The organism is Microbulbifer sp. ABE4_465 (assembly GCF_056160765.1).
This window is the reverse complement of sequence record NZ_JBSWXV010000011.1, coordinates 1-57,671: the sequence shown is the minus strand read 5'-3', so window position 1 is coordinate 57,671 and position 57,671 is coordinate 1. Positions and strand designations below refer to the sequence as shown.

The window sequence follows — 57,671 nt, the reverse complement described above, 5'->3', positions numbered from 1 at the left end:
GTCGCAATCACGCAGGATGTAGCCACCCTTTTCGACGTTGGCCAGCTGCTCTTCGGTGCGCGCCTGCGGGGCGAGGCCCTGGCGGCTGAAGATGAGGGCGCTGGGGCCGTCGCTGCGGGATACGGCCATTTTCCAGCTCACCGCAGATTCGGTGGCGTCACAGGGGCGCCAGGTCTGCAGGTTTGGTGTAGCGCGCAGGGCGGTCAGCTGCTCTACCGGCTGGTGGGTGGGGCCGTCTTCGCCGAGACCGATGGAGTCGTGGGTGTAGACGAAGATGACTTTCTGCTTCATCAGCGCGGCCATGCGCACGGCGTTGCGGGCGTATTCCATAAACATCAGGAAGGTCGCGCCGTAAGGCACAAAACCGCCGTGCAGGGCGATGCCGTTCATGATGGCGCTCATGCCGAATTCGCGCACGCCGTAGTAGAGGTAGTTGCCGCTGGCGTCGTCGGCGGTGACGCCTTTGGAGCCGGACCAAATGGTGAGGTTGGAGCCGGCGAGGTCGGCGGAGCCACCGAGGAATTCTGGCAGCAGCGGGCCGTAGGCGTTCAGGCTGTTCTGACTGGCTTTACGGGAAGCAATTTTCTCGCCGTCGGCCTGGCACTGTTTGATGTACTCGTCGGCCTTGGCGAGGAAGTCCGCGGGCAGGTCGCCTTTCATGCGGCGTACAAACTCTTCCGCCAGTTCCGGGTGGGCTTCTTTATAGTCTTCGAAGATATCGTTCCACTCGTCTTCCTGCTCGGCGCCTTTGGCGCGGCCGTCCCAGGCGTGGTACAGGTCTTCGGGGATGACGAACGGCTCGTGTTTCCAGCCGAGGGTTTCGCGTACCAGCGCGATCTCTTCGTCGCCCAGCGGCGCGCCGTGACACTCTTCGCGGCCCTGCTTGTTGGGGGAGCCGAAGCCGATCACGGTCTTGCAGCAGATGATGGTGGGCTTGCTGGTCTCAGAGCGGGCTTCTTCGATGGCGGCCTTGATCGCAGCCGGGTCGTGGCCGTCCACGTTCGGGATGACGTGCCAACCGTAGGATTCGAAGCGCTTGGGCGTGTCGTCGGTGAACCAGCCCTCCACTTCACCGTCGATGGAGATGCCGTTGTCGTCGTAGAAAGCAATCAACTTGCCGAGGCCCAGGGTGCCGGCCAGGGAGCAGGCTTCGTGGGAGATACCTTCCATCAGGCAACCGTCGCCCAGGAAGCAGTAGGTGTTGTGGTCAACCAGCTCGTAGCCGTCGCGGTTGAACTGGGCAGCGAGCACTTTCTCGGCCAGTGCGAAACCCACGGCATTGGTGATGCCCTGGCCCAGGGGGCCAGTGGTGGTTTCTACGCCCGGGGCGTAACCGTATTCCGGGTGGCCCGGGGTCTTGGAGTGCAGCTGGCGGAAGTTCTGCAGCTCGTGGATGGACAGGTCATAGCCTGTCAGGTGCAACAGGGAATACAGCAGCATGGAACCGTGGCCATTGGACAGCACGAAGCGGTCGCGGTCCGCCCACTCGGGGTTGGCCGGATTGTGTTTCAGATAGTCGTTCCACAGCACTTCGGCGATATCTGCCATACCCATGGGGGCGCCCGGGTGGCCGCTTTTGGCTTTCTGGACCGCGTCCATGGACAGGGCCCGAATGGCGTTAGCCTTTTCTGTGCGAGACGGAGTAGAAGACATAGGGATCTCTCGGTTTGGGATCTTCGGTTCATCAGATGCGCTGCGGGCCCGGCTCTGACGGCCAGCTTGCCGCGATTCCGTCGGCCGGAGGTTGTCGATGGCCGGCAAAACGGGGGCGTATTTTCCCGTAAACCCCCGCCGGGCGCAAAGGCCACGGGTTCAATTCTTTGCCGATGACAGCAACAATTTCCTAACAAATCGCAATCCCACTACCCATCGGCCCGTTCGCGCGGCGTTAGTTACATCTGCATCAAATTTTTTCGATACACCTAAATCAAAATATTTTGATATAGGTGTGCAGCGCTGCTAGACTCCGCGCCATGCTTGACTCCAGCCAACCGTCTGCGACGGGTGATGCCAACAAAGAATCACACGTCAGCGACCCGATCCCGCAACTGGCGGCGACCCTGAAGGCCGCCGGCGATCCGCTGCGGCTGGAGATACTGCGCCTGCTAAGCCAGGACTCCTACAGCGTGCTGGAGCTGTGCCGCATCTTCGAGCTGCGCCAGCCGGCCCTGTCACACCACCTAAAGGTGCTGGCGCAGGCGGGATTGGTGAGCAAGCGCCGCGAGGGCAACAACCTGTTCTACCGCCGCACCGCAGGCAGCGTGTTACTGCAACAGCTGTTCAGCGGCCTCGATCAACTGTCTCTGAGCGAGTCCCGCGCGGCCACCGTGGAGCAGATTGCTTCCGAGCGCGCCGAGGCCTCACGTCGCTTCTTCGCGGATTACGGCAACCGCTTCCGCGAGCAGCAGGAGTTGATCGCCAGTTATAGCGTCTATGGTCCACAGGTGGCACAGCTGCTGAAACCGGGGCGTCACGCGCTGGAAGTCGGCCCCGGTGAGGGTGAGTTTCTGGAGGAGCTGGCGAATCGTTTTGGCACGGTGACGGCACTGGATCTGTCGAAGACGATGCTGGAACGAGCGGAGACCTTTGCCGACGAGAAGGGGCTGCAGAATATCGAATTTGTCTGCGACGACACCCGCGCGGCGGCATCCCGCCCTGAAAGCGCGGACTGCATCGTGGTGAATATGGTGTTGCATCACACGCCGGAGCCTGCGCAGATTTTTCACGATTTACAGAAGTCCCTGAAGCCCGGTGGGCAGCTGCTGATTACCGAGCTGCACGATCACGGGCAGGATTGGGCGCGAGACGCCTGCGGGGACTTGTGGCTGGGGTTTGCGCCGCAGCAGTTAGTTGAGTGGGCCGCAGAGGCGGGCCTACAGAAAGGGCGCAGTGAACACAGTGCCCTGCGCAATGGTTTTCAGATTCAGATTCAGGAGTTTCTGAAGGTTTAATTCCGCAGGTAGCGGAACAAGGAGCGCCCCGGGGCGCAAATGGAGAGATCACATGAGTGAATACAGCATTTTTACTTCGGAGTCGGTATCCGAAGGCCATCCGGACAAAATTGCCGACCAGATTTCCGATGCGGTTCTGGACGCCCTGCTGGCGCGTGACAAGAACGCGCGGGTTGCCTGTGAGACGCTGGTGAAAACCGGTATCGCGGTAATTGCCGGTGAGATCAGCACCTCTGCGTGGGTGGATCTGGAAGATCTGGTGCGCAAGGTGATTACCGATATCGGTTACACCTCTTCCGCGGTAGGTTACGACGGTGAAACCTGTGGTGTGATCAATGTGATCGGCAAACAGTCGGTGGATATCGCTCAGGGCGTTGACCGGGTGAAACCGGAAGACCAGGGTGCCGGTGACCAGGGCCTGATGTTTGGCTACGCCACCGATGAGACCCCGACCTTTATGCCTTCCCCGGTGTACTACGCGCACCGCCTGGTAGAACGTCAGGCGGAAGCGCGCAAGTCCGGCCTGCTGCCGTGGCTGCGCCCGGATGCGAAAAGCCAGGTGACTTTCCGCTACGACGAAAACGGCAAGCCCTGCGCGATCGACGCTGTGGTTCTGTCCACCCAGCACAACGAAGAAGTCACTCAGGAAGACCTGCGCGAAGCGGTGCTGGAACTAATCGTGCACCACGTACTGCCGGCCGACCTGCTGCATGAAAACACCAAGTACCACATCAACCCCACCGGCAAATTCGTCATCGGCGGCCCCGTGGGCGACTGTGGCCTGACCGGACGCAAGATTATCGTGGACACCTACGGCGGTTCTGCCCGTCACGGTGGCGGCGCCTTCTCCGGGAAAGACCCGTCAAAAGTAGACCGCTCCGCAGCCTATGCCGGTCGTTACGTGGCGAAAAATATTGTCGCTGCCGGCCTCGCCAGCCGCTGTGAAATTCAGGTGTCTTACGCCATCGGCGTGGCCGAGCCCACCTCTGTATCCATCAATACCTTCGGCACCGGCAAGGTGAGCGACGAGAAGTTGATCGAGCTGGTGCGGGAAAACTTCGACCTGCGCCCCTACGCGATTTCCAAAGCGCTGGACCTGCTGCACCCCATGTATCAGCTCACCGCCGCCTACGGCCACTTCGGTCGCGAACCGTTTGAGCACAGCTACAAGTGGATCGATGCCAACGGTAAAGAGCAGGTGGAAACCTTTACCGCCTTCCCGTGGGAGAAGACAGACAAGGCCGAGACCCTGCGCGCACAAGCTGGTATTTAATTCATATTTTCGTCATTCCGGCGCCCGTCATGCCGGACTTGATCCGGTACGGAATCCAGCGCCACGAAACTGAATACCGGCCTTCTCCGGTATGACGGGGAAAAACTTCAAAGATTTAGGTAATGAACCAAATGAGCACCGAATTTAAAGACTTTAAAGTCGCCGACATTTCCCTGGCCGACTGGGGCCGCATGGAAATTGAAATCGCCGAAGGCGAGATGCCCGCGCTGATCACCCTGCGTGAAAAATACCGCGCAGAGCAGCCGCTGGCGGGCGCCCGCATCATGGGCTGTATCCACATGACCATCCAGACCGCGGTCCTGATTGAGACCCTGGTGGCCCTGGGCGCGGAAGTGCGCTGGTCCTCGTGCAATATTTTCTCTACCCAGGATCACGCCGCCGCGGCGATTGCCGCCTCCGGCATTCCGGTTTTCGCCTGGAAAGGTGAAACGGAAGAAGAATACGAGTGGTGTCTGGAGCGCACTATCGGCGCGGACGTGGCCGGCTGGCAGCCAAACCTGATTCTGGATGACGGCGGCGATCTTACCGAACTGCTGCACCGCAAATATCCGGAGCTGCTCGACAAATGTCACGGCATCAGTGAAGAGACCACCACCGGCGTACACCGCCTGCAGGACATGCTGAAAGCGGGCACCCTGAAAGTACCGGCGATCAACGTGAACGACGCGGTCACCAAGAGCAAGAACGACAACAAGTACGGCTGTCGCCACAGCCTGAACGATGCCATCAAGCGCGGTACCGACCATCTGCTGTCCGGCAAGAAAGCGCTGGTGATCGGTTACGGCGATGTGGGTAAAGGTTCCGCCGCTTCCCTGCGTCAGGAAGGCATGATCGTAAAAGTCACCGAAGTGGACCCGATCTGTGCCATGCAGGCGTGCATGGACGGCTTCGAGCTGGTTTCCCCTTATATCAACGGCGTAAACGACGGCACAGAGTCCTCTATCAACAAGGACCTGCTGGCGAATACCGATCTGATCGTCACCACCACCGGCAACGTCAATGTGTGCGACGCAAATATGCTGAAGGCACTGAAGTCCGGCGCCGTGGTTTCCAATATCGGTCACTTCGATAACGAAATCGACACCGCATTTATGCGCGAAAACTGGCAGTGGCAGGAAGTGAAACCACAGGTGCACAAGATCGTGCGCGATGCGGCCACCAACGACCACCTGCTGCTACTGTCCGAAGGCCGCCTGGTCAACCTGGGTAACGCCACCGGTCACCCGAGCCGCATTATGGATGGCTCCTTCGCTAACCAGGTGCTGGCGCAGATCCACCTGTACAACGAGAAGTTTGCCGATTTGCCGGCGGACCAGAAGGTTTCCGCGCTCTACGTAAAAGTACTGCCGAAGCACCTGGACGAGGAAGTGGCCAAGTACATGGTGGAAGGTTTTGGCGGTGTGATTACCCGCATGACCGAAGACCAGGCCAAGTACATCGGTGTTTCCGTGGATGGCCCCTACAAGCCGGAAAGCTACAAGTATTAATTGACCTCTCAGGTACTGGATGCCGGCCTGCGCCGGCATGACGATGCTCCGTCATCCCGGACTTGATCCGGGATCCAGAAAGCCGAGGGAATGGAACAGAATAATGAGTGATTTACGTATCAGCTTTGAGTTTTTCCCACCCAAGACCGAAGAGGGTCGGGAAAAACTGAAAAATACCCGCGAGGAACTGCAGGCCTTCGACCCCGCATTCTTCTCGGTCACCTACGGTGCCGGTGGCACCACCCGCGATACCACCGCAAATATTGTGTGCGAACTGCGCGGAAAGGGTGTTTCCATCGCGCCACACCTGTCATTTGGTGGCGACAATGAAGAGATCGTTCTCGGCCTGCTGAACCGCTACAAGGATGCCGGTGTCGATCGCATCGTCGCACTGCGCGGTGATATGCCGTCCGGTATGGGCTCCGTGGCGCAGCTGGTTTATGCCAACGAACTGGTGGCATTTATCCGCCGCCACACCGGTGATCACTTCCACCTGGAAGTGGCGGCTTACCCGGAAATCCATCCGGAAGCGGACAGCTATGATGCGGATATCCGTTTCCTGAAGGGCAAGTTCGAGGCCGGCGCGAACAGTGCCCTGACCCAGTACTTCTACAATCCGGATGCCTATTTCTACTTCCTGGATCAGTGTGAAAAGGCCGGTATCGATGCGCCGATCTATCCGGGTATCATGCCGATTACCAACTTCACCAATCTGGCGCGCTTCTCCCGCAACTGTGGTGCGGAAATTCCGCGCTGGTTGAAGTACCGCATGGAGAGCTTCAACAATCCGGAAGATGTGAAAAAGTTGGGACTGGAGATTGTGACGGATCTTTGTGAGACGCTGCTGGAAGGCGGCGCACCGGGGCTGCATTTCTACACCATGAATCAGGTAGGGCCGACGGCCGACATCCTGAACGCTCTGGATCTCGCCAACAAAGAATAAAATTAGCCCGGTGACAGCAATGTCACCGGGTTTTTCTTTTATAGGCTCAGTTATTGATTCAGCGCCTTGTTCAATTTCTGCGGACGTCCCAACCGCACATTGACCGGCTTGCCCTGGAAGTCGATCACCCGCACCACCAGCCTGCGATTCTGCTCTCTGCCCCGCTGGGTTTCATTGTCTGCGATCGGATCCGAATCACCCAGCCCGGTGGCCTCTATCCGCTCTGAATGTATCCCTCGCTCCAGCAGAAACTGTTTGACCCAGTTGGCCCGCCATTGCGACAGCTTGCGATTTTTGTCGGGATCACCGGCATTATCGGTGTGCCCTTCCACAACAATTTTCAGCGCGGGAAAGTCACGCATAATAATCAGCAATGCTTCGATGTCGGCGAGGGTGTCCATTTTTGGCGCGAAGCCGCCGGGTTCGAAGTCCACATTCAATACAAAGGTATCACCGCGCTCCCGAGCCTGGCCCATCAGGTAGCGGACCATATCGTCACCAAAAGGCGCAGCCTCGCGGGCACTCTTTTCGCCCACACCATTGCTTACCAGTTCGCCCGGATCCAACGAGTACTTTTTAGTGGGATCGGGGCAACCGGTGAGAAGCAGGGCACTGAGCAGAGCGCCAAGTGCCGAACAGTGACGCCGTAGCGGTTTGCGGAAAAAGACAGTAGGCATAAGAGCCGGCTCCTTCGAATGACTGCAATCTGATTCGAGTCGGTCGGGTGGCTGCATTCCGAAAGATCCTTGTAGTCAGCAGCCAGCAACTGCTTACGACAGACACTTTCGGTCGCTAGATTCTCTAGATACTAGGGTCGGGAGAATCTTTTCCCTAACCGGGCGCTCACGGCAGGAATACAACGGGGAATAGGGGGATTTCTGAGTTGACCGAGTGCACCCTAACCTAATCAAAATACCAAGAGCCTATTTTTTGCCCCCAGGGAGACGGCAATGAACAAACAGCTACTGCTTACCATCCTCGGGATATGCGCTATTGCGCTTTCCCTGGTGTTCGGCTCGCGGGTCACTGCACAGCAGATTGTGACGGTGGACCCCGGGGATGCCTGGTTGAATGCCAGCGAGGGATATCGGGAAACCGTGACCTGGCGAGTCGCCAGCAAAGGGGGTGCAGCGTCGCCGCGGGGGGTGTTTGTGAACCTGGACAACAACCAGGAACTGGCGGTGGTGGATCAGATTCTGGAGTTCAGTGGCGACCGCGGTGAGGTTACCGAAATCGTGCAGATATCTCCGGTACAGGCGCGCAGCTGGCACGCCAAGGGAGTGCGTCGCGTGGGCTATCGCCGGGTATTTGCGGGTGCCGCAGGCAGCCTTTCAAACCATATTCTGTTTGACCTGGATTCCAGCGGTCGGCTGGCGCAGGTGCAGGCCTCGCCACCCTCTCAGACGGTGAGCGGCAAGTCGCGCAAGCTGATGATGGCGTGGAATCTGGACAGCGATCTCGGTGAGATCCGTGCGTCTTCGGTGAGCGGACAGTTTATGGTGGGCGACCGGGTGATACACGAGGTATCGGAACCGCTGACCGCGGAGGCGGGCAAGCCGCTGCGGGAAACCGTGGAACTGCCCCAGGGACTGGTGAGCACTTTAATCGCTCAGGGTATTTACGAGGTCCGCTATACGCGCACCTTTGTGGATGACAAAGACACCCGCCGCAGCGCGTCGGTACAGGTGCGACTCACCGAGTAACCCAGACCGTAGTGCCATTGGCCTGGCGCCACCAGTGCGCTTTTATCAGCTGTCCCGTTTGCGGCGGGTCAGCTGGAACCAGAAGGCGCCCTCCAGCAGAAAACCCAACACCAGAAAAACGGCACCACCCGCGGGGATGCCAAAGACATAACAGGCAATCGCCGCGAAAAGGCATGCAAACGCGATCAGAATCCGTTTTAGTGTACTCATATCCCGTCGCTCCAATCTTTATAGTCAGTGATTAAAACCTGCTACTAAAAATAGTCCAGCAGCAGCTGCATATCATTGATAACCCGCGCCCCTTCCGCTTCGAGTTGCCGCGCACGGGTGCTATTGTGGCTGTAACCAATCACCGGCATACCCGCCGCCACCGCGGCCTTTACTCCGGCAATGGAGTCTTCCACCACCAGACAGTGTGCCGGATCGATATCGAACTGCGCCGCGCTGTGTAAAAACAGATCCGGCCAGGGCTTGCCGCGGCCAACGTCATCGGCACTGTAGATACGCCCGTCGAAATAGTCCCACAATCCAGTCTTATTCAATGTGATCTGCATCTTGGCGTGGGGGCCGGATGACGCAACGCAGGTTTGCAGGTCTGTGGTTTGCAGCTTATCCAATACCTCGTGGATACCAGACACCGCTTCCAGCTCGGTATGGAAGGCCTCGCGAATACGGCTCTCGGTGGCATTGAAATAGGACTGCGGCAACGGCCCACCGTAGCGGGTTTCGATATCCACAATACAGTCTTTCGAAGGTCGGCCACTGAACTGTTCATCCAGCTCTTCCGCTGTCGCCGGCATGCCGAGTTTGGTCATTTCCTCGGCCAGCACCCGGCAGACGATGCTTTCGCTGTCCACCAGTACCCCATCGCAATCAAAAATGACCAGCCGCGTATTCGACGCAAAACTATCCATCACACATCCACTTTTCGTTATTCAGGTCGCCGAGATCAGCAGAATACCGATCAACACCCCCACCGCGCCGGCCACACGCACAAAATTTTCATTGCCGTGCACGATACCCAGTACAAATTCCTTGGTGCGCTCATAGCCCGACTGCAGCGCGTAGGCGCCGATCACAATCAGGAATATACCCAGCACATTGAACAGGGTTCCCCAGCTGCGGGTATCAGAGATCAGCAGGAACACCATGCCGATCACTATGCGTGCCCAGCAGCCGAAATAAAACAACTGCGGATTCATCCGCTCGCCAATATCCCGCGCGATCTGCGGCTTGAGAATCACCAGAACAGACATGGCCGTAATAGCCACACCGATCAGCCAGACTAATGCTTTCATAGGTTCACCTTTTTTCGTGCCCGCTTATTCTGTGTGGATAGCGGTGTACCGGGAATTCTGGATTCCCGCATGCGCGGGAATGACGAGGCAGGGCTAAATATCGCCCCACTGGAACTGTAAAACAGACAGCGCTGCGACCGGCGCGGTCTCGGTCCGCAGTACCCGCGGGCCCAGACGCAGTGGGTGGAAGCCCTGCTGCAATGCCAGCGCAATCTCATCCGCGGACAGCCCACCTTCCGGCCCCACCAATAATAGCGCGGTATCCGGCCGCCCGGACTGCTGTTCCAGCTCCGCCAGTGTCGCCTCGGTGCGGTGGTGGAGCACCAGCTTCAGAGTATCGTCCTGTTTTGCCTGCTCAAGAAACTGCGGATACTTCAACGGCGGCAAAATCGCCGGCACCCGATTGCGCGCGCACTGCTCACAGGCACTGATCGCAATCTGCTGCCACTGCCCCAGCTTTTTCTGCAGCCGATCACCGGACAGCTTCACCTCACAGCGCTCCGTAAACAACGGCTGAATCCGCGCCACCCCCAGCTCTGTTGCCTTCTGGATCACCCAGTCAAAGCGATCCCCGCGAGAAATACCAATCGCCAGAGTAATCCCCAACGGCGACTCCCGATCATCCTGAACAAAGGCACCAAGCTTGACCCGCACCTTCTTCCCAGCCTCCATCAACTCCGCCGCATACTCCCCACCCAAGCCATCAAACAGAACTAACGGACGCCCTGGCCCCAGGCGCAGCACCTTCACCAGATGACGCGAAGCGGCTTCGTCTAGCTGGACTTCAGATTGGCCGGACAACGGCTCGGAGGAAAAAATACGGGGAATACGCAAAGGGAGTTCCGACTCTAGGAAAACATTGCGTGAAGGGTAATACAGGACAGGAAATGTTTGTAGGGCACTTCGAGCCCCAGAAAAGCTCTGTTTGGAGCCCGATGGCGGGGAAGCACCGGGTATTGGTTTTTGAAACCGAGCTAGGCGCCCCCCTGTGAACCCCCGCAAGCGGGCCCGGCCTCCAATCATAGATTGGCGTCGTTCGCCTGCGCACGAAGCGGTGCTTCGTAAACGCTTGCCTCACCCCTGGGCGCTGCGGCGCAAACATCCTGTTTGCGACGCTTTCAAAAACCAATCCCCGGCACTCCCCCTTCATTCCGTTGTTCGCGCTTCGTAAGAAGTAAAATGCGAAGCCCCTGATCGGGGCGGGGTGATTCGATACGGAACGATTGCCGATGAGGTTGTGGAGTATCGGATTACCCCGTCCCGATCAGGGGCGCCACCGGCCCCAAAAGAGCCCAGCGGCGCGCAGCCCAATCAGACGTTCTCGAAGCTAACCGGCAACTCCTCAGAAGCCTTTTCGCCTTTAAACTTGACCCGCAGCACCTCGATCACCTTATACAGGTTCGGCACCAGAATCAGAGTCACGAAGGTCGCACAAAGCACACCAAACGCCAGGCTCACCACCATCGGAATCAGGAACTGCGCTTGGATCGAGCGCTCGAACATAATCGGCACCAGACCGATAAATGTCGTAATGGAAGTCAGGATAATCGGACGGAAACGATCGCGCCCCGCCTGCACCACCGCATCCATCACCGCCAGCCCCTGCGCCCGCAGCTGATTGATCCGGTCCATCAAAACCAGGTTATCGTTCACCACAACACCCGCCGCCGCCAGGAAACCCAGCATCGACATAATGCTGATGTCATAACCCATCAGCAGATGGCCCAGAATCGCACCAAAGAACCCGAACGGCACCGCCGTCAGAATCAGCAGCGGCTGCGAATAGGAGCGGAACGCAATCGCCAGTAGCGCGTAAATGGTGAACAGCGACAGGATAAAGAACGCCAGAATCGCCGTGCCGAACTCCGCCTCTTCCTGCATCTCCCCAGCGGTCTTCAGACTGAATCCCGGGAAGCGCGCCTCCCACTGCTTCAGGTTCTCATCGCGCAGCTGCTTCAGGATCTCGAATGCCGGCGCCGAGCCCGGAATCAGCTCTGCGGTCACCTGCACCGTGCGCTCGCGATCGTTGCGACGGATGGTGGTGTAGCCCGGCACATACACCGCATCGGCCACCGCACTGAACGGCACCTCACCCTCGGCGGTGCGCACACGGATACGATCAATCTGATCCTCGTTGGCGCGCTCCTCCTGTGGATAACGCACCATCACCCGCACATCTTCACGGCCGCGGGGAATGCGCTGCACTTCCTCACCGTAGAAACCCTGACGCACCTGCTTGGCCACATCGGAGAGACCGATGCCCATATTGGTGGCGTGGGGTTTGAGCTGGATCTCGATATCCTGACGGGCGGCAATCAGGTTGTCGCGCACGTCGTACACACCAGCGAAGTTGTTCAGCGCCTCTTTCACTGCGTCCGCCGCGCGGCGCAGCTCCGCCATATCACCGGAAGCGGTGCTGAGGTTGAGGGACATGCCTTTGCCACCATCGTTGATGGTGTGCTGGATGTTCATCTCTTCCACACTGGCGGGCAGCTCACCCACATACTCGCGCCATTTCAGCGCCAGCTGTTCGGAGGTGACGTCGCGCTGCTCGCCATCGGTGAGCTGCAGCAGCACCGTCACGTTGCCGCGCCACAGGAACACCATGGTGTTTTCCACGAACGGAACGCCGCCGTTCAGGGCCAGCATTTCCGGGTCTTTGGCCAGCTTCTGGCCCGCGCGCTCGAATTTTTCCAGTACCCGTTTGGACTCTTCAAAAGACTCACCCTGGGCCATGGTAGTGCGCAGCTCCAGCATGTCGGACGGGACCTGCGGGGAGAAGGCGGAACCGATATAGCCGCCCTTGAACACCGCAAACGACAGGATCAGTGCGACGAAGAAAATCATCACGGTGGTGCGGCTGTTGCTGAGGGACTTCTCCAGCAGCGGCATATAGTACTTGTCGCCAGCCTGTTGCATGGCCTGGGCAAACTTGCCACGCACCGCCTGCAGTTTTTTGCCAACGCCGGAAGTCGCCTTTTTCTCCGGCTTCAGGTTAACCAGGTGCGCGGGCAGGATCAGCAGGGATTCCACCAGGGAGAACACCAGACACAGCAGCACCACCACCGGCAGCGCCATCATCATCTGCGAGGTCACCCCGGGCAGGAACAGCATGGGTACGAAGAACACCATGGTGGACACCACCGCAAAGATCACCGGTGCGGAGACGGTTTTCACCCCCGTTTCCGCGGCCTGAAGCCCGGTCTCCCCGCGGTCGTGGGCGGCGTGCACCGCTTCCCCGACGATAATCGCATCGTCCACTACGATCCCGAGAATCATCAGGAAGGCGAACAGCGACAGCATATTCAGGGTCACACCTGTCACCGGCAGCAGCCAGAAGGCGCCCATAAACGCGGTGAAAATACCCACCGTTACCCACACCGCCAGCGCCGGGCGCAGGAACAGCATCAGCAATACAAACACCAGCGCGAGACCGGTGACCGCGTTCCAGAACAGCATGCTCATGCGGCTTTCATAGGCTTCGGAGAAATCGAACCAGGTTTCGAACTCCATCCCCGGCGGCAGAGTTTCGCGCGCTTCCTTCATGAACTCGCGGATCGCTTCGGCGGTGGCCACCACGTCCAGCGGCTCGCCCTGCATGACCCGCAGGTTCATGGCAGACTCGCCGTTGAAGCGGATGATGGATCCCTCTTCCTCAAAGCCGTCGTTGACTGCGGCCACATCGCCCAGCAGCAACTGGGTGCCGTCGGCGCGGCTCAGCAGCGGGATGCGCTCGAAGTCCGCCTGGGTATAGGCCTGGCCGCGAGTCTGTACCTGGATATCACCGCGGTCGGAACGCACACGGCCCGCCGGCAGGTCGAGAGAAGAGCGGCGCACCGCATTGGCCACATCGTCAAAGGTCAGGTTGTAGCGGCGCAGATTGACTTCGGAAACCTCGATGGACACTTCATCCGCGCGGTCACCCCACACATCGACACGACGCACACCGGGCAGCAGCATCAGCTTGTCGCGCAGGTCCAGCGCGGTCTGCTTCAGCTGACGGTCGGAGACGGGACCGCCGATGGCGATCATCATCATCTGCTGTTCCCACTCTTCCAGCGCGATCACCGGGCGCTCGATGTCCGAGGGGAAGGTACTGATGGAATCCACCTGCACCTTGATGTCGTTCAGCAGGCGCAGCTCGTCGTAACCCTCCTGGGACTCTATGCGCACGGTGCTGTGGCTGCGGGCGGACCAGGAGTTGATCTCCTTGATGCCCTTCACCTCGGCGATGGCCTGCTCGACCCGCAAGGTCACCTGCTGCTCCACTTCCGCGGGGCCGGCGCCGGGGTAGCTGATGTCGACCTTGACGATGCCGGGGTTGATGGCTGGGAACACCTCGCGGCCCACGTGGGAAATACCGAAGATGCCGCCGATGATGATCATGATCATCAGCAGATTGGCGGCCTTACTGTTGCGGACGAACCATCCGATGATGCCTTGCATGATCAGTGGGCCCCCTGCGCGGAAGCGGTGGCACCGCTGCTGTCGGAGTCTTCATTTTCCGCGTCAGCCGCCGGGGCTTTTTCGCCCAGCATCAGCCCGGAGGGCTTTTCGTTCAGCGGGTTCGGGGTCAGCACCATGCCCTCGCGGGAATAGCCGAGGCTGGAAATCACAACTTTTTCACCGGTGGCGAGATTGCCGCGCAGCCACACCTGGTCGCCCACCGCCTGCAGCAGCTGCATATCGCGGAAGCCCAGCTGGTTTTCCTCGTTCAGCACCAGAATATGGCTGCCTTCGTGCAGGGCCTGGCGCGGCAGCACACTGATGTCGTCGTAGGTCTTGCCGGCAATCTGCGCTTCTACAAACAGGCCGTTGATCAGCGGCGCTTCGCCGGCGTAGGGATTCTGAATCTGGGCTACCGCGTAAACGAAGCGGCTATTCGGGTCGATCGCCGCCTCGGTGCGCACAATCTGGCCGCGCCACTCGCGCTCTTTACCGGCCAGATTGGCGGCAACCCGCACCGCCGGGCCATTCTCGATGGCGCTTCCCAAAGGCAGCTCCAGCAGGGACAGCTGATGGTCGGTCAGCGGCAGGCGCACTTCCGCCACACCGGTGCTGTGAATGCGCGCGAGCTTGGTGCCCGGAGTCACGTACTGGCCGATATCCACCAGGGTCTCCACCACGCGGCCGGCGAATGGCGCCTTCACCCCGGTGCGCTCCAGGTCCAGCTTGGCCTGATCGCGATCGGCTTTTGCGGCCGCGAGGCCGGCTTCGGCGGCGGCCAGCTGCGGCTCGCGCAGGAACAGGCTATTGGCAGTCTTGGTGCCCAGATCGCGCCACTCGCGTTTGGCCTGCTTGGCCATACCCTGCTCCTGGGCCAGGGTCGCGGCGGCATTGGCCACCTGGGATTCGGCGCGGGTCAGGGCGTGACGGTAATCCGCCGGCTCGATCTGGATCAGGGAATCCCCCTGCTTGAAGAATCCACCGGGTACAAAAGCGTCGTTCACGCTCTCGATCACCCCGCCCACACGGGCCACCACCTCAATCTCGTGGCGCGCACGCACGGAGCCCTGGCTGGGCACCAGCAGGGTCTGGCGGCCGGGGGTTGCATAGACCACATCGGCCACCGGCGGCAGCGCCGCTTCTGCAACTTTTTCCTCAGGTTTGGGGGCCAGAAGAGTCACTGCGGCTACAGCGGCCACGCCCACTACAGCAACAATTCCCAGAACCTTATTTTTACCGGAGCTTTTTTTCGGAGAATTCACAGGTATTTCCGTTGATCAAAATTTAACTAGTTGCGCATTCTACAGGGCTCGCACCACTTTGGAACCACCCCCGGCTGCAGGCCGTCGCAGCAGAATGCAGCTGACCGCAAATGACCATTGGGGCCGATTTCCTGCCAGCCTTTCATGGCGTTTTCAATCTTGGTGACCGGCGCCGCATGGCCCATAATGGCCGCCCTTTTTTGTGACCGACACGAGGGATTGGACAGGGGAATCTCCTGCACTATCGCCTGCGCCGGTCATTCGCGCGCCCATTTCTATGACCTGATCCGGCGCCGCCGTCGAACGGATGAAATACCGATGACTCACCAAGTGACTTTCTGAGGAAGCAGATAACAAGATGTTGGATATCAACGCCCGTATTGCCGAAGAACTGAACGTGCGCCCACAACAGGTGGCCGCCGCCGTAGGACTGCTGGACGAGGGCGCCACGGTGCCGTTTATCGCCCGCTACCGGAAAGAGGTCACCGGCGAACTGGACGACACCCAGCTGCGCACCCTGGAAGACCGCCTGCGCTACCTGCGCGAGATGGAAGAGCGCCGCGCCGCGATCCTCAAAAGCATCGACGAGCAGGGCAAGCTGACCCCGGAACTGGCGCAGCAGATCAACGCCGCCGACACCAAAAACCGCCTCGAAGACCTCTACCTCCCCTACAAGCCCAAGCGCCGCACCAAAGGCCAGATCGCCATCGAAGCGGGCCTGGAGCCGCTGGCCGATGCCCTCTATGCCGATCCCACCCTGAACCCGGAAGAGGAAGCGCAGAAGTACCTCAACAGCGACAACGAAGACGCCGCCCTGCACGTCAAAGACATCAAGGGCGCGCTGGACGGTGCCAAGTTCATCCTGATGGAGCGCTTCGCCGAGGACGCCGAGCTGCTGGGCAAGCTGCGGGATTTCCTGAGCCGCGACGGCCAGGTGAAATCCAAGCTGCTGGACGGCAAGGAAGAGGAAGGCGCGAAGTTCCGCGACTACTTCGAATACGCCGAGGACTGGTCCAAGGTGCCGAGCCACCGCGCACTCGCCATCTTCCGCGGCCGCAACGAAGGCATCCTGGCAATCAATCTGGGGCTGGAGGGCGACGAAGAACGCGCACCGACCCAGGCCCATCCCTGCGAGGCGATGATCGCCCGCCATGTGGAAATCGAAGACCACGGCCGCGCCGCGGACAAATGGCTGGGCGAAGTGGTGCGCTGGACCTGGCGCATCAAGCTGCTGACCAGTCTGGAAACCGACCTGCTGGGCCAGCTGCGCGAGAAGGCGGAAGAGGAAGCCATCAAGGTGTTCTCCCGCAACCTGAAAGACCTGCTGCTGTCCGCCCCCGCCGGCCAGAAAGCCACCATCGGCCTGGATCCGGGCCTGCGCACCGGCGTTAAGGTGGCCGTAGTGGACGCCACCGGCAAGGTGCTGGACCACACCGCCATCTACCCGAACCCGCCGCAGAACAAGCTGGCGGAATCCGCTGCGGTGGTCGCCACACTGGCCAAGAAATACGACGTGGGCCTGATCGCCATCGGCAACGGCACCGCCAGCCGCGAGACCGACAAGTTTGTCGGCGAGACCATCAAGCAGTTCAAGCTCACCGCACAGAAGGTGATGGTGAACGAGGCCGGCGCCTCCGTGTACTCCGCCTCCGAATTCGCCGCCAAAGAATTCCCGGATCTGGACGTAACCATCCGCGGTGCCATCTCCATCGCCCGTCGCCTGCAGGACCCGCTCGCGGAACTGGTGAAGATCGAACCCAAATCCATCGGCGTGGGCCAATATCAGCACGACGTATCCCAGTCTCAGCTCGCCCGTTCACTCGATGCGGTGGTGGAAGACTGTGTGAACGGCGTCGGCGCCGAGCTGAACTCCGCGTCCGCACCACTGCTGACCCGCGTGTCCGGCCTGTCCGCCTCCATCGCCGCCAACATCGTCACTTATCGCGATATGAACGGCGCTTTCAAAAGCCGCGCCCAACTGAAAGAAGTACCGCGCCTCGGGCCCAAGGCTTTCGAGCAGGCCGCGGGCTTCCTGCGCATCAACAACGGCGAAGACCCGCTGGACCGCTCCGGTGTGCACCCGGAGTCCTACATCGTGGTGAAACGCATCGCGGAAAAGAACGGCCGCGAAATCAACGGCCTGATCGGCGACTCCGCCTTCCTGCGCCGCCTGAATCCCGCGGACTACACCGATGAAAAATTCGGTGTACCCACGGTCAAAGACATCATCAGCGAACTGGAAAAACCCGGCCGCGACCCGCGCCCGGAATTCCGCACCGCCAAGTTCGAAGACGGCGTCGAGGAGATCAAAGACCTGCGCCCCGGCATGGTTCTGGAAGGCACTGTCACCAACGTCACCAACTTTGGTGCCTTTGTGGATATCGGCGTGCACCAGGACGGCCTGGTGCACATCTCCGCTCTTTCCGAGAAGTTCGTCAAAGACCCGCACGAAGTGGTCAAGGCGAACGACATCGTCAAGGTAAAAGTGATGGAAGTAGACGTCGCGCGCAAGCGTATCGGCCTGTCCATGCGCATGTCTGACGAGCCCGGTGAACAGGGTAGCGGCGGCGTCAAGAAAGGCGACCACCGCGAGTCTCGCCAGGCGACCCGCCACAACAACCGCAGCCGTCAGCAACAGCAGGGCGGCGGCAACGGTGGCCGCGGCAGCATGGGCGACCTGCTCGCGGCGGCGATGAAGGGGAAAAAATAATTTTTTCCCCTTCACAAATAAGGATGGGCGGTCACTGGCCGCCCATTTTTTTGCCTGGATCCAGCCGATAAACATCGGTCGCGATGATGGACCACCCGAGCCTAATTCATGGCTCGATTTTCATGCAATACCGGAACGGGCCTCGGCGCTTCGCTTCCGTTCTGCCGAGTAGCTCAAGCGCCGCCACAAATACTCGACAGGGCCAAACTGAAACCTGCTCAGCCAGAATCGTGCGAACAGGAACTGGACCAGCAAAATTCCGATGCCAAAAAAGACGATCGAATAAAAGGGCAACTTCCCCATCAACCCGAAGCCATAGGCATAGAAAAGTAGCACACAAGAAATGCTTTGCATCAGGTACATCGTCAACGCCATCCGCCCCACATTCGCCAAACTGCCGAAGCTGGCACCCGCACGCCATAGACGGTAGAACAGCGCCATATATCCCAGCGCCAGAACGATACACCCACAGTGGTAAATCACACCCTGAACCAGTCCCAAACCACCCAAAGAAAACGGACTACCTGTTTCATACTTGATATACGCATAGCCCAGATTCAACAGGGCCCCCAGGCCCAGCAAACAGAACACACTGCGCCAACTGGGACTAGACGCATTCCCTTGCAGATATAGACGAACCAGATAAATACCCAGTAAGAACTGCCCCAGAACCTGAAACGGGCGCCCTGTTTTCAGATACGACATAGCGCGGGGAATCGCACTCAATACGTTCCCCCAAAACACCTCCTCAGCACCACCACCTGCCCGCAATGCCAACAGGCTTACCCCCTGGTATCCCAACCATTGCCGGAGGGCATCCGCCGCCGATTTCAGCGCGCTCCAAAAGGGATGCGTATGTGAAATTGCCAGGACAACGTGAATAACCAAAGGAAAGATCAGAAGCACCACTATGCACGGCATCAGCAGGCGATTCTCAAGCCGCAGAAACAGGAGAAGACAGACACCAAGAAGACTGTACAAGGTCAGAATATCCCCATGCCAGATCAGGTACATGTGGGATACTCCGAACACAAACAGAATTAGCATACGCCGCAGCCAGAATACTGGAAACGTTTGTCGATGGCTCTGAAAGCGGGCGTACTGCAACCAACAACCGGCGCCAAGCAACATGGCAAAAATACTGTAAAACTTCCCTTCCACAAAAAAATCGATCGCAAACAAAACAGCCCGATCAATCCCGGGCAACGCCTGAACCTGAGAAAAACTCAAAGAGTAGAATCCGGTGAAACTCACCAGGTTGGCAAAAATAATCCCGCACAAAGCAAAACCACGCATTGCATCGAGCAGAACCACCCGATCCTTTGTCGGCTGCATGCTTCCAGACATTGTCACGCCTCCACCAATGCGGTTTGATGATCTATTTCTCTGGCCTCATAGTCTAAATTCCGGTTGTGGTAAACACCGTGGCGCTGCCAATCCATCAGGCACCAATCCAGACAAAGATCACTTACCGAGTCGATTACTTTTGGACAAAAATTCGATACATCTCTGGCATTTTTATGCGCCGAGAACACCGGCTCCAGATACCGGTATCCCAAATCAGCGCCGATAAAAATACAGGGATCATCCGCTGCTACAGTGTTCGCACACCATTGCGCCACGGTATAACAGGAACCCGTTGACAGGCCGGAGAAAGCTGCATATTTCTTTAATAGCTCGATGGACCCGTGCCGACTGTAATCAAAGGAAATCCAGTGGATATAATCGTATAGATTCGCACGAACATTCCTGAATGGTATTGAGCTGCCTATACCTGCGATAATAATATCTGGATCTTCTACATGCTCGGAATTGAACGTCACACTGCCAAATGGCTGTACACCATGAAGGCACACCTCCCGGCCCATCTCTCGCAAATATCCCGCCGTCGCACCTGTTGAGCAACCCGACCCCACTCCACCCACCAGGGTAAGCTTTTGCTCTGAAAAGTTCTCCGCCAAAAGCCGGGCAAACTCCCGATAACCCCGGTAATGAATACTGTCGTGGTACTGCTGCATCCAGTGCACATCATCGCGCTGCTGTAATATTTGCTGTATGCGCTGCACCCGGTTATTTTGATCCATCTTCAGATTGGGCGCAGAAGCTGCAGGTTCAACCGTTGCCCCAAGAACCTCGAGCTGTAGCTTGAGTGCCGGATCAACAGTTTTCGATGCAACGATGTGGCAGTTTAGCCCGTATTTATGACAGGCCAACGCCAGCGCATAAGCGTATATGCCACTCGAGCTGTCGAGCAGTGTTTGTCCCGGCGCCACAACTCCGCTTTCAAGCAGGTTCTCGACTGCCGCAAGGGTTGAATACACTTTCATGGACTCAAACCGGGCAAAGTAGAGGTTTCCTTTCAGATGTACCAGATCGGGCGTTTTTATAGCTTCAGAAATATGTGTGTGGATCATGCGCGAATCTCTGCAAACTGACAGTAGCCACCGAGCTCCCGGTAAAACTCTGCCACTCTCTGAAACACATCGACAGGCGGTGGCTGGCAATAAAGCAGCCCTACCACCGATCCGGTGTGCGCCACAATGACGCCCTCCGCTGAAAAATCCGACTGCGCGCTAAAAATTGACTGAAAGTGGGGCTTCGGGATCACTTCATTCGAAAGCTCCGCACTTTTTGTTGAGACATGACACATTGCTTTGATGTCTGCCGATGAAAGTGCAAGTTCCGCGCTTTGAAAGAGATCCCGGTAGTGACTGTAATTACTTTTGTAGAAATCGACCAAAAGCGACTTGGTACCATTGGTATCCAGGGTCGCTGTCTCGTGCATGTAAAGCGCGTATAACGAAGGAATTTTATCGAACTGATGAATGACTTTGTGATTTGAGCTGCAGAATAGGGACAGCTGACTCAAGAACACGGCGTCCGATCGCTCAATTTTCGCCAGAATCCGTATCACCTCATCGGTCGTCAGTGGGTGCTGAATATAATTCGCAGCACAGCGCAATATTGCCACAATATCTGCCGTAGAACTGGCCATGCCTCTTGCAACTTCCAGATCACTGGTAAAGGACCAGTAACCGCTCGGCCAGATCACTTCATGATCCCGACAAAACAGGTCCAGCGCGTGAAACGCATTCACACGCTCAGGCGTCGCCAGTCTCTGATCCTGCAAACTGCTAAAGCCCGTTTCACATGGCGTGAAATACGCCCAACTATATTTTGGGATCAATGACGAAACCACCACGATTTCATCGGCATCGTCCGCGGCTGGTCCCTGGAACAATTCTCCGAGCGCTCCACGGCAAACGCCAACAAATGGTTTCCGCCCCTGGACTGCTCCTCCACCCGAAACAGTTTTATTCCGAGAATTAAAATTGGCCTGATATTCATTCAGCATTTGGCGCAAGTTCCCTCTTGTCGATTCCGGGTTGTCTGAATGCCCCGCTTGATGTTACGGTATAACACAACCGATAAGCTAATTAAAACCAGAATAGGATTTTTTCTGGTCGCTCACAAAGGGAATTCCCATGGCACACTTGCTTCTGATTGAGAACTGGGTTGAGGGTACCGGCAGGCTTTTCCCAAAAGCCATTCGTGATCTTGGTCACACATTCACATTTATCACCCGAAACCCCAGCCACTATCTGGACGAGACGTCCCAGAAAATGCATCCCATATTTTTCTATGCGAAAAATATTCTTACCGCCGAAACCAACGATATCGACGCACTCATTGCGTTCCTCTCCATTCAGCACCAGGCTCTGAAGTTCGACGGTGTATTAACAATCTGTGACTACTATGTTGATACCGTGTGTCAGGTCGCCCGCGCTCTAGAATTACCCCAGTCATTCTCCTCCAATGTCAAAACCATCCGACGCAAGCACCTGGTCCGGAAAACACTCGAGCGTGCGGGGTTACCCAACCCCAGGTTCAGCGCCTGCAATGACTGGTCCAGCACACGGGCAGCGGCTGTCGACATTGGCTATCCCTTGATTGCCAAACCCTCCGACCTGGCATCCAGTGCCTATGTACAGCTGGTAAAAAATGAAGATGAGTTACGTGTCGCGTATGACAAGCTGACGAGTTTTACCCATAACTTTCGCGATCAACCAAGAGATACCATCTGCCTGCTTGAGGAGTACATGGATGGCCCAGAAGTGAGCGTGGAAGCGATTACGCATCAAGGGAAAACATCGGTCTTAGGGATAACGGACAAATCCGTGACCGGGCTGCCATATTTTATTGAAGACGGGCACATGTTTCCGGCAGATTTACCCGAAGAAAAATCCGTGGAAATCGTTAATTTTGTGCGGGCAACGCTGGAAGCTGTTGGTCACGATCACGGAATCAGTCATACCGAAATAAAACTGACATCCAAAGGACCGAGATTAGTAGAGATCAACCCCCGCCCCGGCGGCAACTACATTGTCGAACTTATCCAAAGGGTGACCGGTATTGACCTGCTCAACGTGCACATCGAGCTGGCACTCGACAGGGAACCAGATCTCTCCAGCCTGGAGAATATTCAGGGAAGTGCTGCCATCAAATTCCTGGTCCCTCAATCCCGAGGAAAACTGATCGCGATCAATGGTGAGGAGCAACTGAAGAACTGTGCAAACGTGCAGAGATGGACACTGAAGCAAGCTCAGTCTCAAGACATTTACCCGCCAATTGACAATGCCTGCTACCTCGGCTTTGTCATCACACACGATGAGAGCGGCAATAAAGCCCGAGACTATGCAGAACAGGCAATCATGCGACTCACGCCTGATATTCGAGTAGAGGCGGAAGCCTGAGTCATGACATATAAATCACAGAAAGAGCTTCCCGTTGACAGTCTGATCACACGGGTTTTACAGGGGCAGTATGAACTGGATGCACATCAATGCTCCGTAGCCGGCGCATTTGCCGTCCGACAGTTCACTAAGTTTTCCGGCGCAAGCCACCGCTACCGAAATTTTTATCTACTCCTGCGCGTAGGATCGGCTTTTGGCGGGTGCTGTGTTGAAGCTGAGCAACTGGATAAAATCGATACAGAATCGCTTGCCGGTATCAACCTGGCTAACCTACTTGAGTGCGCGGCACTGCCGGTACGTATCGCTGCACTCGACGCCTATTTTGCACTACTGAAGCCACACCGCGACCAGCCACAGGCAACCAGAGTTGAACTGCCCCAGGGCACACCATACGAACGAGCAATCGCACGAGACCGGGCTATTGTCAGCCTGCAAGCTGTGGAAGCAGATGAAAATGTCGGGCTTATCGGTGTGGTCAATCCGATTGTGGAAGAAATTGAAAAGCGAGGTGCACAGTGTCTACCCTGCGATTTCAATATGACACGCACCAGCACAGGGATAAATGTGACCCGGGATATGGATCCGGTCTTACGTCGCGCCGACCGTCTGATTGTGACCGGCATGACCCTTTCCAATGGCTCGTTTGACACAATTTTACAGGCTGCCAAAGAAAGGAATATTCCACTATTGGTCTATGCACAGACGGGCAGCGCTATTGCGCCGCAGTTTTTGGGCAGTGGTGTAAGCGCTGTTTGCGCTGAGCCATTTCCCTATTCACAGTTTAGTGCGGAGCCAAGTTCTATTTATCTGTATCGCGCAGATTAGATATGTCACAACACGTCCAACCGTACTCCGATCATCCGGGCCCGCATAAATCAAGCTTGCGTTGGCTGCTGGTGTACACCTTTTTTATGGTGGTCGGTTTCAGCATGGTCATCCCGCTGGTGGCGGTGCACTTCGTCAGCAACCTGGGTATGGCAACCGCAATCGTTGGCATCGCACTGGCTGTCAGACAGATCGTTCAGCAGGGGCTGACCATTGCCGGAGGTTTACTGAGTGATAAGTTCGGCATCAAACCAATGATCTGTATTGGCGTGTTGGTGCGAGCCTCTGGCTTTGCAGTTTTGGCCACAGCCTCTGAGCCTGCCGGTCTAATACTGGCAATGACACTCTCGGCTTTAGGTGGCGCCCTGTTCGAAGCGCCCTACCAGGCTAGCATTGTAGCCCTTACTACAGAAGAAGACCGAGCGCACTATTACCTTCTGAGCAATTGGGTCAGCGGTATCGCCACAGCACTCGGACCACTTTTAGGTATAGCACTCCTACAATTTAATTTTGAGGTCGTTTGTTACGTTGCCGCACTATGTTTTTTGGCGAACAGCCTGATTGCTGCCGTATTTATCCCCACTTGTCGCCCGCAAGAAGCCAGAAATTCGAGCATTAGCAACTTGGCATTGGTATTAAACGACAAACGATTTGTCTTTTTCACCATGTTCATGATGGGTTACTGGTTTACGTCCGTACAGTTCAATCTCAGCTTTCCACTTTGGGCTGAAAAATTGAGTGCACATCAGGAAAGCGTCGGATTCATGTATGCCATGAGTGCAGTAATAACGATACTTGCCCAATATCACCTGGTAAAAAGACTGGAACGGAGGTTCAGCACTCTACAGATCTTCCTTACAGGTCTTCTCATTATGTCGCTGACCTGCGGTGCTATCGGGTTTGCAACCAGTTTCCCGGTCTTTTTGGGGTTGGTGGCTATTTACACGTTCGGCGTTCTGATGACGCGGCCCACTCAGCAAACTATCACGGCCAGCCTCGCAAACAAAAATGCGCTGGGCAGCTATATGGGATTCAGTTCTTTAGGGCTGGCTGTTGGTGGCGGACTGGGGAGTTGGCTTGGCGGGATACTTATCGATACCGCCCGTCTGTATCAACTCTCGGTATTGCCCTGGTTAACCTACAGCTTAATCGGACTAATAAGCACCCTCCTGCTATTTAAGCTGATCAGCAAAAACCAAACCGTAAATTCCCCTACCGGAAATACTGCAAGCGCTTAGCGCAATTTATCCCTTCACCAAAACCTGGTTCAATATTATGAATATCAATACTGGAATACGCTTGCGTTATTGTGCATTGTTCTCATCCATCGTCTTTGCCGGTTATGTGCAAGCAGCAGACGAGTCGAAGGTGGAGAATGTCGAACCATCAGACATTGAAGAGAGTAAAGCGATCGAGCACATGGTTGTCTTCGGAAGCCCTGTGGGTAATCTCGGCCTGAATGAGACTTCCACTACATCGAACCGCCTTGGCCTCACCGCAATGGAGACACCAGCCACCATTGAGGTTATTGATGCAGAAGTGATGCGCGCACGAGGATACACCAAGCTTTCAGATTCTCTCGCGAACCTACCTGGCGTGGTGACTGGTGAACAGCCCTCCGCGCCCTCGACTTTCTCCATGCGCGGTTTTACCCGCGGCCAGATTACGGTATTGCGTGACGGATTGTGGATAGGGCCCAGCACCATGGTGATGCGTCCGCAAAACACCTTCAATTTGCAGCGCGTGGAAATCCTACGTGGCCCAGCATCCGTGTTGAATGGTATCGGCTCCGTGGCGGGCACCGTAAACGCGATCACCAAATCGGCATCCGCGGATATGGATCAGGGCGCTAACCTGCAACTTGGCTACGGTAGCTTTGACAGTCAACACATCGGGGTTGGCAGCCAGGGGGAGATCAAAGAGGATCTCTGGTACACCCTGGATTTGAGCCACTACGACAGCGAAGGCTATGTGGACCGCACCAACGCCGAATCCAACAACCTGACTGGCAGTGTGTTCTGGGAAGCCAGCGATAAGCTCAACTTCAAACTGAGTGCTGACTACTTGAAAGACGACGCCGGCAGCTACTACGGTACCCCGCTGGTTCCACGATCGGCCGCGCGCGACCCTCTAGATGTTATCCAAACAGAACGCGATGAAGTTATCGATGGCGCAATGCGCACTGACAACTACAATGTTGCCGATGCCTATGCTGAGTCAGACCAGCTTTTCCTGCGCCTGGACAGCGAGTGGAAGATTAACGACAACATGCGCCTACAGCATACCCTGTTCAAGTTCGATGCCGACCGTGCATGGCAGAATGCCGAGGGTTATGTGTACTGTACCGATGTGGTGGGGACCTGCACTCAGCAAGGTGAAGTACAGCGCTATTACGGCTACTTTATTCTGGATCACGAGCAGGAAGTACTCGGAAGTCGGCTAACACTCAATATCGATTCAGAGTTCAGCGGTGTCGAAAGCCGCTCTGTATTCGGCATTGAGAATACCAAGCTGGATTTTGTTCGCTCGCGAGGCTTTCGTCGCAGCGTCGCCCAGGAAGCAGGCGATGGAATCGACCCATGGAATCCAGAACCAGGTAGCTACGGTCCTCGGGAACTCCGCGGCGTTAGCCCAACAGATATCGACACCTATGCGGTATTTTTCGGCAACGCACTGGAACTCACGGATAATCTCAGTGTTGTCACCGGCATCCGCCACGAGGCTCTGGATCTCACCCGCGAGAACTTCAATGCGGAAGGGGTATCGGAAAATAACGGCTTTGCGCGAGAGTACGACTGGGTGAGCTGGCGGCTCGGCGGGGTCTATAGTATTTCCGATGACGTCGTGGCTTATGCACAGTACAGCAATGCCAAAGACCCGGTCAGTTCAAATATATTTCTGGTGAATAACAATCAGGACTTTGACCTCACCGATGCTGCGCAAGCAGAAATCGGCCTGAAAGCGAACTGGCTTGAAGGTGATGCCGAGTCCACCATCGCGCTTTATCGTATTGAGAGAGACGACGTCTACGAGCGTTTTTCCCTGGACAGCGTCACCAACGTGGGCGGAAGACAATCCAAAGGGCTGGAGGTCTCCACCTCGTTTACCCTCAGTGATGACTGGCGTATAGGAGCCAATGCGGCCTATACCGATGCGGCCTTCCAGCGCTCAGCCAATATCGACACCTTCGCTGGCAATACACCGCCCAACGTCCCCGAGTTGACCGCCAGTCTGTTTACCAGTGTTGATAACGTCGCCGACCTGCCCTTAGAAGTCGGCGGCTCGGTGCACTATATCGACGACCGCTATGGGGACAACCCCAATACCGTAGTGCTCAAGGGTTATACCCTTACCAACCTGTTTGCGGCCTATCGCGCGGAGAACTATCGGATTACGGCGCGGATCGACAACCTCTTCGACGAAGACTATGTATCCTGGTCCGACGTTTTCTACCTGCACCAGGATAGCCCCGGTTTCATTTACGCCAACCAGCTTATGCTGGGCGCACCTCGCAGCGCCAGGATAGTCCTTGACTATCAATTTTAAACGGACTCGTTGAGCAACCGGGAGAACTAACGTGAAACCGATATGGATATCGTTGTGGATTGCTGGCAGCACTGCCGCGCTTCTGACACATTCGCCGTCACAGGCCCAGTCCAACACAACCTTGAGCGCACAACGGGAGGTTTACTCGACGGAATATTTTTCCAGATACACCCCGCAGACCGCACTGGATATGGTTTCACGTCTACCCGGGTTTTCCCTAAAAGAAACCGACGATGATGTTCGAGGATTTGTGGCGGGGGCTGGCAATGTGCTGATCGACGGCCGGCGCCCGACCACAAAGTCCGGAGGTGTCGAGGAAGCACTGTCACGTATTCCTTCGAGACTGGTGGAGAAGATCGAGATTATTCGAGGCGCCTCAGGTTTGTCCGATGCTTCTGGACAGTCCGTCCTCGCCAATGTCATACGCAAAGATTCCACCGCGGCAAAACGGTTCACGTTCTCACTGGGTGGCACAGAGGGCGAGGAGCTATCTTCGGCTGCAGAGTTTGGCCTCTCGGATACTTTTGGCGAGTGGGAGAGCGCAATCAAGCTCAGTGCAACCCAGGAGCGTCAACCCCGTGCGGCAGAGATTCGCAGCTATTCCAATAATCGCGACCTGATGGGGCGACAGAAAGAAACGCGCCCCAGCACACTCAATGAGGTCTTTCTTTCCGGAGATACGAAGCAGAAATTCTCCAGTGGGAATCAGTTACTGGTTAACGGACGCATCGGCTGGAGCCAGTACCTTACGGAAACCACCAGGCAGGATGTCCCGGATCACCAGTCAAGCACCCCCTCACAACGGCATTTCGACAATGACCGAGACAGCCGCTACTACACCGGAGAAGTAGGGATTGAATGGCAGCAGCCTCTGAGCAATCAACTGCAGTTGCGTATTCTTTCTATCAATAATGCTCAGAACTGGAAAGTAGACTCAGACTCGCTCATGGAAATCCCTTTGGGCAGCCCCGCAAGCATGTCTAACTTAGCCTTCGAAGAGCGCAAGGGTGAGCATGTGTTGCGCACGCTGTTGAGTTTCACACCAGATTCCCCCAAGCGGCTCACACGCTCCGAGTTTGGCGTAGAAGCGGCTTACAGCCATCTGCGCAGCTGGCTCGACTTTTCGAGCCGAGATCTTGACCTGAACACACCGGAAACCACTGACGGGTCATACTCGCAAGCGAAAGAGCAACGCGCCGAAATTTTTTCAAACACGACCTTTCAGCTTTCCGGATTTACGGTGGATTCCGGCCTGGCGGCGGAATATTCACAGCTGACAGTTACCGGCGACAGCAATGATCAACAGTCACTGTTTTTTTTAAAGCCATCACTCGCCATTGCCTATGACCCCGGCGAATCGACACAGTTCAGGATTGATCTACGCCGGTCCGTTGGCCAACTGGACTTCAGCGACTTTGCAGCAAGCGCCGATCTGGTCAATAACCGCCAGCTTTCCGGTAACCCCCGCCTGCGGCCGGATTCAAAATACCGTGCCGCTACCAGTGTGGATTATCGATTCTCTGAAAATGGCGTACTCGCGCTGACGCTCTATCGAGAATGGCACCAGGATGTTCTCGAACGCATTATTCTGCCCTCCGGGGCATCCGCGCTGGGAAATGCTGGAGATGCCATCAGCCACGGTGTGGATACAACGCTGAACCTGCCGCTAACCGCATTGATTCCGAATGCGGAGCTGGTGTTGAACGGAAACTATATCGATACTGAATTTGAAGACCCGGTGACCGGAGAAACTCGGCCACTGACGGACATCAGCGGCCCCTCGTATAAGGCGGACTTTCGGCAAGATATCCCCTTCTACAGTCTCTCGTGGGGCGTCGGGTACCAAAGTCGTGAGGAGAGCGAAGAATTTTTCGTGGATGAGTACAGCTATCTTCACACCCGCGGCTACTGGACAGCATTTGTAGAAACGGCCATTTTCGATGCGTTCAAAGTGCGCCTGCAAGCGGACCAGATCGGAGATGAACAGCAGAAATGGGAGCGCTGGCTCTACGAAAACGACCGCAATGGTATCGCCGACACTATTGAGCTCACCGAACGTCAGCGAGGTGCCAGGGTCATGCTTACTGTAGATCGGACTTTCTGACAGGCTTCCAGTTATAGCTTCATTTGATCAACGCCGAAGACTGCCCTGGGTACCCGGTCTAGGTTGCCATCACTCTACGGGTCCAGGGTTGCCCCAGTGCCTCGGGCTCGTTGAACAGGAAGTCAGAAATGGCCTGCATAATTCGGGTTTTATCCCCGGTGTGGAAGTTCACATTGCGCAACTGATCGAGATACAGGTTGAATGTGGGACGTACCACACCCCCCTGTGGTGGCCGGAAAACCAGCTGGTGCCAGGAGTATTCCGGTGTATAGCCAAAAAAGTACAGGCCGAGTAACTCCCGCGCGAACACCCGCGGATTTCCGCCATCGAAAAACATTTTTTTGCTGGCATTGAAAAAGGACTTCCAGGCGTTTTTCAGCGCTGGCGTTTCACCAAAGCGCGAGGCATTCACCGCGAACCGGGTTACCTTGTCGCCATTGATTCGCTCCCAGCGCAACTGCTCCGTGGACGTGAGTGCGAGAGCAAACTGTTGTCGACCGCAGGCGGCGCCAATAATCAGGGCGTCATTCAGGATTGGGGTCCAGCCTTTCTCGCTCAGAATACTGCCACTGCGCACAACCGCCGCCGGATTTCTGTCGGCTGTGGGACTGGGGTTGGTCGTACGCCCGATGCGCCGCATGACCTCTGCGTAGACATGTTCCTTGGTGACCCTGTCCTGTATTCCATTGGCCCCGGTGATGCCAAAATTGCGGATATAGGCATCATCAAGCCGAATTTGCGTGCCGCCGAGCAGAGTGAGCTTCAACATGTTGGTGGCGGTCGCGCGATACAGGTTGTACGCACAGTGGATGTAGTGCGCCATGGTGTTTTCGTCGTTCCAACTACCGGTGCGCCAGTTCCCCACCCAGGCATTATCCGCCCGGTACTGCTCTCTCAACCCCATTAACTGACGGGTAAATTCCGTTGCCGTAAGCATTGTGACTGTGACTCCCTGTAGCGTTTCCCGAGTGGTTCATTGGCCACAAGGCTACAGGAGTGACGTGTTAGTCAGCATTTGAAAAAGCGTGGTAATCGGACAGAAGTTGTTGAGGATCCCTTGATATCAGTGCCGCGCGATAAACTCGCGCACTGCCCGCAGGAAGTCGCGAGAAGCGGCTTCACGCCCCAGCAGCAAGTGGCCGTTGCTATCCAGCCCGACAAACTCCGCATTGGGTATCGAGGCGGCCAGATTTCGCCCCACCTCCACGGGGATTCGCTGATCACCCAGCGAATGGAGAACCAGAGTGGGCACCCGCACTTGCGCCAGCCGTGCACGCACGTCGATATCACTGAATACCGACAGGAAGCGCACCGCATTTTCCGGCGAAGTAGTACGTCGCTGAAACTCATTGAACCAGGCAAGCTCCTGGCTATTGGCAGAGGGCAGGAACGTCGAGGAGAAAATCTGCCGGTAGGCCGGGTTATCCTGGCCCCAGCCCGTAGCGGTCAGTGTCATCACCGCTTCGCGCTCACGGGTCAGAGCGTCGCTGGCACCAATCCGCCAGCCCGCGGCGTAGCCGCCAAACAGAATCAGGTGCCGCACCCGCTCCGGGTAGCGCACCGCGTACTCAATAGAGACTGCCGCGCCCTGGGAAATACCCAGCAGGGAAAACCGCTGCTCCCCACAGGCATCGACCACCGTTTCCAGATCCGCGACAAACGAGTCGAAGGAAATTTCGTCGACATTCCAGTCGGACAACCCATTGCCACGCTCGTCGTAGCGGATAAAACGGTGGTCCGATGCGAGCTCCCGGAACAGGGGACTCCATATGGGGGCATCCCAGTCGCGCTCGAGGTGCGTTAGCCAGTTGGCCGCCTTGATAATTGTCGGCCCGTCACCCACCGAGGCGTAGGCGATACGCACACCGTCACTGGACCGACAGAAGTGAATTTTTTGTCGCGCCAGCAACTCGGCCCCGCTGGGGCTTTCCGGCGCAACGCTCGGGCCAGCGCCGACCGGCAGGCGGTCCCCGGCAGACCAGGGAATCATCGCCCTATGAAAGCGCTGCTCCAGTTCCCGGGCGATACGCGCAAGCTCGGTGGAGAACCCCATGCGATCCAGCAGGGTCACCAGGGTGGTCGCGGCGTTCGGGCACAGGGGTGCGAGCTCTTGCCAGCGCTGTGCCCAGGAAAGCTGTTCATCCAGAGAGCAGTCAGGGTGCCGGGACAGACGCGCACAGACTTCCGACAAACGCCGCTCCTGTTCGCGCCGCTCGCCGATCAGCCAGCGCTGGTAGATTTCCTGCTCCGGCAGCTCCAGACCTTCCAGAAACGGAGTGTTCAGCTGCCTGGAGATTTCGACAAGGCGGGAAACGGACAGCGAGGGGGATAGCAACTCTTGCGCCAGCGCCCGACTATCGATCGCGATATCGCTGACATCCAGTGCCACCCGTTCACGGTCGGCCAGCAATCGCTCACACCCTGCGATATTGACCAGCGGCCGCAGTTTACTGAGCGACCAGCGCAATGAACCCCGAGGGTCGTTCGGCGATTCCCAGAAGGCCTCACACAAACTGTCACGACGATGTGGGCGCGCCGTGATGGCGAGGTACGCCAGCAGTGCCCGCGTGCGCTTGGACGCGGGCAATTTAATTTCGACATTATCATTGATGAGGGCGAGACCACCCAGGGTATTGATCGCAACCGCCACCGGTAACTCCCTTTAACACTTGTAATGCACCTGTCGCAGTCATTGCTGGTGCAGCCAGCCGGCAACCCCTGTGCCCGCATCCGGATGATACCCGGCCACTGTTTATCAAATCACAAAATTTTCGCAGGTTTGCGAAGCCTTTGCGCTGAAATGGGTTTTTCGCTTTGCTAGACAGCGAAAATTTCTGCCAGCTGCGGCGCTTTCACCCCGCAGGGAACTGAAACTCAGGTCCCGCATTGCAGAAAAAATGCATTGGTCGTGCCAGTACGGGATGCTCAAACCCCAACTCCTGTGCATGCAGCAACAATCGCGGGGCGGCGCTCAAGGCTTCCGGATGTGCGTAAAACGGATCGCCGAGAATAGGGTGACCAATGGCCTGCATGTGCACGCGCAGCTGGTGCGAGCGTCCGGTTGCCGGGAAAAGCTGTAAAAGCGTGGTAGTACCGTCACTATCGAGCTTGCGCCAGCGGGTCTGTGAGGGCTTGCCCGATTCAAAACAGACCTTCTGCCGCGGCCGGTTCGGCCAGTCGCAGATCAGTGGCAGGTCTACCTCCCCTTCATCCCCTTCAGGCTCGCCCCACACCCGCGCCAGATAGCTTTTTTCCACCTGGCGATTCTGGAACAGGCCACTCAGCGCCCGATGCATATCGGCGCCTCGCGCCATTACCACCAACCCCGAGGTATCCATATCCAGGCGATGTACGATCAGCGCATCCGGGTATTCGGCCTGGGCGCGGCTGGCAAGGCTGTCTTTGTGTGCCGGATCGCGGCCGGGCACAGTAAGCAGGCCACTGGGTTTGTCCAGTACCAGCAGCTGGGCGTCACTGTAGACAACATCCAGATAGGGGGAGGAGGGGGGATTGTAGGGGCGCAACACTCGGTCTCGGGGCAGTCTCGAATGCGCGCAAGCTTACGCAATTTCGCCCGGATTTGCGCGCCTGTTGCGGTAACAGCGCCACCAGGCTTTAGCGCGCCTCACCCGTGTGGCTGCCAGTTTGCCCCGGGGAGATTTCACTGTGCACGGACGGACTGCCGAACACCCTGCGTAAAAGCGCCGTTCCCTTGCGCCAGCCAAGCAGGCTTTGCGCGGTTACAACGCCGGCAAACATGGCTCCGGCAACACCGCAGCTCATGATGTCCTGTCCGGTCAGGTAAAGGCCTTTGATGCGGGTCTTCGGCCGCAACCATGCCTGCTGGAAACGATCGGGATCGTGGTCCAGTCCGTAAATTTCTCCGCGCTGGTACTCACAGAAATAGCGCGTGGAGAGAGGTGTGGACAACTCACAGTAGTCGATCTGCCCGCGCAATTGCGGAAAATGGGTAAACAGGTGCTCCAGCAGGCGTTCACTGAAGCGCTGCTTCAGCGCTTCGTAGTCGCTACCGCGCTTGCCCCAGGTTTCCGATTTCCAGGACTGGAACCATTCAAACTTGGCCGGCGCCACGATTTCGATGGTGGCGCGCCCCGGGTAGCGCTGCTCAAAGCTCGGGTCCTTGGCTGAAGGGAAGGAAATATATACCAGGGGGATTTCCGCGCGCTCGTCATCGAGAAATGCCGAAAAATCGCCCTCGTAGTCGGCACCGGGGTATATCCAGTAGTTGGTTTTCGGCAGAGCCAGCTGCGCCGCTGTTTTCTGCAAACCGATATACAGACACAGGTGACTCATGGACGGGTTTACCTGTGCCAGCGCACAGGGATAGCCAGCCGCTTGCGCGGCGCTCTGCGGCAGCAACTTTTCAAAGGTATTGAACACTCCCGCATTGGAGATGACCGCCGGCGCATGTATCTCGGTCCCATCGGCCATGCGCACGCCGGTCACCCGTTTGCCATCCAGCAATAGGGTTTCCACCTGCGCGTAAGTGAAAACCTCACCACCGGATTTCTGAACCTGCGGAATAATCGTTTCCGCCATCTGACTTGAACCACCCACGGGGTAATACCCCCCGTACAGGTAATGCTTGGCGATCAGCGCGTGAATAATGAAACTGCCGGTTTTCGGCGTCATGCCGTTGTCGCCCCACTGCCCGGTCAGTACCGCGATCAGCTCCTCGTTGTCGGTCAGCTCGCGCAATACGTCATAAGTGGTTTTGTTGAGGTAGGGTGGCCAGCGTAGCTTTTTAACCAGCGACAGAATCGGCGAACACCAGCGCGGCAACAGTTTTTCCATCGTGATCAATGGCATGGCCGCAGCCACGGCCATCACTCGCTGCAGATACGCTTCGATGACCTGTCGCTCACCGGGAAACCGCCGCGACAGTTCGGCAACAAACGCTTCCCGCCCCGCTACCAGGTCGTACTGCCGGGTACCCAGGCAGATACGATCGTACGTCGAATCCATCGGTGCCCACTTCAAGCGCCCCCCGGAAATAAAGTCGAACAGTTTGCGAGTCATCGTGGGGTGCTCCCCCACATCGCCAATGTAGTGCACACCCACATCCCACTCGTAACCATTGCGGTCATAGGCGTGTGTAAAACCGCCGGCGGTGTAGTGCTGCTCGAGCACCAGCACCTTCTTGCCTGCTTCACTGAGGAGCGCGGCGGTGGTCAGTCCGCCGATACCGGAACCAATCACAATCGCATCGTAGGGTCCATTGAGGCGGCTGGCGCGATAGCGGCGGCCGATACGCAAACGGCTGGGCTGCGGACTGCCAGCCACTGAGGGTTTGGAGTCGGGCATGGGATTCCTCGGGCTTTCTATTGTTATTGTGCGCTACCCCACCACCTTAGACATCGCCGGGACCATATGCAATCAGTTGCATAATGTGGCAGTCCCTCATTCCCTGCCAGATTCTCGGTCCCCCCTTGCCAGGCCCACGGGACGAATATACGATTCATATACATATCGCATACTACTGCTAGATTCATCCCGACAGGTAACCCATGGGAATCGTAAAAATATCCGACGCCTTGCACGACGAAATCCGCCAGGCCAGCGGCGCCATGTCGCGCTCCATCAACGCCCAGGCTGAATTCTGGATTCGCATCGGCATGCTCGCGGAACTCAACCCGGATCTGAACTACAACCAGCTGTGCGGGAGGCTGCTGCGCAGCGCCGCACCGACCCTGGAACTCCTCACCCGGGAGGCAAGTGAACCCCGTGAATAAGGCGCAACTGAAAACACCTCGGGAACAGGCGCTGATGCGCGAGTCCGGCCGGCTGCTCAGTCAGGTTTTTGCGATGCTGGACAACTTTGTTGCCGCGGGCGTCACCACCATGGATATAGACCGCCAGGTGGAGGACTTTATTGTCAACACGTTGCAGGCGCGGCCCGCCAGCAAGGGTCAGTACGACTATCCTTACACCCTCAATTGCTCGATCAATGAGGTGGTGTGTCACGGGATGCCCAGCGCGTCACGCAAGCTGAAAAGCGGCGATATCGTCAACCTGGACATCACGCTGGAAAAGAATGGCTTTGTCGCCGATTCCAGCAAGATGTACCTGATTGGAGATGTCGCACCCGCCGCGCACAAACTGGTCAAGGCAACCTATGACGCCATGTGGGAGGGAATTACCTGTGTGCGTCCCGGGGCAAGACTGGGTGATATCGGTCACGCTATTCAGAAGCACGCGGAACAGCACGGCTACAGTGTGGTGCGCGAATACTGCGGCCATGGCATCGGCCGCGAGATGCACGAAGCCCCGCAGGTCCTGCATTTTGGCCGTCCAGGAACCGGGGAAATCCTGCAAGAGGGAATGACCTTCACCATCGAGCCAATGATCAACCAGGGGACCCACAAAACCAAAACGATGCGGGACGGGTGGACGGTAGTCACACGGGACAAAAAACTGTCTGCGCAGTGGGAGCACACCGTGCTGGTCACGGCAGACGGTTACGAGGTACTAACACTGCGGGTGGAAGAGCCTGAGTCACGCCGGTATTCAAAGGGTGTATCGTGAAAAAAATTGAATTTTCCCAGGACCAGAAAGAGCGCATGGTCGAAAAAATAAAGACCTACTTTGAGAATGAGCTGGAACAGGATATCGGTGGTTTCGAGGCGGAATTTTTAATCGATTTCTTCGCTACCGAGCTCGGGCCCCATTTCTACAATCGCGGAATCTTCGACGCACAACAGGTGTTCAACGAGAAAGCCGAAGAAGCCGGATACGTGATTCAGGAACTGGAACAACCGGAAGTCTTGTAAAACCGGTTTTTTGTAGCACTTTGAGGGAAACTGCGAATGAATAGAGTGAGCTTCCGCCGCGGTGTTGCCAGCTCATCCGGGGTATTTCACCTCGCTTTACTATTTGCCGGTCTGCTACCTGCTCACGGGTTTGCCGCCAGTATTCCGGAGTGCCCCGGCCACCTGGAACAGATCGCCGGCGATCTGCCGCAATACCCGAGCCGAAACGTTTACCGCCCGGTGGAAGGGTGGGCCAAGGTAACCGGGAAGCTCGACCCCGAGGGCAAGCTACTCGATTTGCGAATTGTGGATTCCGAGCCCACCGGTTTTTTTGACGAGTCAGCATTGACCGCGGTCAAATCCTGGAAATTCAACTGGCATGGAAGCTGGTGCACTTACACCACCACGATAAACTACCAGCTCACCCGAGAAGAAAGCTGACGCGCTGGCTGAGGATAATCAGCCTCAATGTCTGGAAAAAAACTCTAGCCAATTTGCGACAACGCCTCCGGTTCAGGTTGAGGCAACTGGCAAGCTCCCCCTCAGAAACTCATTCCCCGCAACATGCGCAGCAGCACCTCGCGGCTGTTGGCGCCGTCGATCCCCACACTGGTCACCGCCGAAAACTCCAGGCACTGCACCATCCACATAAACATCTGGGCATCCAGGCTCGGGGCGTCGGTGCGCAATGGCTCGATAAACTCGCGGGCGATCCCGGAAAGCCAGTCGTTGTAGCCGTGGATTTTCTCCGCCAGCGCATCGGAGGGATGCTGCTCGTACAGGTACTGACACTCGATGCGCAATTGCCGCAGTCGCGCGGTGGGCCCGGTATCAATCAGCTGGGCAAAGACCTCTGCAACGCCCTCGATATATTGCTGCCGGTCTTTGAGTTCGCCATTGCTGTCCAGAGAGCGAGACAGCAGTGCCTGTTGCGCCTGCCGCAGGTCTGAATTGACCGGCTCCATGGACTTGCAGTATTCGTCGAAAGCGGCAACCAGGATGTTGTCGATGGTGCCAAAATAATAGGTGGTCATTGCCAGCTGTACACCGGCTTCGCTGGCAATGGAACGATGTGACAGAGCTGCCAGCCCCTTGCGGGCGATCAGATCCAGGGTGGCATTCAGGATCTTGGCCTTGGCAATCTCGCGCTTTTCAGCTTTCTTGTTGGTCGCCGCAGGCTTGCGGGGGGAAGCAGCGGAAATCTTCTCGCCAGCTCCGCTACTGGAAACCATGTCTATACCTCGAAAGGGGATGAGTTCGGGTGCGCCGGATGCACGAAACTTGCACCCTATACAATGGTCAATTATTGGTCAATCGTACAAGTTGTGCACTTCGCTGGCGCAGATATCCTTACCTGGCGGTTAATATCGGCGAAAACCAATGAAATACGCGCAAACTTGGGGCAATTTGATCACTTATGCCAGTGCAGCGCCAGTGCCGATTATCCGGACAAACGGCGCAGCAACTCGCGTTATCCCAGCGTGTTATCACTCAAGGAAGCGGCAAAGAATGTGAGGTGGGTGCCGGGCAAAAGCCGCCCGGTGCTATTTGGAGGTGACACGCTAAGCAAGCACTCTCAGAAGACATAGTAAGCGGTGTATGCTCACGCCCGAGACCGTCTCAGTCTATTAAGCGCAAGTTCGCGCGCTCGGGGAAGGTCCCACAGGTAACCGACTGGATCCAGTGCTCACCCAGAGTGAACTGACATTCGTATTCCCGCGGCAACTTGTGCCTTTTGGCAAAGCGCTCGCTCAGGCGCAGAACCAGCGTCTGGTCCCCCAGTCGCAACTCGGTTGCCTCGGCCACCTCGAATCCGAAGTAATCACGAACCGAGGGGTAAAGCGCCTTGAACAGACTCTCTTTGGCGGAAAAGATCAAGGTGAGGGCCACGCGCTCGGACATGCCCTCAGCCTGGAGCAGGTCCCGCTCCCGGCGGGTGGAGACAATGGTCGCCACTTCGCGACAGATTTTGGTGGACATCAGCACTTCCACATCGATGCCCAGATAGTCCATTTGCCCACTGCGGCTCACCGCACACACCGCCACGCTGCCCACATGGGAGATGGAACCGACCACACCACTGGGCCACAGCGGGTTTCGCTGCGCCCCGATACCAACTTGGACACTCTGGTTGTGCACCGGTGCCAGATGCTGCAACGCCAGTGCCGCCGCATAACGACCGGCGAGAAATTCCGCCTGCCGCTTTGGCACCGAGCGCGCGATCGACTGGGGCATGGCGATGCCCAGCTCGTCGTACCAGCCCGGGTGGTAGCAGGCCACATCAAAGGCACAGCTGACCATTCGCACACCGGTGCGCGGATCCACCTGCGATTCGACCTCGCCGATAAACGGGCGGTCATCCCGCGGCATAATCTTTACTGTTGCCTGCTGCATCGGAAACTTTTCCAGAACTGCTTACCTCATTCGATTCCTTAGCCAGTGCACGCAGCGTGCCAAAAGCGGATTCCTTCCAAAGCAGCTCGATAATTACTCTTTCCTCCGGAGCTGAGCCCCCGACTTAAGTAGCGCCTGCCGCTCCCGTTCGTATTCCCGGTAGTCCTTCTGGTAGCGCGCCACGCATTCCGTGTACTGGGAATCGGGATACTTTTCGCAATCGGTTAAGCGGTTTTGCTGAATGCCATCGTAGATCTGCTGATTGCTGCAGGCCGCAACCAGCAGCTGTGCAGATACCAATAGTGAAACGGCCGTTGCGGACTTCATCAATCAATCCTCTGTGACGTTGGACGGAGAAGTTACTGCTGGCAGGAGCGCCTCCAGGATTTTGTACAGTACGTCGACCCGCTCTTCATTGGGGAAATACTTGTTTGCCAGCATCACAAAACCAAATCGTTGCTGCGGAATAAATGCCAGGTAGGTGGAGAAGCCACCAGTGGACCCGGTCTTATTGACGAGCACGTTGCCCTGCGGCGCCAGCGGTTCGATAGCACTGACCGGGCGATCACCCGCGATCATCTCACGGGAATTCCCCGCCCGTAAGCGCTCGCGGGGTAGCGGCAGTGTGTACTGTTCCCAAACCATATCCTGCACGTAATAGTCAGTTTCAAAATACCCGGTTCGGGTTTTTGCGAGCGCCTTCTGCAGATCTTCACTGACCTTGACCAGTTGCATCTGTGCCGCAAGATAGCGGGTGAGGTCCGCAGCACTGGAGCGCACCCCGTAGGCCTCCTCGCCAAGCAACCCCATATTCACCCGCACCGGCTGGTGCTTGCTATTGTGTCCCTCGGCGTAGTCATTCATTTTTTTCTGCGGAACCTGTACATAGGTCTCGGAAAGGCCCAGGCCGCGGAAAACCTGCTCTTCCATTACGGAGGCAAATGGCTGATTCAGACTGCGCGCAGCCACAAGCCCAAGCAGGCCACTGCCGGGGTTTGAATAGGTGCGCTTGCTGCCCGGGGTATATTGCGGTTGCCAGTTGCGGAAATACGCCAGCAGCTGCGTATCATCCGCGATCTCGTCAGGTACTTGCAGCGGAAAGTGCCCGGCAGTGTGGGTGGCGAGATTAAGCACGGAAACCCGATCCATGGCGCTGCCGCGCAGTGGCGGCAAATAGGCACTGACCGGCTTGTGGAAATCCAGCGCGCCTTTTGCTTCAGCGTAGGCTGCGAGTGTCGCGGTAAAGGTCTTGCTGACAGAGCCCACCTCAAACAGGGTGTGCTCGGTAACGGGTGCCCCGCCGTCCAGTGCAGCTACCCCGAAGGTAAAAAAGTGTGGCTCGCCATCAATGGTGAGCGCCAGGGCCATTCCCGGAACCCGGTACTTTTCAACCACGGGCTGAATGGCTTCTATCACCACGGACTCCAGCCGATCCGGTGCAGCACTGGCGCCCGGTTCCGCATGCACAATCGCTCCGCACAGCAGGCTGAGCGACGCTAGCAACCCTTTGGCGAAATCGAACAGTGAAAAGGGCTGAGGCATGGTGATTCCTTATTGTGTGGGTGGCTGAAACCACCGGAGCTTGTAAGTGTCTGACTATGAAGCCGTCAGAAAGTGCTGTTGAGACTGCACTATAGCCCGGAAATTTTCCCCAGCGGGCAACAACTACTCGAAAGCGCCGGCTCTGGTCGGATACACTTTACCCATTCACCCGAGAAGTAGACCGCGAGTAAGCCGTACCGGACATGCGATCATTTTTACTTAAAGCTTTTCTGATACTTCTGCTGCTGGGCACACTGGTAGTGGGGGCGTTTGTGGCTTTTCCCGGTCTGAAGTACGAGCTCTACCGGAAACTGCCCCCCAAAATCCGCTGGAATATCTCCTATGCGCTCACTGACAAATTTGTCGTGGGCATGGTGTATTTTGTGGAGCGCAATAATCAGCTGCTGCTGGTACGCCACACCTATCAGGACAAATGGGCGCTGCCGGGAGGCTGGGTGGAGCGTAACGAGTCGTTTGAGGAATCCGCGCGGCGGGAGCTGCGCGAGGAACTGGATATCAAGATCGACGACTTCGAGGTGCTGGAAGTCAACAAGGTACCGCGCTCGGGGATCATCAATATCGCCATTCGCGGCCGCCTAAAGGACAAGCAGGTAGCGATCCGCGACGGGGAAATCTACGGCTATCGCTTCTTCGATCTGCACCGCCTACCGGACGATGTGATCTATACCCACAAGCCCTATATCAAGCGCTATCTGGAGGCGCGAAGACCTCCCAGAGAGGTGCCCCCGGCCCCGGAAAAAACGGAGACAGAAGTGCCCGAGCGCTGACTTTGCTTTCCGCCACAAAAAAACGCCGCCCGCAAAACGGGCGGCGTTTTTCGTTTAAAGCCAGCGCAATCAGAAGTTGTAGCGCACTTCCGCACCGTAGGTGCGCGGCTCGGCAACAGAGGTGTACGGAGTGCCAAACACCGCCATGGAACGACCACTGGGGATATCCGTGCGCTCGTTATCCAGCAGGTTGCGGCCCCACAGTGCCAGTTCGTACTGACCACCGCTGTTCATCCACACCAGGCGTCCATTCAGGCGTTTGTCGTCCTCACCCACGCCATCGATGTCGCTGAAACTTGCCAGGAAACCCGGCTCCAGGGCATCGCTGTTTTCGGCGTAGATGTAGTTCATGTGCAGGTTCAACTCACCCACGGAAATCGCCGGCGCCCAGTCCATGGTGGCGGTGTAGGCGGTATCCACAGAGGACTTGGCGCGCTCGGACTGCAATTCACCTTCGGCGTCGTAGTAGTCCTCCCACTGGGAGTCCTCATCACGCACGGTGGTCACCAGACCAAAACGTAGGGACTCGGTTGCCAGCCAGTCCACGGTCACTTCCACACCGTTGAATTTCTGGTCGCCGTTGATCACCCGAGGCAGAGCATTGGCGGACTGCGGCGGCTTGCTCTCGACACTGCGCTGACGGTTGTCGACGGTCATATCGAAGTAGCTGAGCTGCACCTGCAGGCCGTCCAGCAGATTGCCTTTTACGCCAAGTTCGATATTTTCCACCTCCTCCGGCGCGATGGGATTCTCCGCGGTGAGCAGGTTGAGCGAGTCGAAGCCGCCGGATTTGTAGCCAGTGGAATACGACAGAAACGCCATGGCATCGTCACTGAACTGGTACTGGCCAACGAGACGTCCGGTGGTGGCACTCCAGTCGTCAGAGGCTCGGCGTACCCCCGCACCCACGTTGTAGGCATCGTCGGTCGAGAAAATGACTTCGCTCACCCCGTCGCGTAGCGCGCGGAAACTGGTTCCCGGTGTTTCCCAGGTGAAGGTTTTTTCGTCGGTGCTGTACCGCAGGCCGGCGAGCACACTGAATTGATCGGTGAGTGCGTAGTCCAGATCCACGTATACGCCGTAGTTGGTGAAGTCGCCGGTATTTTCCACCGCCTCGGTCCAGTAGAGTCCGCCAAACTGCTCCGGGCCAAACAGCATACCGGTGCCCAGGTCGGCAGCGATGGCATCGTAATAGACATCCGCCTGCGGCGCGCCACCCATGCCAATCAGGCTGGTAAAGGTCGCCCAGTCTGTCTCATCCCACAGGTGTTCCACGGAATCCAGAGCGGCCAGCGCATAGGCCGCGGCAGCGTCACCGGCTGCCCCGTCGCCGGGCATACCACCCGCTTGCAGAGCAGCACCGTAAGCGATCTGGTCGCGCAGCTGCTGGGTGTTGACGATGTCACCGGTCACCAGACGGGTAACGGACGCCGCAGAAGCGGTCACATTGGTGCGCTGATAAATATCCTCTTTGGAATAGTTGGCGCCCATCACCGCATTCAGACGATCACCGACAAAGTTCACCTGCAGCTCGTGGTAGGCGATATCGGAATCGAAAATATTATTGGTGTCCAGGTAGCGGGTGATATCCGCAGTGCCATCTTCTTCCTCGCGGTTTGTGGTTTCCCACTGGCGATAGCTGGACACCCATTTCAGACTCCAGTTGTCGTCGAAGGTGTGGTTCAACTTGGCGTTGACCGCAGACATGGAACGGGTCTCGCCACCGTCCACCAGATCGTTTTCAACCTTGTAGTCAAAAGGGTTCTGGCTGTAGGCAAATTCGCTCACACCAATCGCCTGACGCGCGGCATTGTCCACTTCATCCCAGTCGTAGGACAGTTGCGCCGAGGTGCTGTCACTGATCTGCCACAGGGCGGCAACGCGACCGGTGACGATATCCTCAGAACCGGCATCTTCAGCACCGGGGTAGACATTCTCGACAAAGCCATCGCGCTGAAAGCTCATCAGATTGGCGCGCACGAACAGCGCGTCGGTTACCGGTGCATTTACCATGCCTTCAAGGTGCGCGAGGCCGTAATTGCCGGTGCGAGCGGATACGAACGCTTCAAAATCCGCCTGCGGCTGGTTGGGCACCAGGTTAACGGAACCGGCGGCAGCGTTACGGCCAAACAGAGTTCCCTGGGGGCCCTTCAAAACCTCCACGCGCTGCATGTCGGCAAAGGACATGGAAGTCGCTGGCGATGGCACATAGGCCCCGTCGTAAAACACGGCCACAGAGGGGTCGCCACCGGCACTAATATTGGAGCTGCGCACTCCCCGGATACTGAGAGCGGACTGGGTGATCCCGGAGCCCACCTCAAACCCGGGAACGAAATCCGCCATGTCGCTGAGTTTCAGCGCATTGGTGTTGTCCATATCGGAGGCAGAAAAAGTGTCCACGGTAACCGGCACTTCCAGCGCATTCTGCTCGCGCTTCTGTGCGGTCACGATGATCTCTTCAATTTCCACGCCGTGGCTTAACGCGGGCACAACCGAGCCAGCGGCAATGGCGATGGCCAGGGCAACGGGTCGCCGCCCTGTAAACTGGTGCTTAGTCATAAGGTTCCCCAAATTTATTGTTACTTGGTTGCAGGACAAACGGATATTCACCGCTCCCAAATTGGCACCCCCGTACCAATTGCAAGGCAGCGTTTCTATCCGACTGTCTCTCGGGAAACTACCACAATGACTAGCGCGTCACTACTTCAAACAGAAGCAAAAACTTTTTTTGCCGCAAAAATCAGATTTATCACCCACTCGTGAGTTGAAAAATGCGACAAACTATCAATCACAGCCTACGACCAACCATGAGATGCAGCCCCGCCCATCGGCTCAGCACTCTCAGAACCTCCGGCGACTAGCCCTTGATGCCATTGGCAATCTGAAACACCAATCGTGCCGCCGTACGCGCCGCGTGATCCTCAATATCGAAATAGGGATTGAACTCGGCCATATCCGCCAGGCACACCTTTTTCGATTCCAGCACGGTATCGAGCAGCGGCTCGAACAGCTCGAACGCTACGCCGCGTCCCGCAGGGGCCGATACCGCTGGCATTACCGCCGCCGGGAGTACATCCAGGTCGATGGTGAGATAGACAAAATCCACCCGGTCGATAAAGTCGGCGATCTGTTTCTGTACCAGCTCGATGCGCCAGGGCACGATTTCCCGGTCGGAAATCACCTGTGCTCCCAACTCTTCTGCGCGGTGGTACAGGGCGGGGGTATTGGCGGTGGCTGCGGCCCCCACACACAGGTAGTTGAAGGGTCGCCCATTCAGGTCGCACTGCTCGGCAATCTGGTAAAACGGCGTCCCGGAGGACCCCTGGGGTGCGGGCAGGCGGATATCCAGGTGGGCATCGAAATTGATAATGCCGAGGGTCTTGTCCCGGTGCTGTTCGCGCATCCAGCGGGCAATTCCCTGATAGCTGCCGTAGGCAATCTCGTGGCCACCGCCGAGCACCATGGGGAAATGCCCGGCGCTCATCAGTTCGGTAATCCGTGCGCCGAGCATCGCCTGGCCGGATTCGAGATCATCCTTTTCCACCCGCACATTGCCGGCGTCGTACAGCGGCGCGCCAAAAGTCTTGGGCAGATTGGCCAGGGCCAGGCGCAAAATCCGCGGCCCCTTGGCAGCGCCGATGCGGCCCTTGTTGCGGCGCACCCCTTCATCGGACGCGAAGCCGAGAATGGAGAAGCCCGGCGGGCTGTCGAGGTGCAGGGGCACTATGTCCTGGTGCCAGCGCTTGCCGGCCTTGCCGTCTTCGCTGTCGACCCGGCCACTCCACAAGCGCATATCAGCCAGCTGTAACATGGTGCCCCCCAACAAAAATCTCTGCCGGTTTCAGTGCGCCCACTTCATAGGCGAGCTGGTCCGGAGTTTCCATCGGCCACAGGGCCATGTCGGCACGCAGTCCCGCGCGCAGCACGCCGCGAGAACAACAGATACCCAGCGCGCGTGCGGCAGACCGAGTCACCCCGGCAAGCGCTTCCGCCGGAGTGAGGCCAAACAGGTTACAACTCATATTCATCATCAGTCTCAGAGAGGCGATGGGACAGCTTCCGGGGTTGAGGTCGGTGGAGATCGCCATGGGCACACCGGCAGCACGCAGGGATTCGATGGGCGGCACACGGGTTTCTTTCAGGGTGTAAAAAGCACCGGGCAGCAGCACCGCGGCGGTGCCGCTATCGGCCATGGCGGCGACATCTTCGGCGGTGATGTATTCGATATGCTCTACCGAGAGAGCGCCGGCGCGGGCGGCCATTCTGGTGGCGCCGGTGGCGGCGAGCTGCTCTGCGTGGACTTTTACCGGCAGATCGAGTGCCTGTGCCGCCTTGATGACTTTTTCGCACTGCTCGACGGAGAAGGCGATGGTTTCGCAGAACATATCCACGGCATCCGCCAATTGCTCTTTGGCCACAGCGGGCAGAATTTCGTTGCACACCAGGTCGATATAATCGTCGGCGCGGCCATCGTATTCCGGCGGCAGGGCGTGGGCGGCGAGGCAGGTGGTGAGGATGTTCACCGGGTAGTGCTGGGCGAGGCGGCGGGCGACGCGCAGCTGTTTGAGTTCGGTGTCGAGGTCGAGGCCGTAGCCGGATTTGATTTCGACGGTGGTGACGCCCTCATTCATCAAGGCTTTCAGGCGCGGTTCGGCCTTGCGGTAAAGATCGTCGGCGCTGGCGGCGCGGGTAGCGCGCACGGTGGAGAGGATACCGCCGCCGGCGCGGGCCACTTCTTCATAGCTTTCCCCACCCAGGCGACGGGCAAATTCGCCGGCGCGGTGGCCGCCATATACCAGGTGGGTGTGGCAGTCGATCAGCCCGGGGGTCAGCCACTGCCCTTCCCCATCGATAACCTGATCGGCGGTGCAGTCGGGCAGCTCCCGGCGCGGCCCGATCCAGACAATCTTGTTGCCCGTCACCGCCACCGCGGCATCCTCCACCGCGCCATAGGCGCCGGGCAGGGACGGGTCCATGGTGGCCGCGTGGACATTGGTAATCAGCAGATCACAGCGTTCAGTCATAGTCGCTCACTGAATTGGCGTTATTTGTAACGATAGCCCTGTTGGGGGAATTTGGCGCGGATTCTCACTTGGGCTCTTTCTAGTTCTGTGGCGGCCGGGCACTGGGTGTGAGGTTTCAGGACCGCTGCGAGTACATCCATGTACGCTTCGGCGCCGCCATCCATGGCGACGACGATCCTGAAACCTCACACCCAGCACCCGACCTTCAATTCATACTTCTGTGCTTCGATTCTTGTCATCCCGGACTCGATCCGGGATCCAGTGCCACCGAACTGGCCGAGCCTCTGGATGCCGGATGCTTTTGTCATGCCAGACTCGACCCGGTACCGGCATGACAAAACCTGTACGAACTCCCCGTAGAAGCCTGCCCTGCAGGCGAACAACCACCCACCTATTGACAGCCTCCCACATCAAATCCATAGTTGCCCCACCAACAAGCTTGTATATACAAGAATACACAACCAGGCAGACACTCTACCCGAGCAGGCAAAGACCACACAAGTATGAGCAGTCAGTTATCCAAAGACACCGGCAGCCAGCCCCGCTACGCCGCCATCAAGGCGCATATCCGCGCGCAGATCGAATCCGGTGAATGGCCCGCGCACTTTCGCGTGCCCTCGGAAAACCAGCTCGCCCAGGACTTCAACGTCAGCCGTATGACCGCCCGCCGCGCACTCAGCGAACTCACCGACGAAGGGGTGCTGATCCGAACCCAGGGCCTCGGTACCTTCGTCGCCGAGCCGGTGCCCGCGGGCTCCCTGCTGGAAGTGCGCAATATCGCCGACGAAGTTGCCGCCCGCGGTCACAGTTATAGCAACCGCATCCTCAAGCTGGAGCAAACCCAGGCCAACACCGAAGTCGCGGTCGCTCTCGGCCTCACCGAGGGCAGTGCTGTCTACCACTCCATCATCGTCCACCTGGACAACGACCTGCCGATCCAGTTCGAAGAACGCTATACCAACCCCACACTGGTGCCGGAATACCTACAGCAGGATTTCCACGCGGCTACACCCAATGAATACCTGACCCGTGTTGCACCGCTGACGGAGGTGGATACCACGGTCGAGGCGGTTGGTGCGGATGACGCAGTGGCTGCTGCTCTGGAGATCAAAAGCGGCACTGCCTGCCTGCAGATCTGGCGACGGACTAAAAGTAGTGCAGGAACAGTGAGTTTTGCGCGGCTGGTGCACCCGGGGAATCGATACCGACTGGGCGCACAACTCAGGTTTTAGTAGCCCGTCATACCGGTACCGGATCGAGTCCGGCATCCAGGAACGCTGCCAATTCGGTGGCACTGGATCCCGGATCAAGTCCGGGATGACGAGAATCGAAGTACAGAAGCACGAATCGAAGGCGGGGTGCCGGGTGTAGGTTTTCAGGAGCGTCGGCGACATGGACGTCGCCGACGCAGCTTACAGGGACGTACTTGTAGCGGTCCTGAAAACCTACACCTGGTGCCCCGCCGCTACCGGACAAAAATCCGGAGCCCCAAATACCACAGGGCCAAAAGCCCACAAAAATCAAATTCAAAACTACCCACAGAATTTGGAAATAGACGAGGCAACCATGACCGATAAACGTCACGATCCCAGCCGTAAAATTGCCGCACCCACCGGCACCACGCTGAACGCAAAAAGCTGGCTGACCGAAGCGCCCCTGCGCATGCTGATGAATAACCTGCACCCGGACGTGGCTGAGCGCCCGGAAGATCTTGTTGTGTACGGCGGCATCGGCCGCGCCGCGCGGGACTGGGAGTGCTACGACAAAATCGTCGAAGTACTGAAGCGCCTCGAAGACGACGAAACTCTATTGGTGCAATCCGGTAAACCCGTCGGCGTATTCAAAACCCACGCCGACGCCCCCCGCGTATTGATTGCCAACTCCAACCTCGTCCCCCACTGGGCCAACTGGGAACACTTCAACGAGCTGGATAAAAAAGGCCTGGCCATGTACGGCCAGATGACCGCCGGCTCCTGGATCTACATCGGCTCCCAGGGCATCGTCCAGGGCACCTACGAAACATTTGCCGCAGTTGCGCGTAAACACTTTGATGGCGTAGCCAAAGGAAAATGGGTTCTCACCGGTGGTCTCGGCGGTATGGGCGGCGCGCAACCGCTGGCCGCCACCATGGCCGGCTTCTGCATGATTGCCGTCGAGTGCGACGAAACCCGCATCGACTTCCGCCTGCGCACCGGCTACGTAGACAAGAAGGCCACCAGCCTCGACGAAGCCCTGGCAATGATCAACGACGCGATGGAAAAGGGTGAAGCCATTTCCGTCGGCCTGCTGGGCAACGCTGCGGATATTTTCCCGGAAATTGTCGAGCGCAATATCCTGCCAGACTGCGTTACCGACCAAACTTCCGCCCACGACCCGCTGAACGGCTACCTGCCCCAGGGCTGGACCATGGATCAAGCCACTGAAATGCGAAAGCGCGACGAAGCGCTGGTGGTCAAGGAAGCGAAAAAATCCATGGCCGTGCAGGTACAGGCCATGCTTACCCTGCAAGAGCGCGGCGCCGCCACCCTGGATTACGGCAACAACATCCGCCAGATGGCATTTGAAGAAGGGGTGGAGAATGCCTTCGATTTCCCCGGCTTCGTGCCCGCCTACATTCGCCCGCTTTTCTGCGAAGGCGTCGGTCCCTTCCGCTGGGCGGCACTTTCCGGCAACCCGGAAGACATTTACAAAACCGACGCCAAGGTAAAAGAGCTGATCCCGGACAATCCGCAACTGCACAACTGGCTGGATATGGCCCGCGAGCGTATCCAGTTCCAGGGACTGCCCGCGCGTATCTGCTGGGTCGGTCTGAAAGACCGCGCACGCCTGGCACTGGCATTTAACGAAATGGTGGCCAGCGGTGAACTGGAAGCACCGGTGGTGATCGGCCGCGATCACCTCGACTCCGGCTCCGTCGCCAGCCCCAACCGCGAAACCGAATCCATGATGGACGGTTCCGAAGCCGTTTCCGACTGGCCGCTGCTGAACGCGTTGCTGAATACCGCCTCAGGCGCCACCTGGGTATCGCTGCATCACGGCGGCGGTGTGGGCATGGGCTTCAGCCAGCACAGTGGTGTAGTCATCGTGTGTGACGGCACCGAGGCGGCGAAGAAACGCATCGAGCGTGTGCTGTGGAATGACCCGGCCACCGGCGTTATGCGCCATGCGGATGCGGGTTATGACATCGCCAAGAACTGCGCGAAAGAGCAGGGGCTGGATCTGCCGATGCTCAAGGACTGATCAAACTTTTTTAACTCGTCATGCCGGACTTGATCCGGCATCCAGCATCGGAGCTCCAGAAAACTCCGCTGCCAATTCGCTGGATACCGGCCTTCGCCGGTATGACGAGTGCAAACGAATTAAACCGGTGAATAAATTTATGTACCAACTGCAAATCACCCCCGGCCAACTGAGCCTGGAACAACTGCGCCGCGTCGCCCGCGAGCCGGTGAAACTGACACTGGACCCGTCCGCCCACGCCGCCATCGCAGCCTCCGCAAAAACCGTCGCCGACGTACTGGAACAGGGCCGCACCGTCTACGGTATCAACACCGGTTTCGGCCTGTTGGCCAACACCCGCATCGAAAAGAAAGACCTGGAAACCCTGCAGCGCGCCATCGTCCTGTCTCACGCAGCCGGCACCGGCAACTTCATGAGTGAAGACACCGTGCGCCTGCTGATGGTGCTGAAAATCAATTCCCTGGCGCGCGGTTTTTCCGGCATCCGCCTGGAGGTGATTCAGGCACTGATCAAACTGGTCAACGCCGGCGTCTACCCGGCCATTCCGGAAAAGGGCTCCGTGGGCGCCTCCGGTGACCTGGCACCGCTGGCACATATGAGTGTGGTGCTGCTGGGTGAAGGCGAGTGCTTTATCAATGGCGAACGCAAGGCCGCGGCCGAAGGCCTGCGCTTTGCGGAAATGCGCCCGCTGGTACTGGCGCCGAAGGAAGGCCTGGCACTCTTGAACGGCACTCAGGCGTCCACCGCGTTTGCCCTGCAGGGCATGTTCAGCGCGGAAGATTTGTTCGCCGGTGCCGTGGTAACCGGCGCCCTCACCCTGGAAGCCGCCAAAGGCTCCCGCCGCCCCTTCGACGATCGCATTCATATGGCGCGCGGACAAAAGGCGCAGCGGGATGTGGCCGCGAGCTATCGCGATTTGCTGGGGGAGAAAAGTGAAATCGGCGAGTCGCACGAAGATTGCGAGAAAGTCCAGGACCCCTACAGCCTCCGCTGCCAGCCCCAGGTAATGGGCGCCTGCCTGCAGCAGATCCGCTTCGCCTCTGAAGTGTTGCTGGCGGAAGCCAATGGGGTTTCCGACAATCCGTTAGTGTTTACGGATGAGGAAAATCCGGAAAACTCCGACATCATTTCCGGTGGCAACTTCCACGCGGAACCGGTGGCGATGGTGGCAGACAATCTGGCGCTGGCGATCGCGGAAATCGGCTCACTGTCCGAGCGTCGCATGGCGCTGCTGATCGACTCCAACCTGTCCGGTCTGCCGCCGTTTTTGGTGGACAACGGCGGAGTGAATTCCGGATTTATGATCGCGCAGGTAACCTCCGCGGCACTGGCGAGCGAAAACAAAACCTTTGCCCACCCGGCAAGCGTGGACTCACTGCCGACCTCCGCCAACCAGGAAGACCACGTATCCATGGCCACCTTCGCCGGCCGCCGCCTGCGGGATATGGCGGATAACACCTGCGGCATTCTCGCCGTAGAACTGCTCGCCGCGTGCCAGGGCCTCGACTTCCGCGCGCCGCTAAAGACCACCGAAAAGCTGGAAAAAGCCAAGGCCGCCCTGCGCGAGCGCGTACCTTTCTACGATAAGGACCGCTACTTTGCACCAGATATTGAGGAAGCCAAGCAGTTGCTGGACAGTGCCTACTACCGTGCGTATCTGGCTACAGAAATGCTACCCAGCAACCAGTAATCGCTTACCTATCAAAGTACGCCGGCGGAACCTTCTCCGCCGGCAATCAGTGCCCTTTTACCACCTCTACCGGCCCATGATCATCACAGTGATCACCATGCACATGGTGCAGGCGGCCATTCACCAGATAATCAAAGTGGTCCCCATGGGGCACCATTTCATGCCCGCAATTCGGGCCGTGAGTGTGGTCTGGGTCGCAGGCGGGATTCAGAGGCCGGCATTCATTCGGGTTGGTGGCGGTGAATTCGAGCACGTGCTCTTTATTGCAGCCCTGTTCCGGGTGATGCAAATGTCCGTCCTGCAGGTAGTCAATATGGTCGCCGTGCTTGATGGCGGTGTGGCCGCACTTGGCGTGGTGCTGGTGGGGCTGGTTGGCTGATTTGCCCATTTTTGAGGCTCCCTTATTCACGATTCCCGAAGATGTGCTAACCAAGGTATATGGCACACATGAGATAGGTGTGCCACTTACCACGCCAAATTCGGCGCTCAGTTCCTCAAGCCTTCCCCTCTGCATTAACCGTTTCCCCGGAAGCAGTACTTCCGTATTTTTTCGCCAGCTTACCGCTCACCTTGCCCGTGGCCGCCCATACCAGCAATGCCACCCAGGCGATCCAGGACAGTCCCGCCGGGATATTCGCGAGAAAGATCTTCCCCAGGTGCCCGCGATTGAAAAAGATCGCGAGAAGACTGGGTAAAAACCAGATTGCAAAAAATAGGATGACGAATCCAATGGTCTGAATCGGATCCATTTGTGCAAACAGATCGAGAAAGTCGGAAAATTTTTGTTCCAGGTTGGACAGCATGGTTACAGCCTCTGATTGAGTTATTTATTGAAATCACACCTGCTGTAGTACCCGGCAAACCGGATTTCTTACAATTTATTGTTCCGTCGCTTCGATATTTTCCCGCTGCCACTGTTCTATCTTCTGCTCGCCACTTTTTATGCGGCGCCAGTACCAGATACTCCAGGCACCCATTGCCAGTGCGAACACCGAAATCCAGGTTACGGCAAATCCCCCGTCCCCCACGAAAATGGGCTCCAGCCAGCCGAAACCCGACAGCCATTGCCACAGGGCGAAAATTCCCAGCTCCGCAATAAAAAACAACCAGGCAAAGCGCAACATGCGGCGTTTGCGTGTCAGACGCAGTCGTGCCAGGTCCAGATAGCCCCGCACGGAGTCTTCCAGGGGTTCCCACACCCCCCGGCGGTTGATGACAGAAAAAGCCATGGCCCACGCCAATAGCACGACCACCAGCAGAGCACGCCAGGGGGCATCACCAATTTCGCTGTTGAGCATCAGAAACACACCACCGATACCAACCGCAATTGACGCCACCCACTCAAACCAGGCGTAAAAACGCAGTCGCCGCTCCTGCCTGCCGATCTCCGCGCGTATGGCTTCCGGTACCGGCACTGGCACCGGGGCCTGCTGCCACAGGTTCGCGAGTTCCTGCAGGCCGTCGTCTTCATTCTTCATGTGCAGTTTTCACACCGTTTCATTCAATTGGGTAGTCAGTCGTTCGCGCGCCCGGTTCAGGCGCACCGCCACATTGGATTCACTGATACCCAGCACCTCGGAAATCTCGCTGTAGCTCAAACCTTCAAAACGCAGGGTCAGCGCCTGCCGCATTCCCAGCGGCAATCTGGACACCGCGCGCATCAGCCGCTCGGCATCGCGGTTCTGTTCCAGTTGCGCCTCGGGCCCGGGACGCTCATCGACAACCATTTCCAGCAGGTCGCTATCCTCGCCATCGCGGCGGCGGGTCAGCTGGGTGACACTGCGGTTGTGGGCGATGCGGTAGGCGAAGGTGCGCAGGCTGGCATCCCCGCGGAAACCGGGCAGCGCCCGCCAGATGGCCAGCCAGATCTCCTGTACCAGGTCGTCGCGCTCGGCCTGGTTGCGCACATAACTGCCTGCCAGGCGGGCAATACCGCCGCCGCAGTCGTCAATCAATTGCTGGAATAGTTGTTCGCGGGCGTCCAAGTTGTGGTTCTTCTTTCCATGTATTCGGGGCCGCCTGATGCGGGTATTGCCAGTTACTGTACCCAGAGGCGCGAAAACCTTACATAAATTTCCACCTGGGACTGCGGCCGCCAGCCATGGCTATCGAGACTAGGAGATACACCTCAGTCACGATTTGGCCCAGATTGACGTTTACGTTAACGTAAACGTCAACTAGACTTCGGGCAGATCTGAGGAATCGTCCAATATGAGCACCACCACTGCCGACAACTACAGCATCTCCGAGCTGGCCCAGGAGTTCGGGATCACCACCCGCACCATCCGCTTCTATGAAGACAAGGGGCTGATCAGCCCGGAGCGGCGCGGGCAGACCCGGGTATACACGCCGGAAGATCGGGTACGCCTGAAGCTGATCCTGCGCGGCAAGCGTCTCGGGTTCTCGCTGGATGAGAGCCGGGAAATCATCGATATGTACGACCCGGCCCACGGCAATGTGGACCAGCTCAACCGCCTCCTCGACCGTATTGACGCCAAGCGCCAGCAGTTGCGCGAGCAGCAGCGGGATATCGAGAAGATGCTCGCACAGCTGGATGAGGCAAGTACCCGCACCCAGGCGGCGCTGAAAGAACGCAACAGCGAATAGATATAACAACTGAAATTTCACTGATTTTTAATTGAACAACACTCTGACTGATTCACTGCGGAGCAGCCCATGAATACCCCTTACCCAACCCTGAACTTCGATCTCGGTGAAGACATCGATATGCTGCGGGATATGGTCTACAAGTTCTGTCAGGCAGAACTGGCCCCGCGCGCGGCACAGATCGACGAGGACAATCTGTTCCCCGCCGATATGTGGAAGAAGTTTGGTGAGCTGGGTCTGCTGGGCATGACCGTGGAAGAGGAATACGGCGGCTCCAACATGGGCTACCTGGCCCATGCGGTGGCGATGGAAGAAATCTCCCGCGCGTCCGCTTCTGTCGGCCTGTCCTACGGCGCCCACTCCAACCTGTGTGTAAATCAGATTCGCAAGAACGGTACCCCCGAGCAGAAGGCGAAGTATCTGCCCAAGCTGTGTTCCGGTGAACATATCGGTGCGCTGGCGATGAGTGAGCCGAACTCGGGTTCGGATGTGGTGAGCCTACAGTTGAAGGCGGAGAAGAAGGGTGACCGTTTTGTACTGAACGGCAACAAGATGTGGATCACTAACGGTCCGGATGCGCACACTTATGTGATTTATGCGCGCACGGAGCCGGGTATCAGTTCTGGCGGTATTACGGCGTTTATTGTTGAGCGCGGTTTTAAGGGTTTCACTCAGGCGCAGAAGCTGGACAAGCTGGGTATGCGCGGGTCCAACACCTGTGAGCTGGTGTTTGAGGACTGCGAGGTGCCGGAAGAAAATATTCTGGGCCAGCTGAACGGCGGTGTGCGTGTGTTGATGAGTGGCCTGGATTACGAGCGTACGATTCTGTCTGGCGGCCCGGTGGGTATCATGCAGGCGTGTATGGATATCGTTGTGCCGTATATTCACGATCGCAAGCAGTTTGGCAAGGCGATCGGTGAATTCCAGTTGATGCAGGGCAAGGTTGCGGATATGTATGCGGATCTGAATGCGAGCCGCGCTTATTTGTACGCTGTAGCCAAGGCTTGTGACCGCGGTGAGGATTCGCGCAAAGATTCTGCGGCGGTGATCCTGTTTACTGCGGAGCGTGCGACGCAGATGGCGCTGCAGGCGATTCAGACGCTGGGTGGCAACGGTTATATCAATGAGTACGCCACCGGTCGCCTGCTGCGTGATGCCAAGCTGTACGAGATTGGCGCCGGTACTTCTGAGATCCGTCGCATGTTGATCGGGCGCGAACTTTTTAACGAGACTCGCTAAGTCCTATTTTACTTCGGTGGCGGTGCTGCTGCCGATGCCGGTTCTCCAGACACGCCGTGAACCCATCCCTGGGGGCTCTTCTAAAACATCCCTGTTTTAGAAGGTCTGGAGAACTGGCATCGGCACCAGCACCTTCGCATCCAGATTCTGACTACGAATTGGCCTCGTATTTTTTATGAACCAGATTCAGACCAAGATTAATTCCCGGGATCCGGCATTCGCAGAAAACCGCGAGCAGATGCAGAGCATTGTGGATGACCTGCGCGAAAAGCTGGAAACCATCGCCAAGGGCGGCAGTGAGCGCGCGCGGGAGAAGCATGTTTCTCGCGGTAAATTGCTGCCCCGCGATCGTATCGACGCGCTGCTGGATCCGGGCAGCCCGTTTCTGGAATTTTCGCAGTTGGCCGCTTACGACGTTTACGGTGAAGACGTGCCGGCGGCGGGAATTCTGACCGGTATCGGTACCGTTGCCGGCCAGCCCTGTGTCATCGTCGCTAACGATGCGACGGTAAAGGGCGGTACCTATTATCCGCTGACGGTGAAAAAACACCTGCGCGCACAGGCGATTGCGGAGCAGAACAACCTGCCCTGTATTTATCTGGTGGATTCCGGCGGTGCCAACCTGCCGCGCCAGGACGATGTGTTTCCGGATCGCGAGCACTTCGGGCGTATCTTCTTCAATCAGGCGAATCTGTCTGCGCAGAACATTCCGCAGATCGCGGTGGTGATGGGCAGCTGTACCGCAGGCGGCGCTTATGTGCCGGCGATGGCGGATGAGTCGATTATGGTGAAGGAGCAGGCGACGATTTTTCTCGCCGGCCCACCGCTGGTGAAGGCGGCGACCGGGGAGGAGGTTTCTGCGGAGGAGCTGGGCGGTGCGGAGGTGCACTGTAAGACTTCCGGGGTTTCCGATCACTTTGCCAATAACGATACCCACGCGCTGCAGATTGCGCGCAATTCGGTATCGCGACTGAACCGGGTGAAGAATCCCGGTCTCGATGTGCAGAAGCCGATCGAGCCGATTTATCCGCCGGAAGAGATCTACGGCATCGTGCCGAAGGATTCCCGCCAGCCGTTCGATGTACGCGAGATTATCGCGCGGGTTGTAGATGGCTCCGAGTTTGATGAATTCAAGGCGATGTACGGCACTACGCTGGTGACCGGCTTTGCGCGGATTCACGGTTACCCGGTGGGTATTGTGGCCAACAACGGCATTCTGTTTGCCGAGAGCGCGCAGAAAGGCGCGCACTTTATTGAGCTCTGCGCACAGCGCAATATTCCGCTGGTGTTCCTGCAGAACATCACCGGCTTTATGGTGGGCAAGCAGTACGAGGCCGGCGGCATTGCCAAGCACGGTGCCAAGATGGTCACCGCGGTTGCCACCGCTAAAGTGCCCAAGATCACGATTCTGATCGGCGGCTCTTTCGGTGCCGGCAACTACGGCATGTGCGGCCGCGCCTATGATCCCAACTTCCTGTTTATGTGGCCCAACGCGCGCATTTCGGTGATGGGCGGTGAACAGGCGGCGGGTGTACTGGCGCAGGTGAAGAAAGACCAGATGGCGGCCAAGGGTGAGGACTGGAGCGAGGAGGAAATCGCCAAGTTCAAGCAGCCGATCATTGATGACTACGAACACCAGGGGCATCCGTATTACGCATCCGCGCGACTGTGGGATGACGGGGTGATCGACCCGAAAGATACCCGCACCGTGTTGGGGTTGTGTCTGGCTGCGGCCACCCACAAGGAACCTGAAGAGACCAAGTTCGGGGTTTTCCGGATGTAGTTGCTGTGGCGAAGTTAGACACTCGAAGCGAAGGTTCTGATAGCGTGGCTACTTTGCGGGACCTTCACCGGCATGGATGCCGGTGCAGAGCTTACAGGGATGTATTCACAGCGTGTCCCGCAAAGTAGCCACGCTAGCAGGACCGCCACAGGACCTGCTCCAAGGCCCAGAACCAAGGAACAATTTTGAGCGAGAACACCATGACCGAAAAAATGCTGTGCGAAATCGACAACGAAGGCGTTGCCACGGTTACCCTAAACCGTCCGGAAATCCACAACGCCTTCGACGACGATCTGATTCGCCAGCTGGGCGAAACCTTCGACAACCTCGCCCGCAGTGGTGGAGTGCGCGCGCTGGTGCTCGCGTCCAATGGCAAAAACTTCTCCGCCGGCGCCGACCTGAACTGGATGAAGCGCATGGCCGATTACAGTGAAGAGCAGAACCGCACCGACGCCGCGACCCTCGCCGCCATGCTGCACAAACTCGACAACTTCCCCGCTCCCACCATCGCCCGCGTACAGGGTGCTGCGTTTGGCGGCGCGGTTGGTCTGGTCAGCTGCTGCGACATCGCCGTCGCCGCCGAGCGCGCCAGTTTCTGCCTGAGCGAAGTGAAAATCGGCCTGCTGCCGGCCACCATCAGCCCTTACGTGATCAACGCCATCGGCGCTCGTCAGGCGCGCCGTTACTTTGTGACTGCCGAGCGATTTTCCGCAGAGCGCGCGAAAGAAATCGGCCTGGTTTCCGAGGTGGTCGCCGAAGCCGAGCTGGACCTGACGGTACAGAAGCTGGTGAACAGTATTACCGACAACGGCCCCAACGCCGTAACCATGGCCAAGCAACTGGCGATGTCCATGTCCAACCGTGTTGTTAACGACGAGTTGCAGGGGCAGACCAGCGCGCTGATTGCTGCCGTTCGAGTTTCGCCGGAAGGGCAGGAAGGTTTGAGTGCGTTTCTGGAGAAGCGTGCGCCCAGTTGGATGAATTCGAGCGAGGATTAGGCCTCGAGCGAGATTTAGGCCTCGCAGGCTGGATCCCGGATCAGGTCCGGGATGACGATGTACAAACTACTGATGCAGCAACTTCGTCATTCCGATACCGGATCGAGTCCGGCATGACAAAAGCATCCGGAATCCAGAACTAACGAAGTACAAAAGTTCAAATCGAAGGCCGGGCACCGGGTGTCGGTTTTCAGGATCGTCGCAAACAGGATGTTTGCGCCGAAGCGCCCAGGGATGGGTTTACAGCGGTCCTGAAAACCGACACCCGGTGAC

Annotated in this window: 50 protein-coding genes (1 of these 50 running past the window's edge); 23 read left to right on the top strand and 27 right to left on the bottom strand. The window is 57.6% G+C overall.

Features of this window, described 5'->3' with window-relative positions:
* Positions 1 to 1,653 carry the 5' portion of a transketolase gene (gene tkt / locus ACXAG1_RS15430; protein ID WP_475090955.1) on the bottom strand. 348 nt of this gene lie to the left of the window's left edge, so the window shows 1,653 of its 2,001 coding nt (coding positions 1-1,653); it begins with the start codon at positions 1,651 to 1,653; the stop codon falls past the left edge of the window.
* Positions 1,654 to 1,973: 320 nt separating this feature from the next.
* On the opposite strand from tkt, the gene ACXAG1_RS15425 reads away from it, so the two are divergent.
* The 4 genes from ACXAG1_RS15425 (at position 1,974) to metF (ending at position 6,675) form a co-directional block, all read left to right on the top strand.
* Complete coding sequence (locus ACXAG1_RS15425) at positions 1,974 to 2,951, top strand: metalloregulator ArsR/SmtB family transcription factor (protein WP_475120191.1); 978 nt, start codon at positions 1,974 to 1,976, stop codon at positions 2,949 to 2,951.
* 52 nt (positions 2,952 to 3,003) lie between these two features.
* Positions 3,004 to 4,224, top strand: coding sequence for a methionine adenosyltransferase (gene metK, locus ACXAG1_RS15420; RefSeq protein WP_475120190.1), 1,221 nt, complete (start codon positions 3,004 to 3,006; stop codon positions 4,222 to 4,224).
* 131 nt (positions 4,225 to 4,355) lie between these two features.
* Entirely contained in the window at positions 4,356 to 5,732 is a 1,377-nt protein-coding gene (gene ahcY / locus ACXAG1_RS15415; protein ID WP_475120189.1) for an adenosylhomocysteinase, read from the top strand.
* Positions 5,733 to 5,835: 103 nt separating this feature from the next.
* Positions 5,836 to 6,675 (top strand): methylenetetrahydrofolate reductase [NAD(P)H], encoded by an 840-nt coding sequence (metF, locus tag ACXAG1_RS15410; protein WP_475090960.1) that lies wholly within the window; start codon positions 5,836 to 5,838, stop codon positions 6,673 to 6,675.
* Between the two features lie 50 nt (positions 6,676 to 6,725).
* On the opposite strand, the gene ACXAG1_RS15405 is transcribed toward metF, so the two are convergent.
* Positions 6,726 to 7,352, bottom strand: coding sequence for an OmpA family protein (locus tag ACXAG1_RS15405; RefSeq protein ID WP_475090962.1), 627 nt, complete (start codon positions 7,350 to 7,352; stop codon positions 6,726 to 6,728).
* A gap of 273 nt (positions 7,353 to 7,625) precedes the next feature.
* Between ACXAG1_RS15405 and ACXAG1_RS15400 the strand changes: the two genes are divergently transcribed.
* The gene (locus ACXAG1_RS15400; protein ID WP_475090963.1) at positions 7,626 to 8,378 is read left to right on the top strand and encodes a hypothetical protein; all 753 of its coding nucleotides are present in this window, start codon (positions 7,626 to 7,628) and stop codon (positions 8,376 to 8,378) included.
* Between the two features lie 45 nt (positions 8,379 to 8,423).
* On the opposite strand, the gene ACXAG1_RS15395 is transcribed toward ACXAG1_RS15400, so the two are convergent.
* The 6 genes from ACXAG1_RS15395 to ACXAG1_RS15370 form a co-directional block, all read right to left on the bottom strand.
* Positions 8,424 to 8,588: a hypothetical protein gene (locus ACXAG1_RS15395; RefSeq protein WP_475090965.1), complete on the bottom strand. Its 165-nt coding sequence runs from the start codon at positions 8,586 to 8,588 to the stop codon at positions 8,424 to 8,426.
* A 44-nt stretch (positions 8,589 to 8,632) separates the two neighbouring features.
* On the bottom strand, positions 8,633 to 9,292 hold the full coding sequence (locus ACXAG1_RS15390) for an HAD family hydrolase (RefSeq protein WP_475090967.1): 660 nt from the start codon (positions 9,290 to 9,292) through the stop codon (positions 8,633 to 8,635).
* A 21-nt stretch (positions 9,293 to 9,313) separates the two neighbouring features.
* A complete protein-coding gene (locus tag ACXAG1_RS15385) occupies positions 9,314 to 9,676 on the bottom strand; it encodes a hypothetical protein (RefSeq protein ID WP_475090969.1) in 363 nt (120 codons plus the stop codon).
* Positions 9,677 to 9,769: 93 nt separating this feature from the next.
* Entirely contained in the window at positions 9,770 to 10,510 is a 741-nt protein-coding gene (locus ACXAG1_RS15380) for a 16S rRNA (uracil(1498)-N(3))-methyltransferase (RefSeq protein WP_475120188.1), read from the bottom strand.
* 477 nt (positions 10,511 to 10,987) lie between these two features.
* Positions 10,988 to 14,122, bottom strand: coding sequence for an efflux RND transporter permease subunit (locus tag ACXAG1_RS15375; RefSeq protein WP_475120187.1), 3,135 nt, complete (start codon positions 14,120 to 14,122; stop codon positions 10,988 to 10,990).
* A gap of 2 nt (positions 14,123 to 14,124) precedes the next feature.
* Positions 14,125 to 15,384: an efflux RND transporter periplasmic adaptor subunit gene (locus ACXAG1_RS15370; protein WP_475120186.1), complete on the bottom strand. Its 1,260-nt coding sequence runs from the start codon at positions 15,382 to 15,384 to the stop codon at positions 14,125 to 14,127.
* Between the two features lie 358 nt (positions 15,385 to 15,742).
* On the opposite strand from ACXAG1_RS15370, the gene ACXAG1_RS15365 reads away from it, so the two are divergent.
* Positions 15,743 to 18,094, top strand: coding sequence for a Tex family protein (locus tag ACXAG1_RS15365; protein WP_475120185.1), 2,352 nt, complete (start codon positions 15,743 to 15,745; stop codon positions 18,092 to 18,094).
* Positions 18,095 to 18,214: 120 nt separating this feature from the next.
* Here the strand turns inward: ACXAG1_RS15365 and ACXAG1_RS15360 are convergent, their stop codons facing one another.
* From ACXAG1_RS15360 to ACXAG1_RS15350, 3 genes are read right to left on the bottom strand one after another with little or no spacing between them, the layout of a single operon-like run.
* The gene (locus ACXAG1_RS15360; RefSeq protein ID WP_475120184.1) at positions 18,215 to 19,441 is read right to left on the bottom strand and encodes a DUF418 domain-containing protein; all 1,227 of its coding nucleotides are present in this window, start codon (positions 19,439 to 19,441) and stop codon (positions 18,215 to 18,217) included.
* Positions 19,442 to 19,443: 2 nt separating this feature from the next.
* Complete coding sequence (locus tag ACXAG1_RS15355; protein WP_475120183.1) at positions 19,444 to 20,508, bottom strand: pyridoxal-phosphate dependent enzyme; 1,065 nt, start codon at positions 20,506 to 20,508, stop codon at positions 19,444 to 19,446.
* The gene (locus tag ACXAG1_RS15350; protein WP_475120221.1) at positions 20,505 to 21,449 is read right to left on the bottom strand and encodes a GHMP family kinase ATP-binding protein; all 945 of its coding nucleotides are present in this window, start codon (positions 21,447 to 21,449) and stop codon (positions 20,505 to 20,507) included. Before ACXAG1_RS15350 ends, ACXAG1_RS15355 begins: the two co-directional genes overlap by 4 nt.
* Positions 21,450 to 21,579: 130 nt before the next feature.
* Here ACXAG1_RS15350 and ACXAG1_RS15345 point away from each other — a divergent pair, with 130 nt between their 5' ends.
* From ACXAG1_RS15345 to ACXAG1_RS15325, 5 genes are read left to right on the top strand one after another with little or no spacing between them, the layout of a single operon-like run.
* Positions 21,580 to 22,848: an ATP-grasp domain-containing protein gene (locus tag ACXAG1_RS15345; protein ID WP_475120182.1), complete on the top strand. Its 1,269-nt coding sequence runs from the start codon at positions 21,580 to 21,582 to the stop codon at positions 22,846 to 22,848.
* Positions 22,849 to 22,851: 3 nt separating this feature from the next.
* A complete protein-coding gene (locus tag ACXAG1_RS15340) occupies positions 22,852 to 23,673 on the top strand; it encodes a Rossmann-like domain-containing protein (RefSeq protein ID WP_475120181.1) in 822 nt (273 codons plus the stop codon).
* Positions 23,674 to 23,675: 2 nt separating this feature from the next.
* Entirely contained in the window at positions 23,676 to 24,911 is a 1,236-nt protein-coding gene (locus tag ACXAG1_RS15335) for an MFS transporter (RefSeq protein ID WP_475120180.1), read from the top strand.
* 37 nt (positions 24,912 to 24,948) lie between these two features.
* The gene (locus ACXAG1_RS15330) at positions 24,949 to 27,219 is read left to right on the top strand and encodes a TonB-dependent receptor (protein WP_475120179.1); all 2,271 of its coding nucleotides are present in this window, start codon (positions 24,949 to 24,951) and stop codon (positions 27,217 to 27,219) included.
* A 31-nt stretch (positions 27,220 to 27,250) separates the two neighbouring features.
* On the top strand, positions 27,251 to 29,323 hold the full coding sequence (locus tag ACXAG1_RS15325; protein ID WP_475120178.1) for a TonB-dependent receptor plug domain-containing protein: 2,073 nt from the start codon (positions 27,251 to 27,253) through the stop codon (positions 29,321 to 29,323).
* A 58-nt stretch (positions 29,324 to 29,381) separates the two neighbouring features.
* Here ACXAG1_RS15325 and ACXAG1_RS15320 read toward each other — a convergent pair whose 3' ends face one another.
* The 4 genes from ACXAG1_RS15320 to ACXAG1_RS15305 all read right to left on the bottom strand — a co-directional run bounded on the left by ACXAG1_RS15320 (position 29,382) and on the right by ACXAG1_RS15305 (position 34,648).
* A complete protein-coding gene (locus ACXAG1_RS15320) occupies positions 29,382 to 30,260 on the bottom strand; it encodes a hypothetical protein (RefSeq protein ID WP_475090986.1) in 879 nt (292 codons plus the stop codon).
* Positions 30,261 to 30,386: 126 nt separating this feature from the next.
* Entirely contained in the window at positions 30,387 to 31,973 is a 1,587-nt protein-coding gene (locus tag ACXAG1_RS15315) for a bifunctional AfsR/SARP family transcriptional regulator/alpha/beta hydrolase (RefSeq protein WP_475090987.1), read from the bottom strand.
* A 202-nt stretch (positions 31,974 to 32,175) separates the two neighbouring features.
* Positions 32,176 to 32,850, bottom strand: coding sequence for a pseudouridine synthase (locus tag ACXAG1_RS15310; protein WP_475090988.1), 675 nt, complete (start codon positions 32,848 to 32,850; stop codon positions 32,176 to 32,178).
* Between the two features lie 88 nt (positions 32,851 to 32,938).
* On the bottom strand, positions 32,939 to 34,648 hold the full coding sequence (locus ACXAG1_RS15305; protein ID WP_475120177.1) for a phytoene desaturase family protein: 1,710 nt from the start codon (positions 34,646 to 34,648) through the stop codon (positions 32,939 to 32,941).
* A 203-nt stretch (positions 34,649 to 34,851) separates the two neighbouring features.
* Here ACXAG1_RS15305 and ACXAG1_RS15300 point away from each other — a divergent pair, with 203 nt between their 5' ends.
* The 4 genes from ACXAG1_RS15300 to ACXAG1_RS15285 are packed head-to-tail and all read left to right on the top strand — an operon-like array spanning position 34,852 to position 36,534.
* The gene (locus ACXAG1_RS15300; protein ID WP_475090990.1) at positions 34,852 to 35,076 is read left to right on the top strand and encodes a ParD-like family protein; all 225 of its coding nucleotides are present in this window, start codon (positions 34,852 to 34,854) and stop codon (positions 35,074 to 35,076) included.
* Positions 35,069 to 35,869, top strand: a complete 801-nt coding sequence (gene map, locus ACXAG1_RS15295) for a type I methionyl aminopeptidase (protein ID WP_475090991.1) — start codon at positions 35,069 to 35,071, stop codon at positions 35,867 to 35,869. The genes ACXAG1_RS15300 and map overlap by 8 nt, the downstream gene beginning before the upstream one ends.
* Positions 35,866 to 36,114, top strand: a complete 249-nt coding sequence (locus ACXAG1_RS15290) for a DUF2164 domain-containing protein (protein ID WP_475090992.1) — start codon at positions 35,866 to 35,868, stop codon at positions 36,112 to 36,114. Before map ends, ACXAG1_RS15290 begins: the two co-directional genes overlap by 4 nt.
* A 36-nt stretch (positions 36,115 to 36,150) precedes the next feature.
* Complete coding sequence (locus ACXAG1_RS15285; RefSeq protein WP_475090993.1) at positions 36,151 to 36,534, top strand: energy transducer TonB; 384 nt, start codon at positions 36,151 to 36,153, stop codon at positions 36,532 to 36,534.
* 101 nt (positions 36,535 to 36,635) lie between these two features.
* Here ACXAG1_RS15285 and ACXAG1_RS15280 read toward each other — a convergent pair whose 3' ends face one another.
* The 4 genes from ACXAG1_RS15280 to ampC all read right to left on the bottom strand — a co-directional run bounded on the left by ACXAG1_RS15280 (position 36,636) and on the right by ampC (position 40,029).
* Positions 36,636 to 37,325 carry a TetR/AcrR family transcriptional regulator gene (locus ACXAG1_RS15280; protein ID WP_475090994.1) on the bottom strand — a complete coding sequence of 230 codons (690 nt, stop codon included), beginning with the start codon at positions 37,323 to 37,325 and terminating at the stop codon, positions 36,636 to 36,638.
* Between the two features lie 388 nt (positions 37,326 to 37,713).
* Positions 37,714 to 38,487, bottom strand: a complete 774-nt coding sequence (locus ACXAG1_RS15275) for a 4'-phosphopantetheinyl transferase family protein (RefSeq protein ID WP_475090995.1) — start codon at positions 38,485 to 38,487, stop codon at positions 37,714 to 37,716.
* A gap of 93 nt (positions 38,488 to 38,580) precedes the next feature.
* Entirely contained in the window at positions 38,581 to 38,814 is a 234-nt protein-coding gene (locus ACXAG1_RS15270) for a hypothetical protein (protein WP_475090996.1), read from the bottom strand.
* A 3-nt stretch (positions 38,815 to 38,817) separates the two neighbouring features.
* The gene (ampC, locus tag ACXAG1_RS15265; protein ID WP_475090997.1) at positions 38,818 to 40,029 is read right to left on the bottom strand and encodes a class C beta-lactamase; all 1,212 of its coding nucleotides are present in this window, start codon (positions 40,027 to 40,029) and stop codon (positions 38,818 to 38,820) included.
* Positions 40,030 to 40,232: 203 nt separating this feature from the next.
* Between ampC and ACXAG1_RS15260 the strand changes: the two genes are divergently transcribed.
* On the top strand, positions 40,233 to 40,817 hold the full coding sequence (locus ACXAG1_RS15260) for an NUDIX hydrolase (protein ID WP_475090998.1): 585 nt from the start codon (positions 40,233 to 40,235) through the stop codon (positions 40,815 to 40,817).
* Positions 40,818 to 40,886: 69 nt separating this feature from the next.
* Here the strand turns inward: ACXAG1_RS15260 and ACXAG1_RS15255 are convergent, their stop codons facing one another.
* From ACXAG1_RS15255 to hutI, 3 genes are all read right to left on the bottom strand, one after another.
* Positions 40,887 to 43,376: a TonB-dependent receptor gene (locus tag ACXAG1_RS15255; protein ID WP_475090999.1), complete on the bottom strand. Its 2,490-nt coding sequence runs from the start codon at positions 43,374 to 43,376 to the stop codon at positions 40,887 to 40,889.
* Between the two features lie 298 nt (positions 43,377 to 43,674).
* Positions 43,675 to 44,628, bottom strand: coding sequence for a formimidoylglutamase (gene hutG, locus ACXAG1_RS15250; protein WP_475091000.1), 954 nt, complete (start codon positions 44,626 to 44,628; stop codon positions 43,675 to 43,677).
* Positions 44,612 to 45,841, bottom strand: a complete 1,230-nt coding sequence (hutI, locus tag ACXAG1_RS15245; RefSeq protein ID WP_475120176.1) for an imidazolonepropionase — start codon at positions 45,839 to 45,841, stop codon at positions 44,612 to 44,614. The genes hutG and hutI overlap by 17 nt, the downstream gene beginning before the upstream one ends.
* 503 nt (positions 45,842 to 46,344) lie before the next feature.
* On the opposite strand from hutI, the gene hutC reads away from it, so the two are divergent.
* The 3 genes from hutC (at position 46,345) to hutH (ending at position 50,771) form a co-directional block, all read left to right on the top strand.
* Positions 46,345 to 47,073 (top strand): histidine utilization repressor, encoded by a 729-nt coding sequence (gene hutC, locus ACXAG1_RS15240; protein WP_475120175.1) that lies wholly within the window; start codon positions 46,345 to 46,347, stop codon positions 47,071 to 47,073.
* A 334-nt stretch (positions 47,074 to 47,407) separates the two neighbouring features.
* Entirely contained in the window at positions 47,408 to 49,081 is a 1,674-nt protein-coding gene (gene hutU / locus ACXAG1_RS15235) for a urocanate hydratase (protein ID WP_475120174.1), read from the top strand.
* Positions 49,082 to 49,220: 139 nt separating this feature from the next.
* On the top strand, positions 49,221 to 50,771 hold the full coding sequence (gene hutH / locus ACXAG1_RS15230) for a histidine ammonia-lyase (protein WP_475091004.1): 1,551 nt from the start codon (positions 49,221 to 49,223) through the stop codon (positions 50,769 to 50,771).
* Positions 50,772 to 50,817: 46 nt separating this feature from the next.
* Here the strand turns inward: hutH and ACXAG1_RS15225 are convergent, their stop codons facing one another.
* The 4 genes from ACXAG1_RS15225 to ACXAG1_RS15210 form a co-directional block, all read right to left on the bottom strand.
* A complete protein-coding gene (locus tag ACXAG1_RS15225; RefSeq protein ID WP_475091005.1) occupies positions 50,818 to 51,159 on the bottom strand; it encodes a hypothetical protein in 342 nt (113 codons plus the stop codon).
* Between the two features lie 106 nt (positions 51,160 to 51,265).
* On the bottom strand, positions 51,266 to 51,574 hold the full coding sequence (locus ACXAG1_RS15220) for a superinfection immunity protein (protein WP_475120173.1): 309 nt from the start codon (positions 51,572 to 51,574) through the stop codon (positions 51,266 to 51,268).
* A 75-nt stretch (positions 51,575 to 51,649) separates the two neighbouring features.
* Entirely contained in the window at positions 51,650 to 52,249 is a 600-nt protein-coding gene (locus ACXAG1_RS15215) for a hypothetical protein (RefSeq protein WP_475091007.1), read from the bottom strand.
* Positions 52,250 to 52,258: 9 nt separating this feature from the next.
* On the bottom strand, positions 52,259 to 52,756 hold the full coding sequence (locus ACXAG1_RS15210) for an RNA polymerase sigma factor (RefSeq protein ID WP_475091008.1): 498 nt from the start codon (positions 52,754 to 52,756) through the stop codon (positions 52,259 to 52,261).
* Positions 52,757 to 52,982: 226 nt separating this feature from the next.
* Between ACXAG1_RS15210 and ACXAG1_RS15205 the strand changes: the two genes are divergently transcribed.
* The 4 genes from ACXAG1_RS15205 to ACXAG1_RS15190 all read left to right on the top strand — a co-directional run bounded on the left by ACXAG1_RS15205 (position 52,983) and on the right by ACXAG1_RS15190 (position 57,398).
* Complete coding sequence (locus tag ACXAG1_RS15205) at positions 52,983 to 53,378, top strand: MerR family transcriptional regulator (RefSeq protein ID WP_475120172.1); 396 nt, start codon at positions 52,983 to 52,985, stop codon at positions 53,376 to 53,378.
* Between the two features lie 69 nt (positions 53,379 to 53,447).
* Positions 53,448 to 54,617: an isovaleryl-CoA dehydrogenase gene (locus ACXAG1_RS15200; protein WP_475120171.1), complete on the top strand. Its 1,170-nt coding sequence runs from the start codon at positions 53,448 to 53,450 to the stop codon at positions 54,615 to 54,617.
* 175 nt (positions 54,618 to 54,792) lie between these two features.
* Positions 54,793 to 56,400, top strand: coding sequence for a carboxyl transferase domain-containing protein (locus tag ACXAG1_RS15195; RefSeq protein ID WP_475091011.1), 1,608 nt, complete (start codon positions 54,793 to 54,795; stop codon positions 56,398 to 56,400).
* Between the two features lie 200 nt (positions 56,401 to 56,600).
* Entirely contained in the window at positions 56,601 to 57,398 is a 798-nt protein-coding gene (locus ACXAG1_RS15190) for an enoyl-CoA hydratase/isomerase family protein (RefSeq protein ID WP_475091012.1), read from the top strand.
* An 86-nt stretch (positions 57,399 to 57,484) separates the two neighbouring features.
* Here the strand turns inward: ACXAG1_RS15190 and ACXAG1_RS15185 are convergent.
* Positions 57,485 to 57,671: hypothetical protein (locus ACXAG1_RS15185; protein WP_475120170.1), on the bottom strand; the 187-nt coding region annotated here is incomplete at its 5' end.

Bases quoted from the DNA above. Each gene is read 5' to 3' on its own strand.
- metF (WP_475090960.1), top strand. From the start codon at position 5,836: ATGAGTGATTTACGTATCAGCTTTGAGTTTTTCCCACCCAAGACCGAA.
- ACXAG1_RS15335 (WP_475120180.1), top strand. From the start codon at position 23,676: ATGTCACAACACGTCCAACCGTACTCCGATCATCCGGGCCCGCATAAA.
- ACXAG1_RS15280 (WP_475090994.1), bottom strand. From the start codon at position 37,325: ATGGTTTCCAGTAGCGGAGCTGGCGAGAAGATTTCCGCTGCTTCCCCC.
- ACXAG1_RS15395 (WP_475090965.1), bottom strand. From the start codon at position 8,588: ATGAGTACACTAAAACGGATTCTGATCGCGTTTGCATGCCTTTTCGCG.
- ACXAG1_RS15195 (WP_475091011.1), top strand. From the start codon at position 54,793: ATGAACCAGATTCAGACCAAGATTAATTCCCGGGATCCGGCATTCGCA.
- ACXAG1_RS15365 (WP_475120185.1), top strand. From the start codon at position 15,743: ATGTTGGATATCAACGCCCGTATTGCCGAAGAACTGAACGTGCGCCCA.
- ACXAG1_RS15270 (WP_475090996.1), bottom strand. From the start codon at position 38,814: ATGAAGTCCGCAACGGCCGTTTCACTATTGGTATCTGCACAGCTGCTG.
- ACXAG1_RS15385 (WP_475090969.1), bottom strand. From the start codon at position 9,676: ATGAAAGCATTAGTCTGGCTGATCGGTGTGGCTATTACGGCCATGTCT.
- hutI (WP_475120176.1), bottom strand. From the start codon at position 45,841: ATGACTGAACGCTGTGATCTGCTGATTACCAATGTCCACGCGGCCACC.
- ACXAG1_RS15405 (WP_475090962.1), bottom strand. From the start codon at position 7,352: ATGCCTACTGTCTTTTTCCGCAAACCGCTACGGCGTCACTGTTCGGCA.
- ACXAG1_RS15205 (WP_475120172.1), top strand. From the start codon at position 52,983: ATGAGCACCACCACTGCCGACAACTACAGCATCTCCGAGCTGGCCCAG.
- ACXAG1_RS15275 (WP_475090995.1), bottom strand. From the start codon at position 38,487: ATGCAGCAGGCAACAGTAAAGATTATGCCGCGGGATGACCGCCCGTTT.
- hutC (WP_475120175.1), top strand. From the start codon at position 46,345: ATGAGCAGTCAGTTATCCAAAGACACCGGCAGCCAGCCCCGCTACGCC.
- ahcY (WP_475120189.1), top strand. From the start codon at position 4,356: ATGAGCACCGAATTTAAAGACTTTAAAGTCGCCGACATTTCCCTGGCC.
- ACXAG1_RS15320 (WP_475090986.1), bottom strand. From the start codon at position 30,260: ATGCTTACGGCAACGGAATTTACCCGTCAGTTAATGGGGTTGAGAGAG.
- ACXAG1_RS15400 (WP_475090963.1), top strand. From the start codon at position 7,626: ATGAACAAACAGCTACTGCTTACCATCCTCGGGATATGCGCTATTGCG.
- hutU (WP_475120174.1), top strand. From the start codon at position 47,408: ATGACCGATAAACGTCACGATCCCAGCCGTAAAATTGCCGCACCCACC.
- ACXAG1_RS15305 (WP_475120177.1), bottom strand. From the start codon at position 34,648: ATGCCCGACTCCAAACCCTCAGTGGCTGGCAGTCCGCAGCCCAGCCGT.
- ACXAG1_RS15360 (WP_475120184.1), bottom strand. From the start codon at position 19,441: ATGTCTGGAAGCATGCAGCCGACAAAGGATCGGGTGGTTCTGCTCGAT.
- hutG (WP_475091000.1), bottom strand. From the start codon at position 44,628: ATGTTACAGCTGGCTGATATGCGCTTGTGGAGTGGCCGGGTCGACAGC.
- ACXAG1_RS15255 (WP_475090999.1), bottom strand. From the start codon at position 43,376: ATGACTAAGCACCAGTTTACAGGGCGGCGACCCGTTGCCCTGGCCATC.
- metK (WP_475120190.1), top strand. From the start codon at position 3,004: ATGAGTGAATACAGCATTTTTACTTCGGAGTCGGTATCCGAAGGCCAT.
- ACXAG1_RS15285 (WP_475090993.1), top strand. From the start codon at position 36,151: ATGAATAGAGTGAGCTTCCGCCGCGGTGTTGCCAGCTCATCCGGGGTA.
- ACXAG1_RS15345 (WP_475120182.1), top strand. From the start codon at position 21,580: ATGGCACACTTGCTTCTGATTGAGAACTGGGTTGAGGGTACCGGCAGG.
- hutH (WP_475091004.1), top strand. From the start codon at position 49,221: ATGTACCAACTGCAAATCACCCCCGGCCAACTGAGCCTGGAACAACTG.
- ACXAG1_RS15200 (WP_475120171.1), top strand. From the start codon at position 53,448: ATGAATACCCCTTACCCAACCCTGAACTTCGATCTCGGTGAAGACATC.
- ACXAG1_RS15260 (WP_475090998.1), top strand. From the start codon at position 40,233: ATGCGATCATTTTTACTTAAAGCTTTTCTGATACTTCTGCTGCTGGGC.
- ACXAG1_RS15340 (WP_475120181.1), top strand. From the start codon at position 22,852: ATGACATATAAATCACAGAAAGAGCTTCCCGTTGACAGTCTGATCACA.
- ampC (WP_475090997.1), bottom strand. From the start codon at position 40,029: ATGCCTCAGCCCTTTTCACTGTTCGATTTCGCCAAAGGGTTGCTAGCG.
- ACXAG1_RS15390 (WP_475090967.1), bottom strand. From the start codon at position 9,292: ATGGATAGTTTTGCGTCGAATACGCGGCTGGTCATTTTTGATTGCGAT.
- ACXAG1_RS15355 (WP_475120183.1), bottom strand. From the start codon at position 20,508: ATGATCCACACACATATTTCTGAAGCTATAAAAACGCCCGATCTGGTA.
- ACXAG1_RS15190 (WP_475091012.1), top strand. From the start codon at position 56,601: ATGACCGAAAAAATGCTGTGCGAAATCGACAACGAAGGCGTTGCCACG.
- ACXAG1_RS15330 (WP_475120179.1), top strand. From the start codon at position 24,949: ATGAATATCAATACTGGAATACGCTTGCGTTATTGTGCATTGTTCTCA.
- ACXAG1_RS15350 (WP_475120221.1), bottom strand. From the start codon at position 21,449: ATGCTGAATGAATATCAGGCCAATTTTAATTCTCGGAATAAAACTGTT.
- ACXAG1_RS15375 (WP_475120187.1), bottom strand. From the start codon at position 14,122: ATGCAAGGCATCATCGGATGGTTCGTCCGCAACAGTAAGGCCGCCAAT.
- ACXAG1_RS15215 (WP_475091007.1), bottom strand. From the start codon at position 52,249: ATGAAGAATGAAGACGACGGCCTGCAGGAACTCGCGAACCTGTGGCAG.
- ACXAG1_RS15220 (WP_475120173.1), bottom strand. From the start codon at position 51,574: ATGCTGTCCAACCTGGAACAAAAATTTTCCGACTTTCTCGATCTGTTT.
- ACXAG1_RS15225 (WP_475091005.1), bottom strand. From the start codon at position 51,159: ATGGGCAAATCAGCCAACCAGCCCCACCAGCACCACGCCAAGTGCGGC.
- ACXAG1_RS15300 (WP_475090990.1), top strand. From the start codon at position 34,852: ATGGGAATCGTAAAAATATCCGACGCCTTGCACGACGAAATCCGCCAG.
- ACXAG1_RS15425 (WP_475120191.1), top strand. From the start codon at position 1,974: ATGCTTGACTCCAGCCAACCGTCTGCGACGGGTGATGCCAACAAAGAA.